This is a genomic window from Pseudoalteromonas sp. BSi20480 (assembly GCF_000241365.1).
GTDB lineage: Bacteria > Pseudomonadota > Gammaproteobacteria > Enterobacterales > Alteromonadaceae > Pseudoalteromonas > Pseudoalteromonas marina.
The window spans coordinates 1-46,363 of sequence record NZ_BADX01000057.1 but is presented as its reverse complement, the minus strand read 5'-3'; the positions used below and the strand labels follow the sequence as shown (position 1 = coordinate 46,363).

47 protein-coding genes, 2 tRNA genes, 1 rRNA gene and 1 pseudogene are annotated in these 46,363 nt (G+C 37.8%); 24 read left to right on the top strand and 27 right to left on the bottom strand.

Annotated features, from left to right (window positions below; all coding sequences use genetic code 11):
* Positions 1-31: 31 nt before the first annotated feature.
* The 8 genes from P20480_RS12305 to P20480_RS12340 form a co-directional block, all read right to left on the bottom strand.
* On the bottom strand, positions 32-3,154 hold the full coding sequence (locus P20480_RS12305) for a type III restriction-modification system endonuclease (RefSeq protein ID WP_008128355.1): 3,123 nt from the start codon (positions 3,152-3,154) through the stop codon (positions 32-34).
* Positions 3,144-3,845, bottom strand: a complete 702-nt coding sequence (locus tag P20480_RS12310) for a DUF4276 family protein (RefSeq protein WP_033025231.1) — start codon at positions 3,843-3,845, stop codon at positions 3,144-3,146. Before P20480_RS12310 ends, P20480_RS12305 begins: the two co-directional genes overlap by 11 nt.
* On the bottom strand, positions 3,838-4,944 hold the full coding sequence (locus P20480_RS12315; RefSeq protein ID WP_008128353.1) for an AAA family ATPase: 1,107 nt from the start codon (positions 4,942-4,944) through the stop codon (positions 3,838-3,840). The genes P20480_RS12310 and P20480_RS12315 overlap by 8 nt, the downstream gene beginning before the upstream one ends.
* Before the next feature lie 24 nt (positions 4,945-4,968).
* Positions 4,969-6,993 carry a site-specific DNA-methyltransferase gene (locus tag P20480_RS12320; protein ID WP_008128352.1) on the bottom strand — a complete coding sequence of 675 codons (2,025 nt, stop codon included), beginning with the start codon at positions 6,991-6,993 and terminating at the stop codon, positions 4,969-4,971.
* A gap of 38 nt (positions 6,994-7,031) precedes the next feature.
* The gene (locus P20480_RS12325; RefSeq protein ID WP_008128351.1) at positions 7,032-7,736 is read right to left on the bottom strand and encodes a DUF4391 domain-containing protein; all 705 of its coding nucleotides are present in this window, start codon (positions 7,734-7,736) and stop codon (positions 7,032-7,034) included.
* Positions 7,729-11,067 (bottom strand): helicase-related protein, encoded by a 3,339-nt coding sequence (locus tag P20480_RS12330; RefSeq protein ID WP_008128350.1) that lies wholly within the window; start codon positions 11,065-11,067, stop codon positions 7,729-7,731. The genes P20480_RS12325 and P20480_RS12330 overlap by 8 nt, the downstream gene beginning before the upstream one ends.
* Complete coding sequence (mads1, locus tag P20480_RS12335) at positions 11,051-11,245, bottom strand: methylation-associated defense system helix-turn-helix domain-containing protein MAD1 (protein ID WP_008128349.1); 195 nt, start codon at positions 11,243-11,245, stop codon at positions 11,051-11,053. Before mads1 ends, P20480_RS12330 begins: the two co-directional genes overlap by 17 nt.
* A 176-nt stretch (positions 11,246-11,421) precedes the next feature.
* A complete protein-coding gene (locus P20480_RS12340) occupies positions 11,422-11,601 on the bottom strand; it encodes an AlpA family transcriptional regulator (protein WP_008128348.1) in 180 nt (59 codons plus the stop codon).
* Positions 11,602-11,725: 124 nt separating this feature from the next.
* Here P20480_RS12340 and radC point away from each other — a divergent pair, with 124 nt between their 5' ends.
* From radC to P20480_RS12360, 4 genes are read left to right on the top strand one after another with little or no spacing between them, the layout of a single operon-like run.
* Entirely contained in the window at positions 11,726-12,199 is a 474-nt protein-coding gene (gene radC, locus P20480_RS12345; RefSeq protein WP_008128347.1) for a RadC family protein, read from the top strand.
* A 12-nt stretch (positions 12,200-12,211) separates the two neighbouring features.
* The gene (locus tag P20480_RS12350; protein WP_008128346.1) at positions 12,212-12,631 is read left to right on the top strand and encodes a DUF2787 domain-containing protein; all 420 of its coding nucleotides are present in this window, start codon (positions 12,212-12,214) and stop codon (positions 12,629-12,631) included.
* Between the two features lie 10 nt (positions 12,632-12,641).
* The gene (locus tag P20480_RS12355) at positions 12,642-13,202 is read left to right on the top strand and encodes a tyrosine-type recombinase/integrase (protein WP_008128345.1); all 561 of its coding nucleotides are present in this window, start codon (positions 12,642-12,644) and stop codon (positions 13,200-13,202) included.
* A gap of 53 nt (positions 13,203-13,255) precedes the next feature.
* A complete protein-coding gene (locus P20480_RS12360) occupies positions 13,256-13,495 on the top strand; it encodes a hypothetical protein (RefSeq protein WP_008128344.1) in 240 nt (79 codons plus the stop codon).
* A gap of 190 nt (positions 13,496-13,685) precedes the next feature.
* Here the strand turns inward: P20480_RS12360 and P20480_RS12365 are convergent, their stop codons facing one another.
* A complete protein-coding gene (locus P20480_RS12365; RefSeq protein ID WP_008128343.1) occupies positions 13,686-14,342 on the bottom strand; it encodes an inovirus Gp2 family protein in 657 nt (218 codons plus the stop codon).
* A 398-nt stretch (positions 14,343-14,740) separates the two neighbouring features.
* Between P20480_RS12365 and P20480_RS18975 the strand changes: the two genes are divergently transcribed.
* Positions 14,741-15,658: a hypothetical protein gene (locus P20480_RS18975; RefSeq protein ID WP_008128341.1), complete on the top strand. Its 918-nt coding sequence runs from the start codon at positions 14,741-14,743 to the stop codon at positions 15,656-15,658.
* Between the two features lie 6 nt (positions 15,659-15,664).
* On the opposite strand, the gene P20480_RS12370 is transcribed toward P20480_RS18975, so the two are convergent.
* Positions 15,665-16,852 carry a tyrosine-type recombinase/integrase gene (locus tag P20480_RS12370; protein WP_008128339.1) on the bottom strand — a complete coding sequence of 396 codons (1,188 nt, stop codon included), beginning with the start codon at positions 16,850-16,852 and terminating at the stop codon, positions 15,665-15,667.
* 311 nt (positions 16,853-17,163) lie between these two features.
* On the opposite strand from P20480_RS12370, the gene P20480_RS12375 reads away from it, so the two are divergent.
* Both P20480_RS12375 and P20480_RS12380 read left to right on the top strand, forming a co-directional pair.
* Positions 17,164-17,700, top strand: coding sequence for a YaeQ family protein (locus tag P20480_RS12375; protein ID WP_033025232.1), 537 nt, complete (start codon positions 17,164-17,166; stop codon positions 17,698-17,700).
* Between the two features lie 22 nt (positions 17,701-17,722).
* Positions 17,723-18,328, top strand: coding sequence for a PGAP1-like alpha/beta domain-containing protein (locus P20480_RS12380; RefSeq protein WP_008128336.1), 606 nt, complete (start codon positions 17,723-17,725; stop codon positions 18,326-18,328).
* Here P20480_RS12380 and P20480_RS12385 read toward each other — a convergent pair.
* Entirely contained in the window at positions 18,325-18,534 is a 210-nt protein-coding gene (locus P20480_RS12385; protein ID WP_008128335.1) for a hypothetical protein, read from the bottom strand. The two genes, P20480_RS12380 and P20480_RS12385, sit on opposite strands and share 4 nt — an antisense overlap.
* A 326-nt stretch (positions 18,535-18,860) precedes the next feature.
* Between P20480_RS12385 and P20480_RS12390 the strand changes: the two genes are divergently transcribed.
* A complete protein-coding gene (locus tag P20480_RS12390) occupies positions 18,861-19,334 on the top strand; it encodes a Dps family protein (RefSeq protein WP_006793845.1) in 474 nt (157 codons plus the stop codon).
* Between the two features lie 70 nt (positions 19,335-19,404).
* Here P20480_RS12390 and P20480_RS12395 read toward each other — a convergent pair whose 3' ends face one another.
* The 3 genes from P20480_RS12395 to P20480_RS12405 form a co-directional block, all read right to left on the bottom strand.
* Positions 19,405-21,480: a S9 family peptidase gene (locus P20480_RS12395; protein ID WP_008128333.1), complete on the bottom strand. Its 2,076-nt coding sequence runs from the start codon at positions 21,478-21,480 to the stop codon at positions 19,405-19,407.
* A 144-nt stretch (positions 21,481-21,624) separates the two neighbouring features.
* The gene (locus P20480_RS12400) at positions 21,625-22,188 is read right to left on the bottom strand and encodes a hypothetical protein (protein ID WP_008128331.1); all 564 of its coding nucleotides are present in this window, start codon (positions 22,186-22,188) and stop codon (positions 21,625-21,627) included.
* A gap of 193 nt (positions 22,189-22,381) precedes the next feature.
* Entirely contained in the window at positions 22,382-23,038 is a 657-nt protein-coding gene (locus P20480_RS12405) for a cytochrome b/b6 domain-containing protein (RefSeq protein ID WP_008128329.1), read from the bottom strand.
* Positions 23,039-23,136: 98 nt separating this feature from the next.
* Between P20480_RS12405 and P20480_RS12410 the strand changes: the two genes are divergently transcribed.
* The 3 genes from P20480_RS12410 (at position 23,137) to P20480_RS12420 (ending at position 24,854) form a co-directional block, all read left to right on the top strand.
* Positions 23,137-23,841: an AzlC family ABC transporter permease gene (locus P20480_RS12410; protein ID WP_008128327.1), complete on the top strand. Its 705-nt coding sequence runs from the start codon at positions 23,137-23,139 to the stop codon at positions 23,839-23,841.
* On the top strand, positions 23,838-24,137 hold the full coding sequence (locus P20480_RS12415; protein WP_006793840.1) for an AzlD domain-containing protein: 300 nt from the start codon (positions 23,838-23,840) through the stop codon (positions 24,135-24,137). Before P20480_RS12410 ends, P20480_RS12415 begins: the two co-directional genes overlap by 4 nt.
* Before the next feature lie 219 nt (positions 24,138-24,356).
* Positions 24,357-24,854 carry a glutathione peroxidase gene (locus P20480_RS12420; RefSeq protein WP_008128325.1) on the top strand — a complete coding sequence of 166 codons (498 nt, stop codon included), beginning with the start codon at positions 24,357-24,359 and terminating at the stop codon, positions 24,852-24,854.
* 115 nt (positions 24,855-24,969) lie between these two features.
* Here the strand turns inward: P20480_RS12420 and P20480_RS12425 are convergent, their stop codons facing one another.
* On the bottom strand, positions 24,970-25,155 hold the full coding sequence (locus tag P20480_RS12425) for a PA3496 family putative envelope integrity protein (protein WP_010558095.1): 186 nt from the start codon (positions 25,153-25,155) through the stop codon (positions 24,970-24,972).
* A 382-nt stretch (positions 25,156-25,537) separates the two neighbouring features.
* Between P20480_RS12425 and P20480_RS12430 the strand changes: the two genes are divergently transcribed.
* The 5 genes from P20480_RS12430 to P20480_RS12445 all read left to right on the top strand — a co-directional run bounded on the left by P20480_RS12430 (position 25,538) and on the right by P20480_RS12445 (position 28,587).
* Entirely contained in the window at positions 25,538-26,335 is a 798-nt protein-coding gene (locus P20480_RS12430; RefSeq protein ID WP_008128323.1) for a YggN family protein, read from the top strand.
* A gap of 865 nt (positions 26,336-27,200) precedes the next feature.
* Positions 27,201-27,341 carry a hypothetical protein gene (locus P20480_RS19560; RefSeq protein ID WP_008128321.1) on the top strand — a complete coding sequence of 47 codons (141 nt, stop codon included), beginning with the start codon at positions 27,201-27,203 and terminating at the stop codon, positions 27,339-27,341.
* Between the two features lie 217 nt (positions 27,342-27,558).
* Positions 27,559-27,649 (top strand) — tRNA-Ser (locus P20480_RS12435).
* 49 nt (positions 27,650-27,698) lie between these two features.
* A tRNA-Ser gene (locus tag P20480_RS12440) sits at positions 27,699-27,791 on the top strand.
* A 334-nt stretch (positions 27,792-28,125) separates the two neighbouring features.
* On the top strand, positions 28,126-28,587 hold the full coding sequence (locus P20480_RS12445; protein ID WP_008128318.1) for a hypothetical protein: 462 nt from the start codon (positions 28,126-28,128) through the stop codon (positions 28,585-28,587).
* Here the strand turns inward: P20480_RS12445 and P20480_RS12450 are convergent.
* Positions 28,571-29,695: an aminotransferase class V-fold PLP-dependent enzyme gene (locus P20480_RS12450; RefSeq protein ID WP_008128316.1), complete on the bottom strand. Its 1,125-nt coding sequence runs from the start codon at positions 29,693-29,695 to the stop codon at positions 28,571-28,573. The two genes, P20480_RS12445 and P20480_RS12450, sit on opposite strands and share 17 nt — an antisense overlap.
* A 1-nt stretch (position 29,696) precedes the next feature.
* Positions 29,697-30,866 (bottom strand): PrnB family protein, encoded by a 1,170-nt coding sequence (locus P20480_RS12455; RefSeq protein ID WP_008128314.1) that lies wholly within the window; start codon positions 30,864-30,866, stop codon positions 29,697-29,699.
* A 127-nt stretch (positions 30,867-30,993) separates the two neighbouring features.
* On the opposite strand from P20480_RS12455, the gene P20480_RS12460 reads away from it, so the two are divergent.
* The 3 genes from P20480_RS12460 (at position 30,994) to P20480_RS12470 (ending at position 35,598) form a co-directional block, all read left to right on the top strand.
* Positions 30,994-31,449 (top strand): Lrp/AsnC family transcriptional regulator, encoded by a 456-nt coding sequence (locus P20480_RS12460; RefSeq protein WP_008128312.1) that lies wholly within the window; start codon positions 30,994-30,996, stop codon positions 31,447-31,449.
* 72 nt (positions 31,450-31,521) lie between these two features.
* The gene (locus tag P20480_RS12465; RefSeq protein WP_008128311.1) at positions 31,522-34,236 is read left to right on the top strand and encodes an ATP-binding protein; all 2,715 of its coding nucleotides are present in this window, start codon (positions 31,522-31,524) and stop codon (positions 34,234-34,236) included.
* 222 nt (positions 34,237-34,458) lie between these two features.
* Positions 34,459-35,598 carry a GNAT family N-acetyltransferase gene (locus P20480_RS12470; protein WP_008128310.1) on the top strand — a complete coding sequence of 380 codons (1,140 nt, stop codon included), beginning with the start codon at positions 34,459-34,461 and terminating at the stop codon, positions 35,596-35,598.
* Here P20480_RS12470 and P20480_RS12475 read toward each other — a convergent pair.
* Positions 35,575-36,165 (bottom strand): DUF938 domain-containing protein, encoded by a 591-nt coding sequence (locus P20480_RS12475; RefSeq protein ID WP_008128308.1) that lies wholly within the window; start codon positions 36,163-36,165, stop codon positions 35,575-35,577. The two genes, P20480_RS12470 and P20480_RS12475, sit on opposite strands and share 24 nt — an antisense overlap.
* 196 nt (positions 36,166-36,361) lie before the next feature.
* Here P20480_RS12475 and P20480_RS12480 point away from each other — a divergent pair, with 196 nt between their 5' ends.
* The 5 genes from P20480_RS12480 (at position 36,362) to P20480_RS12500 (ending at position 39,427) form a co-directional block, all read left to right on the top strand.
* Positions 36,362-36,547 carry a hypothetical protein gene (locus P20480_RS12480; protein WP_006793828.1) on the top strand — a complete coding sequence of 62 codons (186 nt, stop codon included), beginning with the start codon at positions 36,362-36,364 and terminating at the stop codon, positions 36,545-36,547.
* 94 nt (positions 36,548-36,641) lie between these two features.
* On the top strand, positions 36,642-37,007 hold the full coding sequence (locus tag P20480_RS12485; protein WP_238530287.1) for a hypothetical protein: 366 nt from the start codon (positions 36,642-36,644) through the stop codon (positions 37,005-37,007).
* 11 nt (positions 37,008-37,018) lie between these two features.
* Positions 37,019-38,392 carry a class II fumarate hydratase gene (locus P20480_RS12490; protein WP_008128303.1) on the top strand — a complete coding sequence of 458 codons (1,374 nt, stop codon included), beginning with the start codon at positions 37,019-37,021 and terminating at the stop codon, positions 38,390-38,392.
* Between the two features lie 113 nt (positions 38,393-38,505).
* Complete coding sequence (locus P20480_RS12495) at positions 38,506-39,012, top strand: hypothetical protein (RefSeq protein ID WP_008128300.1); 507 nt, start codon at positions 38,506-38,508, stop codon at positions 39,010-39,012.
* A gap of 10 nt (positions 39,013-39,022) precedes the next feature.
* Positions 39,023-39,427, top strand: a complete 405-nt coding sequence (locus tag P20480_RS12500) for a hypothetical protein (RefSeq protein WP_006793824.1) — start codon at positions 39,023-39,025, stop codon at positions 39,425-39,427.
* Positions 39,428-39,456: 29 nt separating this feature from the next.
* On the opposite strand, the gene P20480_RS12505 is transcribed toward P20480_RS12500, so the two are convergent.
* The 9 genes and pseudogenes from P20480_RS12505 to rrf all read right to left on the bottom strand — a co-directional run bounded on the left by P20480_RS12505 (position 39,457) and on the right by rrf (position 46,263).
* Positions 39,457-39,645, bottom strand: a complete 189-nt coding sequence (locus P20480_RS12505) for a hypothetical protein (protein ID WP_006793823.1) — start codon at positions 39,643-39,645, stop codon at positions 39,457-39,459.
* 189 nt (positions 39,646-39,834) lie between these two features.
* The gene (locus tag P20480_RS12510) at positions 39,835-40,155 is read right to left on the bottom strand and encodes a hypothetical protein (RefSeq protein WP_006793821.1); all 321 of its coding nucleotides are present in this window, start codon (positions 40,153-40,155) and stop codon (positions 39,835-39,837) included.
* Positions 40,152-40,790 carry a DUF4178 domain-containing protein gene (locus P20480_RS12515; RefSeq protein WP_006793820.1) on the bottom strand — a complete coding sequence of 213 codons (639 nt, stop codon included), beginning with the start codon at positions 40,788-40,790 and terminating at the stop codon, positions 40,152-40,154. Before P20480_RS12515 ends, P20480_RS12510 begins: the two co-directional genes overlap by 4 nt.
* A 73-nt stretch (positions 40,791-40,863) precedes the next feature.
* Positions 40,864-41,556: pseudogene (locus P20480_RS17850) on the bottom strand (PspA/IM30 family protein).
* A 24-nt stretch (positions 41,557-41,580) separates the two neighbouring features.
* A complete protein-coding gene (locus P20480_RS12520; RefSeq protein WP_006793818.1) occupies positions 41,581-41,994 on the bottom strand; it encodes a YjfI family protein in 414 nt (137 codons plus the stop codon).
* Positions 41,995-42,074: 80 nt separating this feature from the next.
* A complete protein-coding gene (locus P20480_RS12525) occupies positions 42,075-43,796 on the bottom strand; it encodes a polyamine aminopropyltransferase (protein WP_008128291.1) in 1,722 nt (573 codons plus the stop codon).
* A gap of 3 nt (positions 43,797-43,799) precedes the next feature.
* Positions 43,800-44,699 (bottom strand): DUF350 domain-containing protein, encoded by a 900-nt coding sequence (locus tag P20480_RS12530; protein ID WP_008128289.1) that lies wholly within the window; start codon positions 44,697-44,699, stop codon positions 43,800-43,802.
* A 25-nt stretch (positions 44,700-44,724) separates the two neighbouring features.
* Positions 44,725-45,657: a CHAD domain-containing protein gene (locus P20480_RS12535; protein ID WP_006793815.1), complete on the bottom strand. Its 933-nt coding sequence runs from the start codon at positions 45,655-45,657 to the stop codon at positions 44,725-44,727.
* A 491-nt stretch (positions 45,658-46,148) separates the two neighbouring features.
* Positions 46,149-46,263 (bottom strand): 5S ribosomal RNA (rrf, locus tag P20480_RS17845).
* Between the last annotated feature and the right edge of the window lie 100 nt (positions 46,264-46,363).

Genomic DNA, 46,363 nt, shown 5'->3' with positions numbered 1-46,363 from the left:
GTGCAATAACTATTGTTAACACCACGCGACTTTAATTCTGCCCAGTTACTTTCAACAAATCATCATAACTAGCAACCATATTGAATTTAACTTTTTCAGCTTCATCGTCTGAATCTACTTCTAGCTCTAAACGCTGAAAGAACTTTTTCGCACATTCAATTTTAGCTTCTTCAATTTTTTTAAGTTGCATAGTAGACATTGAGCCTTTGGTTTCAGCAATAAACAGCACATGTTTAACAGCACCATCTTTAAACGCTATTGCCCAGTCAGGGTTGTATCCTTCTGTGCCAAGTGGCGTAGGTATAGTAAAACCTCTTGGTAGTTTGGCATAAACTTCAATTTCGTTGCTGGTGTCCATTTCTTCAATGAATTTTCGTTCAACTTTCGAATCTGTAGATGCAAAATCATAAACGTGTTTTTTAAGGTTATCGACGACTTTACTAAAATCATTTATCACCTGATTCTGGGTAAATATATCGCTGTCGTAAGTCTCATCAATTAAGTCATAAGACAAATGCTGAATGGTAGCCGTTGCTTTTTCTTCATTAATTAAACGTGTTACTTCACTAATAAATTGTTCAGGGTTAACTTTAAATAAGCCAAATTTTTCAGGTGAAATAGCCTGTAAAATTTCACAAATAGTTTTCCGAGTTAACTTAGTATCTTCAGAAATTTCACCTAATAAGTCATAAGGCACTGAAGATTGCACAGTTGTTTTGTGCAATTGTCGATCAGTCTCACGAACTTCAAAGCTGCTCCCTTGTTTTAGTTCATTTTCTGAAAGTTGTTCTTTTTGATCGCCCACCTCGATAGTGTATTGCAAAGGCGTCACGAATAAATTTTGGTTAATTGCATCTACTGAATTTTTAACTAATTCACTTGAATCAAAATTAACTTGATATACTGCTTTACGATTTATTTTACTCCAAAGTTTTTGGAACGATTTTTTATCGAAATTAGCATTTAATACATTCGATTTAGGTTTACGATCATCAGTAATTTCAGGCATCTGTGCTTGGCTAAATACACCGTTAATTAACTCGATAACCTGGTCAGTGAAAGGCGCTAATGACTCGGGGAGTTTACCAAGCTCACCGGCTTTTAATTCTTTATGGTAAAGATCAGTAATTTCATCATTATCGTCAGTGTAATCATTCTTAATTAAGTAACGTTCAATAGCTTTTGCCATTTCGTCATTAATTACTAGATCACCATCGTCAGTTTTAATAATCTTATTAACGAAATAAGATTTGTCTGCTTTCTTAGGTCGAGCTGATAGCGATTCGGCAATATCGCTTTGTAAACCTTTTACAAAGTCACCAAAACTTTCGTTGGCCACCACAGTTAAGATATTGGTTTCATGAACCGTTGCAGGGTGATCTTGTCTTTCACCATTCTGATTAACCGCAATACGTAAACCACGGCCGACTTCTTGGCGGCGGGATACCACATTGTCATAGTCTGCATGTTTAAGCATACATATCACAAAAACATTCGGATTATCCCAACCTTCACGCAATGCTGAATGAGAGAAGATAAAACGCTTAGGTTCACTAAAACTTAATAGTTGTTCTTTATTTTTCAGAATAAGATCGTAAGCGGCAGTCGCCCCTTCATCATTCGCTAAACCTCGCTCTTCACCACGAGTTTTAACTTTGGGGTCTACTTGCTTTCGGTTTTTATCAATCGCGAAGTAGCCTTCATGAGTATTGTTACTACTAATGTTAGCGAGGTATTTTTTATATGGGTCAGTTTCAGGTAACTCAGATAAAAATTCTAATTTTAGAATTTCATATTCTTCTTCAAACGCTCTAGCGTATTCACCTTTTTCATCTTCCTGGCTGTAGTCACGATATTTAACGACTGAGTCGATAAAAAATAGTGATAACACCTTAATACCTTTTGCAAATAACCGGCGCTCTTTATCTAAATGCGTTTTAATAGTGTCTCGTATTTGAATCCGGCGCATAGCCTCTTCAGTAATATCATTTGACGCGACACCAACCTGAATACTTTTACCATTTAAAAAATCAATGGTATCCGTAACCGGATTTATGTCAGAAACGACAAAACCATCATATTCGGCAAGGCCATTAGATAAATCAATAAGGCGATCACCTTTATGTACTTTGATGATATTGCGCACAATGTTGCCAGATTTTAATTTTTGCTCAATCTCTAAACGCGCTACTGGGGCTTTCTTAGATATTTCTATTTGTTCAAGGTAAAGGTAAGCATTTGTGCCAGCTAAACCATTGGTTTTAATGCCACGCACAGATATACGCTTTACCAACTTTTGATTATAGGCATCTAATGCGTCAAGGCGGTGAATCTTGTTATGAACTGTTTTATGAGTCGCTGAATAGCGAAGGATAAATAATGGATTAAAACGCGGCAAAGACTCTTGTGTGGCCTTACCTTCCATTTTTTGTGGTTCATCCAAAATTAATATCGGTCTGTTAGCGCTGATAACATCTATTGGCCTACGGCTTTGAAAATCATCTAACTCTTCATAAATACGACGGTTATCAGCGCCAGTGGCATTAAACGCTTGAATGTTAATGATCATCACGTTAATGCCAGAGTCAGACGAAAAGCTTTCTATCTTGTGTAAATCTTTAGAGTTGTAAGTGAAAAACCGAATCTTCTTATGGTAAATTTGGTTAAAGTGCTCAGCCGTTACTTCTAGTGATTTATGCGCACCTTCGCGTATTGCAATAGTAGGTACAGTGATAATAAATTTTGACCAGCCATATTGTTTATTTAGCTCAAAAATAGTTTTGATGTAACAGTAGGTTTTACCTGTTCCTGTTTCCATTTCGATATCTAAATTAATGTCTGCACCAGGTTTGTAAGCGCCTTTTAACTTTGCCCCTTTATCATCGGTAAAATATTTTAACCCATTAGACAACGGCAAGTTCTGTGCTTTTTGTACGTCATGAATATTTTCTAATAATTGGTCTTCCGACAACTGAATTGCCGCGTTTTTAAAACCCTCCTCATCAAAGTTCACACTTTGAGTGCGGCCTTTTTTAACTACACCAGGATCAATGCGATATTGAATGCCTTTAGAGTTAGGTTGACCATTGAAGCAGTCAATGACCGATTGTACTGACTTTTGCTGATATTCAAGGGGTTTGAAATTAAGCTTCATTTTCGTCTCCTGCCACAGCTTCCATCATAGCTTCTATTTTGTTCAACCATTCATTAAAAAGTGGGCAACGGGCACGCATTTTATCTATGCCTATTTGTTCGGCAATGGTGATACCTTCGGTTGTTTTTTTGAATTTACCATTAGGCTTTAAGTTATTTAAACGTTTTGATGGAGCTGTTTCTCGGCTATTATTAATTTTCTCTGGCTCACCGCATGCTTCAACAATGGCATTAACATCTTCAACATTTACCTTAAGCGCATTCGCTAAAATAGCTTCATCACTGAACAATAAGGTTTCAAACTCATGCATCGCCATATAAGGAATAAATCTTTTATCAATATCGATATTGGTATGATTTTGTTTTATCTTTTCTACTGCGCCATCATTTAACAGCGCTGCTATTTCTATATGGTTTTGATTAGTAATAGTCTCTAAATTAGGCCACTCTTTTAGGCCATAGTAATCAAAAAACTGTGTTACGTAGATATCAGCTCTTTGCTTTAAAAAGCGGCCAATGTCTCTTTCAGCACGGCTAAATTTCACATCGCCACCTTTTTGACCTGGCTTTGATATTTGCGTCGCCGTCATAAAAATGTTTTTTGCTGCTAAATAGGGTTTGAGAATACGCTCAATAAATATTTGCTCTGTTCTACCTTCAACTATTGCGACAACTTCCATGTAATCACTCATTCACAGGCCCCCCTGCAATAATATTTTTATTCCAAAGTTCACCAACAGAATAATCTTCAAGCCAGTCTTCATAATCCTTTTCATCTAATCGGGTGAATGTTGTTGCACTGTCTTTTCTGTTAGCAACAATGATATCTTCAATAGAAAAGTAATTAATTAATTCTGGTGACTGAGTTGCTATAACTACTTGAGTGCGTTCAGACGCTGCTTTAATGAGCTCAGCTAAAATAGCAATCGCCGCAGGATGTAAACCGAGCTCTGGCTCATCAATAATAATGGTCGAGGGCGGGTTCGGCTGTAGCAATGCTGTGGCTAAACAAATAAAACGAATAGAGCCATCTGATAAGTGATAGGGCTGCATTGGGTAGTCAGAGCCTTTTTGAGTCCAGCTCAAATTAACTTCTTCTTTTTCACCTCTTTTACGAGGTTCCAATTGGAAATCGTCAAAAAATGGTGTAACTAATTTGATCGCATTAACAATTTCTTGATATTCACTTTTATGATCATCCCTCAATTTCAATAAAAAAGCGCCAATATTTGAGGCATCCCAACGTAGTACTTTATTGTCTTGAACAATTTCGTAACCACGCATAGGCGCTGAAGCACTGGTGTCATGAAGGTGATATATCTTCCAAGAGGTAATCGCATCATAAACAGGTCGAGAATACTGTGCGTCAGAGGTATTATTTTTAACCTCTGCTACCATTTTAGATTCACCTACTGAACTATCTCCTAAATTCCACCAACCACTTTTGCTACCGCTGTAATAACGTGCTTCATCTTCTATAGCTACATCATTACTGGGTGTTGCAACTAAATTAAAGCGAAAACCACGCGTACCAAAACGGGTTGAAAACTCAATTTTTTTAGTCTTCTTCGGGCCACCAAATAATTGATCAACCGCACCGCCACTATCACGGATAAAACGATTTAAATTACCATCGATCAAGGCGTTTAATAATTTAAAAAAAGCGATAAAATTACTTTTGCCGGCACCGTTAGCACCAACAATAATATTCAGCGCTTTAAGCTCGAATTCTTCAAGTGACTCTATCGATTTAAAACCCTTAATGGTTACTTTGTCCAATGAGCTACTCATTTTTCTCCTCCCATAAAAGCCACCTTAAATTGATTTAACATCGGTCATTGGTGATATTTGTTTAAATATCTGCTCAACGTTAATTTTTACTGAATCATTAGCAAAACCATCATCTCTAAAGACCACGCGCAGTGGCAGCTTTTCTGCAAGAGCTTTGATAAGTTCATTTGAGATGTCCTTACCAAAACAAGCGATTAAATCAGCACCTTCGCCATCTTCATCGGCATTAACAAAAAACACATCTTTTGACGAAAGTTGCTGTTTTGAAATAGGTAGCGTTAATCCAACGCCCCAGTCTAATAACACTTGAAATAATAAGTCCTCGTCAGTGCGATCTTCTTTAATGTTTTCAACTTGAGCAAACATATCTTCTTGGTTAACTTGATCTGGTCGGTAAAAAATATCAGTCATGTTTGTACTATCGATTTTGAGTACCCTAAAACCTAAATCAGTATTGGCAGCTGTATTTAGCTTTTCTATGTTGATTCTTAGCCTCTGCTTTGATAACTCGGCTACATTCGCAGGCAGGAGATTTTTATTACAAAACGCTATAGATTCTTTATGATCTTTGTTTTTCGTATTAAAAGGTTCTGGATATTGAACAAGAATGAATTTTCTATTACTACCATCATCGATATTTGACTCCCAAACTGCATGAGCGGTGCTGCCCGAACCGGCAAAGAAATCTAAAATAATATCTTCGTTATTGGTTGCCATCTTGATTATTCTTTTCAAAAGTTTTAGAGGTTTTTTTCCATTTTTAAAAGACACGCCTCCTTCAGCATCTAATCCAGTGGTCTTAATATCATACCAAAAGTCCCCTGGATGAATTGTAAGATTGTCATCAGCAAAAAGCATTTGTAATCTAGGTTTGGAGGAGTCTTCTGAGTATGAACCTCGAACAAAATAAATTTTGCCTGTAGAAGAGGTAACAAAGAAGTTTACTTGATTAGTTCTAACTCTCTTTTCATTGGCGAGCTTTAAAACTGTAGACGAAGTGGCGCATTGACAAATTCGCCATGAGTTTTCAAAAAGCCAGCTTTCTTTTTTGTCTTTGGGTATTTCTAATTCTTTTATTTTCTCGGCGACAGACTTAAATTCTAATCGTTCGGCAATTTTATCTAATTTCGTAATATCTGCTTCAGCTTCTTTATCTGACTCATCTCTAATTTCCTGACGGTCTTCTTTCGTTAACCCTTCAAGATATATGTTGTACTCAGTATCCCATTTATCTTTTGGAATGTTTTCTAACCTAAGATCCCTAATTGGTTTTTTGGAGCAAATAACTACATACTCTTTCAGTTTAGCAATTGAGCCTGTTTTTATAACGCTGCCCATTTTAAGTCCACTGGACTCACTCATCTTAACGCAAATGATTTTTCTATTTTCCCAACCAAAGAGCTCATCTACTACTGATAGCAAATTAGAAAGTTCATTATCATCAATCGAAATGGCTAAAAGGCCATCATTTGAAAGAATATTTTTAGCCTTTATCAAGCGTGGGTAAATCATATTTAACCACTTTGTATGAAACCTTCCGTTCCCCTGAAGGTTACTTGTTAATCTATTACCTTCTTCGTCAACTTGTAAGTCATTTTTCAAAAACACATCTGTAGATATGGAGAAATCATCATTATAAAGTAAATCACCACCAGTGTTATATGGAGGATCAATGTAAATCAGCTTAACCTGACCAAGGTATGACTCTTCGATTAACTTCAGTGCAGATAGGTTATTTCCTTCGATGAAAAGGTTTTCAGTACAGTCAAAATTTACGCTCTCATTTTCAATTGGTCTTAATGTTTTATTAATTTTGGAGTTTGCTTTTAATAACGACTTGCGTTTACCAGGCCAATTAAGGTGATAACGCTCTTGTGGCCCTTCAACAATTGAATCGGACAACTCTTGTTTTAACTGGTCAAAATCTATGGCCAACTTAACATTACCGCTATCATCACTACTTTCTGTCACGCAGTTAGGAAACAGCGCCTTGATTTTGCTGATGTTGCTTTGTGATAAGTCAGGCGAATGCATTTTTAACTTGTCCATGGTGATTCCTTGTAAATTCTTTAAATCGTTAATTCTTGCTAAACAGAAAGTGTGAGTTGCTTTAACTCTTGTTTAATTTGTTTTAACTCAGCATTAATTTTTACTTTGTTTTTAAATTGCTTCTCGTTGCTGAGTTTCTTAGTTATTTGTTGCTGCTGCTTGTTAAGCAACTTAATGGCGTCTATTCGCTTTATGAGTTCTGGAAATGTTTCATGCTCTTTTAACGGATAAGGTAGCAATGACGCTAATAATTGCTCGTAAAGCGCTTTAATGTTTAGCGTTAATGGTAAATGTTGACGATCGTCTATGTTATCTGGTTCTTGGCTGTTACTAATACTTAAGCGCTTCTGCCAACGTGAACAGTAATATTCTGATAATGTAACACCACCATTAATACCAACCTCCTTGAAACAAGCGGTTGTTCTCATATTTTGGTTGTGATCTGTTACTTCAAAAATAATTGGGTGCAATATAGCTTTGTCTATTGTTTGTAATACTTCATCACTTAACTCATCACCTTTGAGCACAATACTAAATATTTGAATTTCTTTTATTTGCTCATGGGCTTCGATGTTAAGAGTTTGCACAGAGAGTTTATTTGCCCAGGTAATTTGCTCTACTTGAGTGACAAATAGTTCTCTAATGGCCGAGTTTACCTTGCCTTGCTCATAAAGCTTACTTTTAGGTAATGTGCGATTGACCTCAGTAGTTTTAGGGTACTTATAGAAAATAGCGCTAGGCATCTGTGCAGCCTTTTTTCACAGTGCTTGCTTGAGTATGGTCTTGTACAACTAAGAAGTTTATCAGCTCGAAATCATCAAGCCCTTGTATAGTGTTGATAAGCGCCGTTGTTTCGCCACCACTGAATAAACTGTCGATGTCTTGCTCTTCTTTAACTTCAATTATTGAACGTATAGTGTCAGATAACAGTTCTGAATACTTGTTCATCTCTTTACCGTCGTTAGTAAGTTCATTAAATAGGTTGCACACCCCGGCCACTGGTTCACTCACTCCCTTGCAAGATGAACGCACTAAATCTAATAATCTTTTTACTTCAGCATGATTGGCGATGACTTCGCCGGTATCACTAACATAAACTAAGTAATAAGGGTGTAAGCGATTCTTTTGATCGATATTGACACTGTCATTTACATTCCTGAGCGTGAATATGACACCTGGTTTTAAACCTAATGCTTGGTTACTGGGTATAACGGCATGCATGCCGTTAGGGATAGCATTAAGCTCACCTTGTTCTTTTACACTGAGCCCTTTGAAATAGTTAAGTAAATCCATTCTGAATTCATTTAAACCAAGATCTGTGATTGATATACCTGTTTTAACATCTTCAAGTTCAATGACTTCTTCTTGTAAGCGCTTAAGCTGATCTTTACGGTAACTTACATCGTTGGCTTTAGCGCTGAGTACGTTGTCATCACCCGTTGCGGTAACGTCAACAATGGTCATGCGGCTTTCTACTCGCTCTTTGAGGTTAATATATTCATCAAGAGAAATGTCTGGCCAGTAATTCGCTAACTGTATTGATTCATTCGGAGATCCGATACGGTCTACACGGCCAAAGCGCTGTATAATTCGCACTGGGTTCCAATGTATATCGTAATTAATAAGGTAATCACAATCTTGCAGGTTTTGACCCTCTGAAATACAGTCGGTAGCAATTAACAGGTCAATTTCTGCAGGCTCTTCAGGTAATACTAAATGTTTTTCTTTTGAACGCGGTGAAAAGAGCGTTAAGCATTCTTGAATGTCGTAGCCTTTTTTACGTGATTTTATCGTAGTTTTAGGGTTACCTTGCCCAGTTACTCTTGCTGTATGAAGCTGCTTAGCTTGAAATAATTCAACCGCTAAGTTGTTATATAAGTACTCAGCGGTGTCGGCAAAGGCTGTAAAGATAATAATCTTTTTATTATTTGGGTTTATTGGGTTTTCTATTTTATCTAACACGTGCTGTTTTAGATGCTGAAGCTTAGCGTCGTACTCTGGAGTAATAGCTTTCATTTCATTTAATAAGGCACCTATAATTTCTATATCGCCATTTAAGTCTTGTTGCCAAGATGGGAGGTCCATATCCATTAGTTTTATTTTGATCTTGTTGCCAATTTCCATTTCTTGAAATGACAACATTTCATCATCCTCAGCATCAATTGCCGCCATGGCACCTGCAAAGTCATCAATTTCAGTGACACCATCGTTATCATAAAAGGCTTGAATAGCTGCTAAGGTATTGGCGTGATTGTCATATAAACTTTGTAATGTGAGCCTAAATGCTTCAACTGAACTTTCTAAACGCTTAAGTAAATTGGTCGTCATTAATGCAACTAGGCTTTTCTCTCTATCTACTTGACGTAACTTACCTTTACCCCCATCTACTTCTGTATCGTATTGCTCTTCATACTTTTTTAGCCTACTAGGTAGGATGTAACTAACCGGTGCATAAACAGATAACTTAAGTAATTTAAGCTGAGTGAATATTTCGTTCAATGAAATGACGTCAGCTTTATGAGTCAACGGGCAATGAAACGATAATGGTTTTCTTCTGGTGGGAAACTTACCAATATCAGTAGTATCGTAAAATGTTTGTATATGCTTACGAGAGCGAGCAATGGTTACAGCATCTAATAATTCAAAAAAATCAAATTCAAGACTACTTAATATAGCAGATGGAGTTCTTTCTTCTGGCTCTAGCTTTGCCCATTCATTAAATGCTCGTTGAGCATTTTTAAAAATAGTATCAATCGATTTGGTTGTTCTTAGCTTATCTGTTAACTCTTTTTGATTACCTTCATAAGCTAGCGCTAACTGGTTTTTTAAATCCGTAAATTTATTATTAACGGGCGTAGCCGATAACATTAATACTTTAGTTTTTTTACCATCTCGCACGACTTTTCGCATCAGCTTTTGATAACGTGTTTCGCGGTCTTTTACAGGGTTATCATTTCTAAAGTTATGCGATTCATCAATGACAACTAAGTCATAGTTACCCCAATTAACTCTATTTAAAGGTGTTCCAAAAGACTCCCCGCTAGTTCTATCAATATCGGTATGGCACAAAACATCATAGTGAAATCTGTCTTTTGCAAAGATGTTAGTATTTAAATTTCGATTATAATTAAGCCAGTTATCTGCTAATTTTTTTGGGCATAATACTAAGACGTCTTTGTTCCTTAACTCGTAATATTTAATAACAGCTAAGGCTGTAAAAGTTTTACCTAAACCGACCGAGTCAGCTAAGATACAACCGTTATATTGCTCTAGTTTATTGATAAGCCCAGTTGAAGCATCTTTTTGATAGTTAAATAGTTTATTCCAAACAAGCGTATCTAAATGGCCTACACGCTCGTTAGGTAAGTTATCCTCGTTCAAGTCATCTAAAAACTCATGAAAAAGATTATATAGCATCAAGAAATAAACTCGTTCTGGGGCATTTTCTTGATAAATTGATTCGATATGCTCAGTAATTGAATCTGTTACTTCTTTTACTTTATCCGTGTCTTGCCAAATTTGCTCAAAAAGCTGAACGTATTGATTCGACATTATGTTGTCATCAATTTTATGAACAAAATTAGATACCGCATTTCCTTTTTGATAACCAAGATCAACAGCAGTAAAGCCATTTATAGGCATGTAGGCCGAGGGCTTACTTCCATCAACGACACTAAACTGCTGCATTGGTGCAGCAGTTATGTTTGATTTGAACGTGGCTTTTTTTCGTATCCAATTTGCACATTCTTTAGCTATGGCTTTTTGGTTTAATTTATTTCGCAGTTGGATTTCAAACTCTGTCCCATAGAGGCTCGACTCGGTCTGATTACTCTTATCTTGAGGAATAAAAAATTCACGACGCTCTTTTCGAACTTTATCGGTAACAGAGCTAGGAACAAAAGCTGGTGACGTGAATATAAATTCTAGTTCATCAATATTCGCTAACTCATCTTTTAAAGCTTCATAGGCATAGATAGAAAAGCAAGACGCGGCAATTCTAAGCTTGTCGCCTGATTGAATTGTTTCTTTTAGATCGTCACCAAGCAAATTATTTATATTATCTATTATCTTCATTCACTTTCCTTGTTTTTTTTTGCTCTATCCATTGCTCTATATCTTCACGTTTAAAACGCCATGAACCACCGACTTTAAAGCCTGGCAGTTTACCTTTACCCGCTAAGCGATAAGCTGTTTTTTCATTGAGCTTTAGGTATTCTGCAAGCTCTTGGATTGTTAGTATTTCGTCACTCATTGATTTTTCTCTAATTGTGAACAAAATCAGCATATGAGAAAATTGCGGAATGGTCAATTTAATGCTGAAAACGCTTTTATTATAGCTTTTGGCTACTGCGGCATAGAAGCTCGGGTATTAAACCCGAGCTTTGAGTTATTTTTTGTATAGAAGTTAAAAAGCAGTTGTGAGTTTAGTTACCCCCTTTCCCCTAATCTATCCATTATCCAATCATCAACTTCAGACTCTAACCAAGCTACCGACTTAGCACCAAGCGATACTTGCTTTGGAAATGTGCCTTCAGAAATAAACTTATAAATACTTGAATGGCCAAGTGATGTTTTTTGAATAACTTCTTTTAATTTGATTAAACGCATGGAGTTTCTCCGGTTGGTTATTAGTACATAACCTTTCCGGGGTCAGTATTTTTTTATGCTCTTCAAACAAAAACTTACACATATACATCACTAACTTGCATGAACCACTTAAGAGGAATTTACAATGCAAGGTCAACAGTCGTTATATGAATTTAAACACCCCGTAAATGATGAGCAAATACTTGAAGCAGCTGCATACATAATCGCTCAAAAGCAGTTTAGAGATGGCGTTTTAAATAGCCCTAATGATTGCGAAGAGTACTTAAAACATAAACTCGCGATACATGAACACGAAGTATTTGCCGTACTGTTTTTAGATAGTCAGAACCGTATACTGGAGTTTAAAGAGCTATTTAGAGGCACTATTAACGCTGCCAGCGTTTACCCTAGGGAAGTTGTTAAAGAGGTGCTGGAGCTTAATGCTGCATCCGTTATATTGGCGCATAACCACCCTTCGGGCGTTACTACGCCCTCTCAAGCAGACAAGCTTATTACTACCAAATTACAGCAGGCACTTAATCTAATTGATGTATCTGTGCTTGATCACATCATTATTGGCGAAAGCACGTATTCATTTGCTGAGCATGGCTTAATTTAAAAGGAGTTAGATATGGCGTTACAAATAGAGCAAGTACCAGGCTTAAAAGTGCCTGACTCTTTTATTGATGTGATTGTAAGTGCAGTTATTGAGAGAGGTGATTCTGTAGGTGGGACAAAGGCGGTTACTCTAAACTTTAGAGATCCAGATTACAGTCCTGAAGCTGGAGGCTTTCACCCTGTAGAGGTTAGGTTAGAAAAGCAGGCCACCAGCTGGCAGCTTGTTTATATTACTGACTTTTCGTATCAGGGCCGTCATACCCCTGAACTGATAAAAGAAATTGATGTGTGCTTTAGTATTAAGCAGGTTTATCACTTTTTAGCAGGTTGGTTGAATACTAGGGAAGGTGAAGAGCTGTTAGCTTTGTTTATTTCAAACTTTGTTGAATACTACGACACTGGTTGTTATCAGGTAACAATTACGACTGAGTAAGGAGTTGGTAATGGCTGAAGTACAAGCGGTTAAAGATCTTGATACAGTAAGACTTGTTAGTTATTTGCTAGAAAAGCGTTGCTCAAGGCAAATGAGCCAAATATGGAACATTGGCTTAAACCTCGCGCTTAGAATATCTGACTTACTTGCAGTGAAGTTCACTGACATAAATAACGATAGGTTAATTATTTATGAGTCAAAGACCTCGAAACTAGCTGAAATAAAGCTAAATGATAAGGCGCTTACCTTAATCAACGAAATTAAGCTTACTCATCCACAGCACATCTACTTATTTCAATCATATCGAAATCAACAAGCGATCAATTCAAAACCTAAACCGCTATCACGTAGAGCGGTTACAAAAGCATTTGCGCTCGTTGGTGAAGAACTAAATATTCATTTAGGTACTCACTCAATGCGTAAAACACGCGGTTATCACTTGTATCAGAAAACCCACGACATCGCCCGAGTAATGAAAATGCTTCGCCATAGCTCCGAAGCAACAACACTTCGTTATATAGGCATAACACAGGAGGAAATAGACAAAGACTTTGAAGAACTAGAGCTATAACTCTTAACAGCGTCATTCTGGCGCTTGTTTTACTTAACTAAAAGGAAGGCACTATGTCTTTAAATAAGGCCGTTTCGTGCGGCTTGGTTGGTAATGAGCTATCTAAACAGATAACTGGCAGTAATGACTCTAGCGTAAGCAGAACAGCTGTGGCTATAGGCTCCGGTGCAGCCGCTGGAGCGCTTACATCTGGTGCTATAGTAATTGGTGCAGGTGTCGCTTCTTCGCCTGTTACAATCCCTTTGGCGGTAGCTGGTGGAGTAATTGCTGGCATTGCTAGTTTGTTTGATTAGTTAAATACGAGTGCTCAATATGAGCACTCTTTTATAGTGCAATAACACCGTTTATTTTTTAGGTTCTCATAATGGTATTATGGGAACTTGCCACCCCTCATATACTAAGGGCTTAAGCTTATTTAAGTAGTTTAAAGTCTCAAAAACTGGTTTTAACGAGTTATGAGAAGCACAGGTCTTAATTAGAGTATCACCGCTGACTATAACCAAAGCACCGCTGCCCTGACCCATATTGTTTAGTTTTAAGCTTGGCGAAGTAACTTACTCGACAATAAAGAGCGTGGAAGTTTTGAGCGAAATTAGGGTTGTTAACGTCAAGGTAATAGTGTGCATTATCAGGCAAATGAACTAATTCCATCGTTTCATTCAACATTAAGGTCAACGCACTTGCCCAGGCCTTAGCTATTCGAGTAAACAAGTTATCACTTTCTATATTTATTTTACCCGTACAGTGGTACCGGTCCTTATTGAAAAACAGCACAAAATGATAATGCTGTTGGTGAGCTTTGTTTTTCTCTCTAGTCCAAATATATCTAATATTGCATGGATGCGGGGTTTTACCATCACGAGCTTTACGTTTTGTATCTGCTTTAATCTTCGCCTCAAGGGAGGCAATAAATCGTGTAATAACTTTATTGCTATCTAAATCAATTGTATTTGAATAATTAGGTAGCCTTAAGTCAATTCTGACTGCAAACGTTCTCTTATGCACAGAACATGCAGCATGCATTACTTTCTCAATAGCATCTAAATAGGGAATAACTAAAAGCTGGTTATCACTACCGAGTGTTTGATATTGCTTGTAGGTAGGGTTAGAGGTTACTGGGTATTGTGTTGGATTATTCATTCTCTTTATCCTGATTAATATTGGTTCATATCAGGTGTCTTAGCAGTAGTTTTTTAATTGGTATTTGTTGTGATAATAGCTTCGTTACTAGTAACTCTAATAAATATTACCAAACCGAGAATTGGCGATAATAAAACCAGCTCAGTTTGTGGAGATTAACTTCATTAACGCATTACTAAGCAACTGCTTTACAAATTTAAAGTTACTCTGAAGTTATAATTTAACCAAAACCACCTATAACCTATATAAAACAATTAATACAAGCCATTAAAACTACTTAAGCAAACTTTAAAACCACTATAAAACCACTATAAAACCACTATAAAACTACTACAAACCCACCAAATGACATACAATCAACGCTACTTTAAATACTACTTAGTAATAGTGATTTGACCATGGAAAAAATCAATGGTGTGAGCCAAGTGGAAGAAAAAGACAACCGTATAATAGAATCCTGTTTTCGGGTACTCCTATCCAAAAACGCTCAAATTAATGCAAGCTTTGAAAGTCCCGAAGAAGGTGCAAGAGTTATTAACGAATTTATTGCATCAAGAGAGATAGAACAAAAAGAAAAAGACAAAATGGCTTTATTTCTAATTGATGAAGCTAAACAGAGCTTATTGCCTTTAGATGAATTTAGTTGGATTAAAGATGATGAGCGTGCATGTTACTTTGTCTGGGCTTCTATCTATTTATGTTACTATTACTCGGCCCCAAATCATCCAACTTTCGTACCACCAGGACAACTCTACACACACGCCCTGTATTACAATCAACTAAGTTTAAAAAACAATCCGTCAGATACCATGGAAAGGTTTGATGAAGTTGTAAAATACTTCGACCGAATCTCGCAACCTAGCAAATGGAAATTAGATTTAATAGCGCACCTAAAAGGTATTTGGGGTCATATTTTTAGTAGCCGTAAACCTTTTTCTTGGTTAGAAAAAAATAACGACGAACAATGTCGTTGGGCATGGGAATATATGAGAAAAACCGATGGTTATAGTAGTTCCAAACCTATGACTTACCAGTTTACACCTACAAGTACTGCGGAAATATATTTAGCTATATATGCTGTATATGATACTTGGGGGGTAGCACCTGATGCTAAAAGGCTTTTTTCAAACGACTTTAATAAAGCATGGCAACAAAAGAAGCTCCGTGATGGACGTCAAGGTAAAAAAGCATGTAGCTTAGTACTGCACAAAGACATTAAGTTAAAATTAGACGAGTTAGCCAAAACTAGAAAAGTAACTCTCAGTCAGCTAGTTGAGCAATTAATTGAGAAAGAACATCGGCTAAAAGACAGCTAGAAAAACTTAGTTGTCTTTAGGTGCTTGCTCAATAAACTCACTCCACCACAACATTATTGGCCTGCGTTGCTCTAAATAGTCAGAACGGTTGTATGCCGCTCTTGTTTCGTTTTCATCTGCATGGGCTAAGCAGGCTTCGACTAAAAGGCTGTCATAACCTTTCTCGTGAAGCGCTGTAGATGCAACGGATCGCAAGCCATGGGCTACCAGCTTATCTTTGTAACCCAAGCTACGTTTAATGGCTGCATTCACCGTATAGGTGCTTGCATGGCTCTTTTCATTACGCTCACTCGGGAATACATATTCATGGTGGCCGCTTAATGGCTTCATTTGCTCAAGTATTGCCAAAGTATCAGGCGTTAAAGGTACTCTATGGGCTCTTCTTCGCTTCATTTCTTCAGCAGGGATAATCCAGACAGCCTCTTCAATATTTATGTCAGCCCACTTAGTGCCTGCAGCTTCCTTTGAGCGAGTCATAGTGTGCAGTTGCCATAAAATTAAAAGCTTTGTTTTGCTCTGAATGGTTTGAGAGTTATTCACAGCCGTTAAAAAATCAGGTAGCTCTTCAGGCCTAATAGTAGCCATGTGTTCTACTGTATTTTTAGTAAATACTTTTATAATTTTTGCTAGTGGATTAGCATTGATAAAACCATGATTGACCGAGTAATCCATGATCTGGTTTAAGCTTTGGCAAATACGCTTAATTGTGGAATGTTTTCCGTCAGTCTCAAGTGGCCTGAGAATTTCAATGGTATCAATCGCTGTAATGCTTTCTAAAGGCGTGTCTTTCAACTTGGGGAAAATATACATCTCAAGCGTTCGCCATTCCCTAGCTGCGTGATGAGGCGTCACAGTAGGCTGTTTGCGTTCAAACCAAAGCTCTGCAGCAGCATAAAATGTATTAGCTAGCTTTCTACTTGCTTCAAGCTTTTTCGCACTTTCGTATTCTTTAGGATCAATACCTTTAGCTAAAAGCTGCATATAGTTTACTGCCACACTTCTGGCTTCAGCAAGAGTAACAGCTGGATAAGCACCTAAAGAAATTTTGGTCACTTTTTTATTAACTGTATATTTAAACCGCCAAGATTTAGTGCCATTCGCCCTAACGCGCAATACTAAACAATTACCATCTGAGAAGCTTTGTTCTTTACCTGTAGCCACTATTGATTTTATCTTGCGATCAGTTAAACGCATATTTCGCATAACCCATATATTCAATTAATAACATGAGTATATAGCAATTTTATAACTGGGGGTACTGGCTGGGGTACTGAGCGGTTCGGATTTAGTAATCACCATGCGGAATGTGGCGGAACAAAATAACGGTAACCCACTGATTTAAATTGAGCAAAACTCTTTCTGCGTATGCTGATGGAAGTTAATGCAAGCGCCCAGGGAACCACTGGATAGCCATTTTTAACTCCTAACGTATATTTAGACGCTATTTTAACTGGCAATTCATTTAATTGCGCTATACTGGCGAAAATATTTTTAGATTAGTTGTTATGGCTCTTAAATCAACCATTATGAAGGCACAATTATCGCTTAGCGATATGGATCGCCATGTTTATCAAGATACAAGTTTAACTCTGGCTCAGCATCCATCGGAAACTGACCAGCGGTTAATGATTCGCCTGCTCGCGTTTGCACTTAACTATTGTGATGGTTTAGAGTTTACCAAAGGGCTAAGTGCTGATGACGAGCCAGAGCTGTGGCACGTAAATTACAGTGAAGAAATAGAGCTTTGGATTGAGCTAGGCTTACCTGACGAAAAGCGCCTTAAAAAAGCCTGCAATAAATCTAAAAAAGTTATCCTTTATACCTACGGTGAAAACAACCAGGCTATATGGTGGCAAAAACACCAACCAAAATTGTACGAATTTAAAAATTTAAGTATTTTTAGTTTAGACTATGCAGCAACACAGGCACTTGCAGACCTAGTTGATCGCAACATACAGCTTACAGTTACCATTCAAGATGGTGAGGTATGGGTTAACACTGATAATACAAATATTGAGATAAAACCACAGCAATTAATGTAATTGCAGTTGCTTTAGGGGTTATATGAAAGTTAAACACGTTATTGTTTTACATGGCTTGTATATGTCTGGCTTTGTTATGCGCCCCCTTTGCTCTAGGTTAGAGAGCTCAGGCGTTAACGTGTTAAACCTTACATACAATACTCTTGACCCAAATCGTGATGCTATTTTTAAACAAATAGATGAGTTTATTGGTAATGAGCCCACAGCCTTAGTATGCCACTCTATGGGTGGGTTAGTAGCTAGAGCTTACTTAGAAGCTAACTCAGACGCGAGCCAATTCGTTACAAAAGTAGTAACGCTTGGTACTCCGCATCAAGGCAGTCACATTGCACAAAAAATGAAACAAAAAGGGTTTGAAGCTTTTTTAAAAAATAGCGTTGAGTTTTTACTCACACAAAATGGTAACTGGCCATTTAAAGCAAAGCTTTATAGTATTGCTGGCGACCTACCAATCGGCTTAATGCCTCTTATTGTAAAGGGTAGCAAGTCAGACGGCACGGTTCTTCTTGATGAAACTAAACTAAAAGGTATGGCAGAACACAAAGTGTTTCACTTAAGCCATACCAGTATGATTTACTCACGTGAAGTGGTCGATTATATTTTAAAGTGTTTAGGCGAAGGCAGTTAATCTTCTGCTGCCTCAGCTATTTTATAACTTAGTATAACAATAACCCCGAGCACCAACGGAATTGGCGCAGCTATATAACCAAACACGTCTGAGTTAGCGATACTTGCACCCGCTAGATGAGCTACTAAACCAAGCACAAATGCCACCAGCGCAATACATACCACAATTAACTCTGCTTTATTTTGTTTGCCTGTTTTTGCATACATGTTCACTCTCCTAATTAATTCAACGCCATTATTATGCGCTTTCAAAAAGAGTGATTTTTGACCTAAATCAAAAAATAAATTAACAAATTTAATAACACCTTCTAAGCTTGTTTGAGATCATATTTTACGCAACAAACCACCTTAAAAAATTGAGGTGAATTTTAATAATTAGACCCCATGTCTGTATAGAGCAAACAAAACTTATGTACCAGTCATTTAATAGGTTTTAACTATTAATTCTATAGATATAAACAATTTTACTAATCTAACTAAAAAAGTAATACTTTACTCAAGTTAACAAACAAACGGTTCTTAAGGAGCAAGTTATGTCACATGTAAATGCAATTGGTTTAAACAGCGCAAAAAGCGACGACATTGTAAAATCACTTAATACTCTACTGAGCAGCTACCAAATACAATATATGAATGCTCGTGGTTTTCACTGGAACATCAAAGGCCGTAACTTTTTTGAATTACACGTTAAGTTTGAAGAAATTTATAACCTGTTACTTTTGAAAGTAGACGAGATTGCAGAGCGTATTTTAACGCTCGATGGCGCGCCGTTACATGCATTTTCAGATTACCTTGAAGTAAGTGAAATAAAAGAAGCAAAAGGCATAAGTGATGGTGTTACTGCCGTAGAAAATATATTAGCGGGCTACAGTACATTAATTAAAAAGCAACGTGAGATTTTAAACCAAGCAGGTGATGCAGGCGATGAAGGTACAGCATCATTAATGGGAGACTACATCTCTGAACAAGAAAAACTAGTTTGGATGCTAAAAGCTTACTTGGATTAAGCTAAACGTTATTCTGATTTTGAAAGCCTCAGCTACCACTGAGGCTTTTTTGTTTATTTAACAAAATGTATCATTCAACCAACGCAATAAAAAATGCCATTTCAAGTGCTTTTTCTTCCAAGCTTTTAAAGCGTCCAGATGCGCCGCCATGACCTGCGTCCATATCGGTTTTAAATACCAATATATTATTATCTGTTTTGTATTCTCGCATTTTAGCAACCCACTTCATGGGCTCCCAGTACTGCACTTGCGAGTCATGTAGGCCGGTAGTGACTAATATATTAGGGTAATTTTGTGCGCTTATATTGTCATAAGGCGAATACGATTCTATTACATTATAAAACTGTGGGTCGTTCGGGTTTCCCCATTCATCGTACTCGTTGGTGGTCAGTGGAATACTCTCGTCCAACATCGTGGTGAGTACATCTAAAAATGGCACATGACACCCTACACCACAATATAACTGTGGAGCTTGATTCAGCACGGCGCCCATAAGCAAGCCACCCGCACTACCGCCTGATGCAAATACTTTGCTGCTATCACAGTATTTTTGTTCAATCAGCGCTTTTGTTACGTCGATAAAATCACTAAAACTATTTTGTTTATGTGTTTTTTTACCTTGCTCATACCAATTGCGGCCTAGCATTTCGGAACCACGCACATGTGCAATGACATAAACAAAACCACGGTCAAGTAAGCTGAGCGACGTGCTAGAGAAGCTCGGATCAATGGTGTAACCATAAGCCCCATACCCATATTGAAACAACGGGTTGGTGCCATCTTTTTTAAAACTATCTTTTCGGTATACAACAGATGCAGGTATTTTGACGCCATCACGCGAAGTAATCATCAGCCGCTCAGACTCATAATCTGAGGCTTTAAAGTCACCTAATACCTTTTGCTGTTTAAGCAATGTTTTTTCACCCGTTATAAGGTCAACATCGTACAAAGAACCTGGAGTGGTTAAGCTTGAGTAATAAATGCGCGCCGTTTTAACATTGGGCTCTGGGTTCATTGCAACAGCAGCGTAATAGCAAGGATCGTCGAACTCAAGCGCCATACGCTTGCCTTCTTTATTTACTACAACAAAACGTGCTTGTCCTTGCTCTCGTTCGCTGAGGACTAAAAAATCATTAAAAAGCTCAACGCCTTCAAGTAATACATGTTCCCTGTGGGCTGTATGCTCTTGCCACTGAGTTTTATCAGCAATGGTCTGCTCGGTTGCAGTCATCAATCTAAAATTCTTAGCTTGCCAGTTGGTGACAATATAAAATGTGTCGCCTAACTTATCGATATCAAACTCATGACCCTCTTCTCTTTGCATAAGTGCACTAAAATTACCCTGCGGGTTATTGGCATCAAGCACCCACGTGTCGTTGGACTCAGTAGATGCCAAATCAATTATAATTAGCGCTTCATCTCGGCTTTTACCCAGTCCCATAAAAAAGCTGCTGTCTTGCTCTTCATACACCAACACATCTTGGCTTTGCGCACTTCCCAGCTCATGCCTAAATACTTGATACCCTAATAAAGTTTGCAGATCTTTTTTAACATAAAAAACGGTTTTATTGTCGTTTGCCCAAACAACTTGCCCTTCTGTATTTTCAAGCTCATCAGTGAGCATTTCGCCTGTTGATAAATTTTTAAAACGAACGTTATAAATACGGCGACCTTCAGTATCTTGTGAATATGCCATAAGCTGCTCATTAGGGCTTAATGCAACTTCCCCAAGGTCAAAAAATTCAAAATCTTGTGCAAGCTCGTTTACATCTAGCAGAAGGGCTTTATTTTCAGCTTTAATACTTGTGCTACGATAGTGACGCGCATATTCATCGTCACCGCGCACTTCAGAGTGATACCAGTATTTGCCATCTTTAACGGGCACGGAATTGTCGTCTTTTACAATACGCGCTTTTAACTCTTCGAATAAGGCATTTTGCAAGGGTTTAATACATGCTAATTGCTCATCGCAATAGTTGTTTTCTGCTTGTAAATGTGCGAGTACTTTTTCATTTTTGCGCTCATCATCACGCATCCAATAGTAATGGTCGGTTCTTTTTTTATTATGTGTGGTTAATGTATGGGGCTGCTTTTCAGCAACAGGGAAATGAGGCAGCAAGCTTAAAGAGTAGTCTGAACTAGGCACAAATAAACCAAATTAAAGAAGTAATAATGCTCGCAGTTTATCATAAAAATAAAAAAGCCCACTCAATAGTTGAGTGGGCTTAAAGGCAACCGATTTATTCCTAAACCTGTAATACCTATGGGAAGAAACATGTAATTAACTAATTTATAATTGCAGCCAAGCCATAGCCCAACTTTTACCTATCCCTGGTTCAAATATTGAATGTGTATCCTTTGCTTTTCGACAAAACTCGTTAAAAGGCCAAGGCCTACATTGATATATGCACCCATCTTTAGGTTGTAACACCTTAGTACCTGCGTTATAGCGTTCGCTATGTTCAGGGTAAACATACTCATACAAAAGTTGAGTGCTCACGTCACGATCGTCGCATTTTGCAATACAATAAAAATCAATATGCGCTTTGCATATACCGCTACTTTGCAATGCAAAGATTTTATTATTCCGATAAGCGACTACTAAACCGTGTTCAGTCATTTTTCCTGCACTAACCAAAGGAATGTGAACATTAATGTATTCTGCTATCAAACGCGGCCAAGCGTGAGGCTCCCCTTGTTCAAATGAAGTAATTTTAAAATCAAACGATAAGCTAATTAGCTCTCCTTGCATGTCATAAAAAGTTACTTTCACCACATCACCAATAAATAATTGAGTGTGATGATTTAAGCAACCAATTGTTGACCATTCCCCGCAGGCCAACGACGTATGCATAAACACGGCTACACCTTAAGAGTGACATAGTTTATTCATTATGAATAAACAAGAAGCACCAATAACAAGTAATACTGCAAACCATTCACTTGCCAAGGAAGTGCTAATTATAAGTACCCACTCCCTAACAATCAAACAAAAGAATGTAACCGAGATTTACAACCAGTAATTAAGGATTATTTTAAAGCTAAATTTATCCAAATAAGTACTGTAAAGGCTCTTGCCCCCAAGTAAACGCGAGTATAAGCAGTAAGCCTGCAAATATAGCCCATGCGAGCCAAGGCGACTTAGTTACGGAGCTTTTTACACCGTTTGATTTTGATGCTTTTTCTCCAGTAATCATTGCTTTTACTAAAGGCTTACCTTTAATCTTGTACACAACAATTGCCGCTATATGCAAGCCTATTGCATACAGCAATATGTCAAAATTGAGGTGATGCAGCCAATTAGCAAAATCGACCGTATCACTCGATACATATTCAACAAGCGGGCCGTCAGTTAAAATACCGTCGCTACTCATCAACCCGGTAATTAATTGCGTTAATATAAGCGTAAAAAAAGCAAGAACCATGTAGCTGCCAGGAGCAGAGTGTCCAATGGTGTCAATCGGGTTTTTAAGCCCCTGTAACACAGCCTTAGGTGAGTGAATCAAGCCACTTAATTTTGCTGTTCTACTACCAACAATCCCCCATACTATTCGCGTAACAATGAGCGCTAAAGTAAAGAACCCAGCAACAAAATGCAGCTCAATCATGCCTTCTTCTACACTAAAATATAAAACAGCAATACTAATGACTAACAGCCAATGAAAACACCGTATAAACCCATCCCATACTTTTATCGTCGTCATTGTGTTTACCCTCTAAAAAACAGTATTATTAAAATGCTAATCAACCTCATAATAAGGTGTCGTTATCTGCCATTCTACAAGCCAGCAAGGTAAATGCTATGCAACCAGTTAAAAAAGCGATAATAAAAGGCTTTTTAGATATGCTTCCGCTTTGCTTAGCCGTTATTCCATGGGGAATACTTTGCGGCTCTTTAGCTATTCAAAATGGATTTACAGCTCTTGAAACACAAGCCATGTCGTTACTGGTTTTTGCAGGTTCAGCTCAACTTGTCGCTATTGAACTTATGGCGGGTAACACCCCCTTACTTACCATATTATTCACTACGTTTATAATTAGCTCTCGGCATTTTTTATATGGACTTGCTGTTAGACATAAAGTCATAGATCAACCAATGCGATGGCGCCTACCTGTTAGCTTTGTATTAACCGATGAATTATTTGCGTTTTCTCATCACCGTAAAGCTTATCGCACAAAAGTGCGTTTAGTTTATGCGCTTAGTGCAGGCTTTAGTTTTTACATCGCATGGAATATATGGACATTAATAGGCATTGTTGCAGGATCTATGCTTCCTGATTTAACTAACTTAGGGCTCGACTTTGCAATTGCAGCTACTTTTATCGCCTTGGTTATTCCAGGTATTAAAAATACCGCCTCTTTAGTGACTGTTATTGTGGCAGGTATTACTGCTACGTGGTTAAAAAGCACAGGGTTTGAATTATGGCTAGTGTGCTCCGCATTATTAGCAATGAGTGCAGGTTATACAACGGCAAGGCTAACAGCGAAAAAGGACACTAAAACATGATGACCACTATTTTACTCATGGCCTGCATTACGTTTTTTACACGTTATTTATTTTTACACCGTGCATTGCCTTTTAAAGTGGGCCCTAAAATGCAGCAATTTTTAAGCTTTAGTGCACCGGCCGTGCTTACCGCTATTTGGGTTCCTATTGTATTTTTGGGTGACGAAGGCATAAACCTGCATTGGCAAAACCCTTACTTAAGTGCCGCTATTGTAGCCATTATTGTAGCTTATAAAACACACAACATTTATTACACAACACTTGCCGGTATGGGTTTGTTTCTAATTTTAAATTAGGGCTTATTACCCTCTAAAGTTAAGTTTTAGCAGCCTGAGGATTGTTTATTATTTTTCACCGACAAGGATGTGCAATTAGGTATAAGCAATACGCAAAATTTAGCTCGAACTATACCAAGGCCGTTAGGTCACATATCTCGCTCCACGAATAAACTTTATACTTTATGTAAAACCTTTACCGCGTTAAAATATGCCTAACAACAATAATAAGAAGCCACCATGCAAAAGTTTCATCAATTAAGCGCAACAAGTCTACAAGGCCAACCTATTAACTTTGATGACTTTGAGGGAAAAGTTGTACTCATTGTTAATACTGCAAGTAAATGCGGATTTACCTACCAGTACGCATCTTTACAAGCGCTTCATGAAAAGTACGCCAGTCAAGGACTTGTGATTATAGGCTTTCCGTGCAATCAATTTGGCCAACAAGAACCTGGAGATGCGTCGCAAATAGAGCAAGGGTGCTTAATAAATTATGGAGTCAGCTTTTTAATAACAGACAAAGTTGATGTGAATGGTAAAAATGCACACCCTGTATTTCGATTTTTAAAGTCAGCATTAACGGGGCTTTTAACTCGAAAAATAAAATGGAATTTCACTAAGTTTTTAATTGCAGCCGATGGCACGCCAATTAAGCGCTATGCCCCTTTTACTAAGCCAGAAAAGATAGAGCTCACTATACAAAAAGCATTAAGTAAGGCTAAAAGCACGCAGTAAAAAGTAATAAAGAGGCACATAGCCTCTTTATTACCAATGTAACAACCGCTTAAGCGCACTTTTTTGTGCACCTAGCCGCCGTTATTAATTGGTATTGTATTTATACTAGTGCAATTTAATCAATGTAATCGCTTAAGTCATCTTCGCCTAGATTTTTGCGCAAGCGTTTCTGCTCAAGATAGTCTTCCAACTTTTTCTTAACCTTTTGCTTGTTTTTATCGTGTTGATTTCGACCGACCATTTCGTATTCGTCTTCAACAAAATCATCATCTAGCGCATCGTAACTAAATGTCTTACCCACAACCCACTCCATAAAGTGTTTGAGACCAATTACGCTTTAATTAATGTAATTGGTAAATTAAAAAATTTAACACCAATATGCTGTGCAAATTAGCATCAAAGTAAAGCCACAAAGCCATAGTAAATAGCCTTCATGTCATTAATGTGAATAAATAGCGCTAAATTGCAATTGTGGAAAGTGAGAGTTTTTTTATCGTATCGATAAATTTTTTTTATAAATTTATATTCATTGGTTAATTTCACCAAAATATAGTCTAATAATAAAAACCAAACAGACCTTTAAACCTAGCATGAAATGCAAGCCATTGCTTTTGTTGATAAAAAAACAGTGGCACCAAACTTGTTATTAGTTATTTGTTATCAACAAAAAATAGAGTCATCACATGAAAAAATTACTATTAGTTAGCGCATTAATCTGTACACCTGTTGCTATGGCACACAACGATAATGATTCAACAATTTCATTTAGCAACGATCAATGCGACGTAGAGTTTAAAAATGATGTTCGCATCAAGCCAAACGAACTAGAAATTTTTACAGCAAAAAACCAAGCTATGCAATTCAACAGCAATGGCGATTTAATGGTAAACGGTGAGTTTGTAGCGCTTAATAACTCACAACGCCAAGCTCTTACTCAATACTCTGATAGCTTACGTATACAGCTACCCGAAGTCGCTAATATTGCATTAGACGGCGTAAAAATCGCCGGTGTTGCTTTAGAAGAAGTCGGTAATGCTTTTAACATTAATGGCTTAGACGATATGTCATCGTTAATGGACGATATACGCGTAGAAGTAGAAAACACGTTTTATCAAGAAGGCACCTTTGTTATGGGCCAGCAAAGTTTTAACCAATTTGGTGAAAACTTTGAGCATCAGTTTGAAAAACAAATAGAAACAGCTGTTGAATCAGCAGTCATGCAATCTATGGGTAGTATCCTGGTCGCGCTTGGATCGGAGTTATTAGGTTCTGGCGGCGATATGGATGCATTCGAAGAACGCATGGAAAATATGGGCGCACAAATTGAAGAAAAAGTAGAGTTACACGCGAACAATTTAGAGCAACGAGCTAATTCGTTATGCGGTAATTTTGCTGAAATTGCAAAACAAGAAGAGCAGCTAGTAACGTTAGTTCCTGAGCTAGATGGTTATCAATTATTTACCTTTAAACACGTTAAATAACCCGCAATTAACTCACTATATTTAACATCCCTTCAGCAGCATTTTATTTTATTGAATGCTGCTTTTTTGTATCTGTTCTGTCTCTTTTTTCTCGTTTATGTTGTTCGGCTCAGAATAAGGGCCATTGGTCTAGTTAGTACTTGCCTAAGTAAACAACTCTATGGCTTTATACAAACATAGACTGCGTTCGTTATTTATCGTTATAAACAATAAAGATAAAAGCAGCGTTTTATGGACATAAATTTAACTCATATGCCCTCCCTGTTTTTGATCACACTAGAGATTTAATTATCCAATTTTTAGTGGCTCAGCAAGACTAAAATATTCAGCAAGCAATTTGCTCCAAAATTTATGCCCTTAGCAAAAAGCTGAGAGGCTCCATCCCCAGTTAGACACGTTTAAACGTAACTAACACTAAAGCGCCTGCCTCATAGCAGGCGCTTTTTATCTATTAGAGAAACACTCTATTAAAAAACCGTATTTTTAAGTCAATTACTATTTTAAATATCAAATTAACGACGATTTTTAATGCACTAAGCATAACCACTAGCTGCTATAAAAAAACCACAAAAATAACAATTAAAAACCAAAATAAAATAATCTGAATAATTACCCATTTAAAATAATCGAATATGCATAAATAAAAAACAAAATCAGTAAAAATACAATTAAAACAATAATATAAAAAGGATCAGGGTGAAATAAAAATTAAAAAACAGAAAAAACACAATTAAACATTTTATTAACAACCACTACTTCAGATAAAAATAACTAATGCCTCATAGGTAATTTTTATCGTTTTATTTTTGTACGCTTTGCATGCAAAATGCGCATGTTTTCAACAGACTTAAACCGGAGCCAAGTGATGAACCCTATAAATACATTAAACCAAACAGCAAACACACAAATTGCAGTTAAACCAACCAACCGAAAAGCAAAAATGCTAGCTAGGCTTAATACCCTTGGTAAAAAATTAGCACTTGGCGGCGCAGCGCAATATAAATAATCACCCAACCATGGTTATTTATTCGGTGCAGCAAACACCCAACCACTAAAAAGTCTCTTTTTTAGCTCCCACAGTTTGCTGCAACCTCTTTATTTTATTAATAATTGCCTTAATTTCCCCTAATTTGTAAAAAAACACGTATTTACGTCTATTTTTTAGGCAAACAGACATTTTGCTATTTACACACCCCCATCACCTAAGTATTATTCTGCGTCACGGAGAGATGGCAGAGTGGTCGAATGCACCGGTCTTGAAAACCGGCATAGGTTTGTAGCCTATCTAGGGTTCAAATCCCTATCTCTCCACCATATTTTAGTTGGTGGTTTTTTATATCATCAATACAACCGGTTATGCGTTGGAGAGGTGTCCGAGTGGCCGAAGGAGCTCCCCTGCTAAGGGAGTATAGAGTTTGTAGCTCTATCGAGGGTTCGAATCCCTCCCTCTCCACCATATACTATATAAACCACTTAATTGTGGTTTTTTTGTGCCTAAATTTTAACACTGATACTAAATTGGGAGGGTGAGACCCTCGACAGGGTTCGACAAAATGTCTGGAACATTTTGGGCCGCTGCAAGCGTCGCGCAGCGATTGATTACATGGATGTAAGCAAGTCTATCCCTCCCTCTCCACCATATACTATATATAAACCACTTAATTGTGGTTTTTTTGTGCCTAAAATTTATAAAAATTAAACAAATTGTAACCCGCTATGACTTAGTGCATTATTACTAAAACGATAGCCACTTTAGGTTTTGCTATGAACAGGTTTATATTGTTAATTACATGCGCAGTGCTACCTTTTTTTCTTTTTCGCAAAATACAACGGTATACAAGTGTGTAATTAAAGGCGTTCCTACCTTTAGCCAAACACCTTGCTCAAAAGATGCCGAACAGATCACACTAAAAGAAATCAATATAATTGAAGCCTATAAAAGCCCCACTCAATCAAATAATGTAATAGATAGTTCTGTAGACAATTTTTTAGAAGTTCAGCAAATAGAACGTGAAATAAGCAAGCTACAATTAACACTTAAACAAACAGAAAAAACTTACCAAGAGCAAGTAAAGCAAGCCAGCTATGTTACACAAGATCAGGCTAACCGGTTAGGCGCCTCTTCTATTGCTGACGCCATTGCTAAAAAAACAGCGCCAATTACCAGCGCATATGAATCAAAGGTTACGCGTACACAACAACAAATAGATGCTTTACGTCAACGAAAGCAGTTGCTTAGTCAAATTCCTTAAGCGCTTGCTTTATGGTATTGATAAGCGCGTTTACATCTTCTTCCGTTGTGTAAATATGCGGTGAGACTCGTATTCCGTGTTTGCGCTCGTCAACACTCATGTTTGCTTTACCCAGCGCTGCTAATATTTGCTGCTGTTTATTCTTAAAAAACAAAATAACGGTACCACTACATTGATTGCTTTGTATTGGTGATACAACAAATTCACTTAAATGCTGATGAATATTCGAAATCATCGCGAGATTATGCTCTCTTACCTTTCTAACTGTCAGATCTGCAAAGTAATTTATACTATTCACAGCAATCACGTACGGGGCTATAGAAGGGGTGCCTCCCCAAAATCTCAGCGCGCTGTGATGATAACTAAAATGGTTAATATTAAACTCAAAGGGGTCTTCATGAGAAAACCACCCCACATCTTTTGGCTTGCACTGCTCCAGCTGGTTTTGATTAACCCATAAGTAGGCTGCACCTGGCCCGCCGCACAACCATTTAACACTTGAGCCAATCATGAAATCGGCATCAAGCGTTATTAAATCAATAGGCAACACTCCAGCAGATTGCGCCACATCAATTATTGAAAGGCTATTAGTCATCTTACTGCGTAGTACAATATCGCTTATCGGTGCTTGAACACCCGTATTTGAATAAACATGGCTTACAAACACCATATCTATATCTGATGTTAAATAACGCTCCCATACAGCTATATCGCTTAGATTTTCCTCTTCAGGAATAAACAGTATTTCTGCACAAGGCGGTAACGCCTTTTGCATTACAAACCCCATACTTGGAAAGTCGCTTTGTGCCATAAGCACTTTGCAGCGTGCTTGTTGTAATTGAGGGTGCGACATAACTAACTTAGTTAAACCGCTTGATAAGTTAACTTGCGGGCAAAATTGTGAACTTGGCGAATTAAATAACTTACCTAGTGCAGAAGTAAACGCATCTATTTGAGGTAACCATTGTTGCCATGGCTCTTTATTTGAATCTTGCCATGGTGATAGATAATGCTCTGTAAAGTACTGTTGAGAACTTTTTAGTGGCCTGCCGACGGAGTGGCTTAAAAAGTAGCAACCTTCAGATATACAAAAATCATTTTTAAGCATATTACTTCACCCACTCTTTTAATGAATTGAGATCGTCAAACCGCGTTTTTATATCGTCCCTTTTTGCCGCTGCGCGTCTATCCCTCAACTTTTCTAACGAATCGAGTAATACATGAAGTGGCGGTCCACTTGCCGTTACTTTACTTAAATGTTGCTCGTGCATTTGCTTTGAAGGTTGCGCAATAAATTTTTCTACTAATTGGTTATGATGTCCGATTGCTGTGTCACCATGTAACTTACATACTTGTATAAATAGCTTTCCATGTGATTTAAACCAGTTGCTATTTTTATATTGCTGCGCCTGTAAAAAATCATCCATAAAGCTTTGTATTCGCATTGACTCTCTTAATATTTGCTGATCTTCTGGCATCATATATAAAAACTTATCCACCAGCATTTGTGAGTAGCTTGGCTCATTCGCACTACAAAGACCAAGCAACATATCAATTACGTTAATTCCGGCAAAATCGCCTGCGTTTGCACCTCGATAAATCTCTTTACCAACACGGTATGGTTTGTAGTAAGGGCGAACGCAGTTAAAAAAACGATCTGTATCTAATTGTGTGTAAAGTGCATTGTTAGATTCAATTACATTAATGAGCGCGTACTTTGCAGCCTTTAGTAATTCACCACACAAAGGGTGTGAAATACCCAGTGGTACTATCTTTAATAAGGCATCACTTGCTCGCTTGTAGGCTAAAATACCTTGAGTGTTATAATCTAAAAAAAGTTTTTCATCAGGTAAATTAGTAAAGCGCTTATAGGTGCCATTAACAGCTTTATTGTGGGTGGTTAAATGCGCGGTAGCAAACCGCGGTGTTACACCAATCGACGCACCAATATGCATTGCCAATGCCGATGCCTCTACCAAAGGTGAAGTAGTTTCTCTACTGGGCTCAGTTATTTCATGGCGGCGACATGCAGCCATGAATAATCCAACATTGCCTAATAAATCAAATGCACGATCAAACCCTTGATCGGTATTTCCTTCTGCTAACAAGTGTGAAATTAATACATTGCCTTGCCTTTTTAATTGTTGCTTTAATTTCTCACCAACACCTTCAACATTTGCTTTATCGAATTGCTGCCAATAAAGCAGCTCTAATTCAGTATTTATCTCTACAAACTCAGTGCGTATCCAATCATCAAATGTGGCCGTATGTGTATTCATTATTTTGCTCTATTATTTTTATATTTAAATGCTAACAGAGTAACGTGAGCGTAAATCATCAAAAAACAAAGTGAAAGTGTCTATAATTAGTGATAATCACTAAAAATTTAAAAATAGATAACAATAAATGTTAGATAAAAAAGATCAGCAAATACTCACAGCACTACAAGAAAATGCCAGAATATCGGTTTCAGATTTAGCAAATACGATTAGCTTGTCTGATACGCCTTGCTTAAGGCGAATCAAAAAACTTGAAAAAGAGCATGTTATTACGGGCTACCACGCGTCAATTAATCCTAAAAAACTTGAACTGAACGTATTGGTATATGCTTTTATTAGGCTAAATCAAAATTCTGTTAGCGCGGCAGACTTATTTGAACAGTCGGTAGAAAAGCTACCTCATGTATTAGAGTGCAGTGTAATATCGGGTAGCTATGATTATTTACTAAAAATTATTGCTAACGATCTTGAAAGCTATGAACAATTTGTTAAACATCGGTTAGGTAGTTTGAGCTGCATAGCGAATATAGAGTCAACGGTGGTACTTAAGCAGTCGTTCACTAAAAAGCAACTTCCGCTATAAAAGTACGGCAAATACAAAGTTGTTAGCTATACTGATATTTCTTAAAAAGAAACATAGATATATGGATATTATGTGAAAATATTCGCCTCAACCTCTCAATCAATTATTTTCTACATATTATTCGCCCTCGCTTATTACTTACTGGGCGTTGGACTTACTGCGTTTGCATTTAACTCGCAAATAGTCCCTATCTGGCTACCGGCAGGTATTGCTTTAATTGGTTGTTATATATGGTGGTGGCGTTTTATACCGCCTTTATTTGCAGCAGCAATTGCATTTAACTTAAATATATTCGATAACTCAGCTCATGAAATAATGCTGGTCGGCAATACGTTTACTCAGGCCATTTACATTGCCCTTGGCGTTATTATCCAAGCTATGGTCGGTGCCGCAATATTAAGGTATTGGTTGGGAAATCCGCTGTATTTTCGTAAACGAAAATACATTGCTTATTTTATTGCTGTAGTTGCTGTTTTAGTAAGCTTACTATCATCAAATATTGGTGTATTTGCGTTAAGTAACTTTAACCCACTTTATAGTATTGAGGACCATTGGCTACATGTTATTTATTGGTGGTTAGGAGATATATTAGGGGTACTTATTGCCTCACCTTTTTTATTGTCGCTACTGCCCAAAGCACCTGGACAACGCAAAGTCTTAGCCTTTGAAACCATTGCAGTTTGCTCTATTTTATTTATATCTGTGGCGTTTACAGCACAAATTTACGAACGCGAAAACAGCAAAAATACAATTAAAATTGCAGAGCGAGAAGTTGAAGTTATTGAAAACAGTTTATACAGGTATATAAATCAAAGTATTATCGCCGTGCAAAGCTTAGCAAGCCAAGTACAATCATCACCTGAGTTTAATGAGCAAGACTTTTACGCTTCAGCAAATAAACTACTTGAAAAGCATTCATTTATTAAAGCATTGTCTTGGAATGTACAAATAACACAAGCGCAGCGCCAAACACTCAGTAATACAATGTCAACAATTTATCGGCAAAATATAAACATTGTTGGTGATCCTCTCGAAGATGATGACCCTCTAGTGGTTGTTAAGTATATAGCTCCTTTAGAAAGTAACCAAAAGGCGGTTGGCTTTAATGTATATTCAAACCCAGATCGAAAAGCATCTTTGCAAAATCCAGCTATCAAATATTTACCTATCAGCACTAAAATCATTCAATTAGTCCAAACAAAAACACCAACACCCGCCTATCTACTATTTGCGCCTGTTTATGGTCAAAATGAAAATATAAAGGGTTATGCCACCGGTGTATTTTTGGCCCATAAAATTATTGAACAAGCTATTTCACAGCAGCAATCTGAAATGTTTTCTATTGATGTGTTTGAATTTGACAACGAACCCGCCTTTTACAGTAACGACTCTCAAAACTTTGAGCAAGCAACCCAAAGCCAGTTAATGTCATTCAATATTAACTTTGGAGGGCAGCAATGGGTAATAAAATTAGCACTTAAAGAAAACTACATTTCACAACAAAACATTGAAATGTCTTTATTTTTACTTATGCTACAAACCGCTGTGTGTTTACTTATTATTGTAGTGTTAATGCTATTTAACCAGCAGCAACTAGCGCTTAGCCGCCAAGTTGCAGAACGAACAAGCTCATTGGTAAAAGCCAAAAAACAGTCTGACTTAGCCAATAGCGCTAAAAGCCAATTTTTAGCCAATATGAGTCACGAAATACGCACCCCATTAAATGCCATTATTGGCCTATCGTCACTTGCGAAAAAAGGTGATGATGCTCAAAAGCTGTTCAGCTACATTAAAAAAATTTACTCCTCTTCAAACAGTCTATTAAACCTAATTAACGACGTTCTTGATATTTCAAAAATAGAGTCACAACATTTAATACTAGAGTCCATTGCGTTTGATCCAAAAGCACTTGTAACGCGCATTGACACAATGTTTGAGCAAAGTGCGAAAAATAAAAACATTGAATGGATTCTCAAATGTAACTTACCTGTAGATACCTGGTTTTTAGGCGATGCAATGCGCATAGAACAAATACTACTTAACTTATGTAGTAATGCGATTAAATTTACTAACGAAGGAAGCGTTACGCTCGATATAGATACAGAGTTTGTGTCTGCCAATAAGGTAAAACTAAGCATTGCAGTATCAGATACTGGCATAGGCATTGAAAAAAGCCAACACAACACCTTATTTAACGCGTTTACCCAAGCTGATAGTTCAACCTCTCGAAAATTTGGTGGCACTGGCCTTGGTTTAACAATAGCTAAAGAACTATGTTTGCTAATGGGAGCAACACTTAATTTAAAAAGCGAGCTGGGTGAAGGGTCGACCTTTACGTTTGCCGTTAACTTAACAACAACAACAGAGCCAGATATAGAGCCAGAAGCCATATCAAAAGATATTGATATTACGTCTTTAAATATTTTGGTCGCAGAAGACAATCCTGTGAATCAAATGGTAATAAAAGCGATGTTGGGATCTTTAGGTATCATTCCTCACTTGGTTGAAAATGGTGAAGAAGCTGTAAATATAATCAAAGAACAACATTTTGATTTGGTATTAATGGATTGCCAAATGCCTGTTATGGATGGCTATAAAGCAACAGAATTAATTCGAGCGTTTAAATCGCAACACACATTACCCATCATTGCGCTAACAGCTGATGCCATGCCAGAGGATAAAATTAAAGCTAAAAAAGCAGGCTTTAACGAACATTTAGCAAAACCTATAGAACTTGCAAAACTGACCGAGTGCTTGAGTCAGTTTGTAAAAACAGTTACTAAATAGCACCCAAAAAATTGTTACCATCACGCTACGTGACTGAGTTATTATGGTCACTCGTGGTGTTTAATAACACAATTAGCCTAATCGAATCGTAAAAAATCACTTTAATACGTGACTACTTAAAGCTCTGAAAAAATAAATTGAAGCTTAGAAGTAAAATAAGTGCCAATAAAATTACAAATTAGAGCGCACAATTAAGCACGCAATATTTACAAGGTCGGCATCATGAAAAGCTTTTCTCATCGATGGTTTAAAAATATTAATGAAATAGACCAAGCGCAATGGCATGCTTTTTTTGGTGATGAACCTTTTACTCAACATGCCTTTTTATACGCCTTAGAGCAAAGCCAATGTGTAACACAACAAAGTGGCTGGCAGCCCTATCATTTAGCTGTATATGAAGGGAGTCACTTAATAGCGCTTGCACCTGGTTATGTAAAAAGCCATTCTTATGGTGAGTATGTATTTGACTGGGCATGGGCTGAAGCATACGAAAAAAATGGTTTGCATTACTATCCCAAATGGCTATCAGGCGTGCCATTTAGCCCAATTGAAGGTAAACGTATTGCCATTCATCACACAAACCACAACGACGTATACAACTATATTACAGAGCAGCTCTGCACACACAGCATTGAGCAAGGATGGTCTGGCTGGCATATAAACTTTTGCGACCAAACACAAGCAACGTTACTCACTAAGCAGCAAGCGATGCTCAGAGAGGGCGTTCAATTTCAATGGTTTAATAAAGGGTTTGATACTTTTGACGACTTTTTAACAACGCTAAACTCGCGTAAACGTAGATCGCTAAAAAAAGAACGCGCTAAAATAACACATCAAAATATTATTATTGAATGGCTAAAGGGTTCAGATATTACACCTGAAATAATGCAGCTGTTTTGCGAATTTTATCAGCGCACCTATTTAAAACGCTCAGGACATTTAGGCTATCTAAACAGTGAATTTTTTACCCTTTTGCATGCACTTATGGCATCGCAGCTGGTTATTATGCTTGCCAAAAAAGACGGTCAAGTCATCGCTGCAACACTCAGTTTAATTGGTGAAAACACACTTTACGGCAGGTACTGGGGGGCAAGCGAAAATATTGACACACTTCACTTTGAGCTATGTTATTACCAAGGGATAGAATTTGCTATTAAACATAAACTCGACTGCTTTCATTCAGGTGCACAAGGGGAGCATAAAATAGCCAGAGGGTTTGAACCCGTTACTACTTTTTCAGCCCACCATATTGTTAACAATGACTTTAGCAGTGCACTTGAAGATTACCTGTCTCGAGAACGCCAGCATATTGCACTTTACAAAGCACAGTGCACATCGTTATTGCCGTTTAAAAACGAGTAACTGGTTATTAGCAGGCATAGCATGATCGCTCATAAGCGAAAGCCCTGCTTGCTTGGCCAATAATAAAACAGCTTCAAAGTCTCTTATACCACTTAAAGGATCTCGCTCAGTTAAAAAGGCGCAAAACTCTTGATTACTTTGGCTAGTGTATTCACCTTTGTACTTAAAAGGACCATAAATACACACAACCCCCTCATCATTTAAGTGACGTTTAACCCCGTCAAAAAAACGTTCAACTAATAACCAACTTACAATATGAAATGTATTCGCAGTATATATAGCATCTACTTTTTCGATAGGCCATGGCTGGTTTAAATCAAGCTCAATAGGGGCATGTAAATTAGCTAAATTCACTTCACTATGCCATAGCCTAATACCTTCATGATTAATGACACGATCACTTGTATGCCATTGTAGATAAGGTAATTTTTCAGCAAAAAACACACTGTGCTGACCTGTTCCAGAACCAACTTCTAATACTGTTTTAACGTTTTTTAACGCGCTATTTAAATGCTCTAAAATTGGCCCTTTATTGTTTTCACATGCTTGTGAAAATGGCTTTGTCATTGAGTGCACCAAAATTGTGGATGTTTGCACAATAGTAAAGCAAATTTGCAATATGTTGTCGTGACTAATTATGATTTATTTATTAAGTTAAATATAATCATACAGTTAGATATAGCTGGCTTGATTGGTATGTATTATGCAGCAAAATAATTGACCCATTTAAGGGTTAATTAACTAATCACAAAAGGATAAAATTATGCATATGCCTCCCTATACCGCTGTTGATGCAGCAGTAGCTATCACCGATAAAAGTACCGATGATCACAGTGAAACCCTTGATATGAGAGCAACAGTTATTGATTTACTTTCTCATCCAAAACATAATCAAAAGGCGATCACTAAACATGAAACAGACCAGATATTTATTCTCGGCTATAATTAAAATACACGCCGTAAATAATTTTTATAATAACTATTTACACTGAAACCGATTAAATGTAATGATAACTATTATCATTAGTTGAGTCGGTTTTTTTATGTCTTCAAATCACGCCTTACATAACTATCAACATACTCTTGCATTTAATTGCAAAAGACCAGGTCTGCATGCCCCAATGCTTGTCGCTCATTATATAGACGCAGCTCTCAACGTAGCTAAAAACTTTGAACAACTTGATAATCCGCTACTTCAGGAGTATTACCTTAGACGCACACATCATGAAATTATAAATAAAATGTGCGATCCTCTTACTCATAATGCAATTCGCAAACAATGTCTACACCAGCTACACAAACCATTACTTGCATTAAAGCGTTTCTACATAAGCCACAATAGCCGTGCTAAATTTTTATTACTTGAGCGTGAAGCTCGTATTCTTAGTCACGAATTCAACCCTTTTTAAGGAGCACATTAATGAGCAACTTTAGAATAGAATCAGACAGTATGGGCGAATTAAAAGTACCTGTTAACGCTTTATATCAAGCACAAACACAGCGCGCTGTTAATAACTTTGCTATTAGCGCCCTTGCTATGCCAGCACAATTTATAAAGGCACTGGCATATATAAAACAAGCTGCAGCACAAAGTAACTGTGAGCTAGGGCTTATAAATAAAACCAAAGCAACTGCAATAGAGCATGCTTGCCAAGCGATTATTGATGGTAAGCATCATGATCAATTTCCTGTTGATGTGTTTCAAACCGGATCTGGAACTAGTTCTAATATGAACGCCAATGAAGTAATAGCAACACTTGCCAGTACTCAACTGGAGCTTGTACATCCTAATGATGATGTAAACATGGGCCAAAGCTCAAACGATGTAGTCCCTACGGCTATTGCACTAAGTAGTGCCCTAGCCGTTAAACAAGCATTACTGCCAGCTCTTGAAAACCTTTCGCAACATTTAGAAAATAAAAAGAGCGAGGTAGGCGCTATTGTTAAAACAGGTCGCACTCACTTAATGGACGCGATGCCTGTTACATTCGAGCAAACCCTTAATGCATGGCAATCGCAAGTAAACAACGCGGCTTCAGGCATTCGCCATAGCTTAGAGCCAGTGTGTGAGCTTGCTCAAGGTGGTACAGCTGTTGGTACCGGTATTAATGCCGACCCAAAGTTTGCAGACTTATTTTGCACTAACCTAACTAAAAACGTGGGGATCCAGTTTTCGCCAAGCAAAAACTTTTTTTATAATATTGGTTCACAAGATGCCATTGTTGCACTGTCTGGGCAATTAAAAGTACTCGCTGTAGCACAAATGAAAATAGCGAACGACTTACGCTGGATGAACTCAGGCCCTCTTGCAGGTTTAGGCGAAATAGAACTTGAAGCCCTACAACCTGGCTCATCTATTATGCCGGGTAAAGTAAACCCAGTCATACCAGAAGCCGCTGCGATGGTTAGCGCACAAGTGATTGGTAACGACGCTACAATTACCGTTGCTGGTCAATCTGGTAACTTTGAACTAAATGTTATGCTGCCCGTTATTGCCTATAATATTTTGCAAAGCATAGAGCTACTAACAAACAGCGCCCAAGCTTTGGCAGAAAAAGCCATAGCCACATTTATCGTAAATCAGGCTAACATTGACCGCGCTCTTGCTAAAAACCCTATTTTAGTGACTGCACTTAATCCGGTGATCGGTTACGAAAAAGCAGCCAAAATAGCCAAGCAAGCCTATAAAGAAGCCCGTCCTATTATTGATGTTGCCGAACAAGAAACTGACTTACCACGTGAAGAGCTCGAAAAACTGCTCAACCCGACTAAGCTCACACAAGGTGGCTTGTAGTTTTTAAAAAGCCTTAAATACGGCTTTAATTACTTGATTATAGAGTTTTTATTGCCGTAAAAAATGCACCGTGTATGATAGTGATGAATTATTCATCACTATCAAGGTATCTTATGCGCCCTGTATTATTAGCTCTTGTTTTACCCCTTTGTTTAAGTGCGTGTTTAGATAAAACACCAGCAGAAAAAGAATCAGTAACCACTGCTGAAGTAATAAAACCACAACAACAAACACTAAAAGAAACCACTCAAACAAAAAGTGATGTTGAGGAACTTTCAAACTCAAGTGTTAAAGCGGTATCGGTTGAAAATATTACGACAGCTAAAACCCAATTAAACACGCTTATTGCTGACACTAGCTGCGATACAAGTATGCAATGTAAAGTTATTGCAGTAGGTAGTCGCGCCTGTGGTGGCCCTAGTAGCTTTGAAGTTTATTCAACCAAAACAGCAAAAGACGAGCAAGTAAAAACACTGAGCAAAACAATCACCGAGCTTGAAAGTAATTTTAATGCGCAAAAAGGAATGATGAGTATTTGCCAGCATTTAACAACACCAAGCACTCAGTGTGTTGAAAATAAATGTGTTAAACTTGAAGGCTCAGCGGTAAGTGTATTTTAAGGATAACAATATGAGTGGTTTGACATTGACAGTTAAATTATCAATTTTTAGTGTTGCTGCTAGCATTTTTTTACTCAGCGGTTGCTCAACAACAGCATCTGTAAATAGCGATCAAGGGCAGAGCTTGTCGGCTTTAAATAGCCAACTTGCCAATATTGTTGATAACAATGGCTGTACAGCAAGCTTTCAGTGTAAGGTACTTGAAGTAGGGGCGCGAGCATGTGGCGGGCCGAGTAAATATGCTGTTTATTCAACGCTAAATACCCCTCAAGAGCAAGCAGAAAGCATTGCAAAGCAAATCACCGAACAAGAAAAAAATCAAAATGAGCAACAATCACTAACCGATTGCTTACCGGTTATTGAAGTACAATCGCTGTGTATTAACCAGCAATGCCAATCAATAGATATTAAGTAATAAATAAAGTATTAAGTACTATTTCAGCGTTATTGACTTAAGTACGGAATAAGCGCTGAAATAACCACGACTAGCAGCACACATATCCCTGCTTTTAGTATGTACTTCATTGGCATGGTTTTTAGTACCCAGTATGCATATATAAAACGCACAAAATAACTTGCTGCAGTACCAAATAAAGCAAAAATAATTAGGTAAGTAATCAGTATAATATTCAAAGCAGTACTTCTTTATAGTTGTTACCTTTAGTGTAAGGGCTTAATACAAAGAACGCAAAAGCACTGCTTTTCAATTTATTAGCTTTTGATAAATGATTTAAAAGTACATTGAAGTACCCATCCATTTAATCTTATTATTTAGCTAAAATAACTACTTAACATACTTTTATAAGCCAGGATTTAGGTCAACTACTTAGCTTTTTTAGTATGCGCAATTAAAAGCTCTGCTACTTGTTGCTTTACCGCGCGCTTATCTTCGCTTGGTACATCAAAGCGGCTCGCTAGTTGCGCTATCTCATCATCATTCAAATTGAACGATAAGCGCTGTCGAGTCTTTTTAGACTTAACATCTAAGCCAAGTATTTTGCGGATCATATCGGATGGCGTGAGCTCTTGGTCAATTGCTTGCTTTTTTATTTGCTTTTGAACATCGCTACTCAAATCAAATGCCATTTGTGTTGCACGTACAGCTTGCTCTTGGCGCAACCACTTATCTTTAGCATCACTCACTTCGCGTCTCCAGGAAATAAATCCACTATATCGGTAATTGGACGCGTAAGTGTTAATGACACTTCGGTTTCGCCGCCATCCCAAATTTCAATATTTAGACTATGCCCTTCATCAGGCGATTCTAAACATATCATTTCACATGGCTCACCACCGTCTTGCTCATAGCGAGGTAGGCTTTGACCACGAAAGTCTTTATTATGAAAATAACAAACAAACGGCGATTCAGTTTGTTGGTAACTTTTAGCCAAAAACTGCATAAAACGCTCAGGAGTATTTTTAACTGCAATATGCGTTAACGACTCTTCATCAAAAATACGAGCAAATTCATCTAATGTGAAAATATCGTCTACTTCATCTCGTTGAACTTTTATCGAAAAATTAGCCCACTGCTCGCCGTCTTCTTGTGCTATTTGTAAAAACACAACTTGACCACTGTTTGTCTCAAGCACAAACTCAGTATCACTACTGTGCTGATATTGATAAGTTTGCACATCAATAACACGCAATGTTTGTCCTTTTAACCACGACGGATAAGCAAACGAATCTATAACGGTAAACATGTCACCTTTTTTAAGCTCACTTGCATGGTTAAGCTGACGTTCTGGCTCTTTTTTAGATTTGAAAAAATTAAACATAATAAAGCATCCCTTAAGCAAAAAAGGTAACTAAGCGACGCTTAATTACCTTTTATTATAAATGTACGAACTATTAGCCGTTTTGCTTGGCTTTAATGCGCGCTAAAATATCGGCACTTTTTGGACTTGTGTCACCAATGCCTGCTTCAGCCATTTTCGCTTTTAAATCGTCGCCATTAACTTCTGACTCAAGCTCTTTTGCAGCACCTAACTGATCGCTACGGTCTTGTTGACGCTGTTTAATACGCTCTAGTGATTGTCGAGCTGAGGTCATCGAAGAGCTATTCGTATTAAGCGTACTGTTAACAGCCATTGTTGCTTGCTGTACGCTTTCTGTGGTTTTAACCATAGTAAGCTGACGTTGATTTTCTTTAATCGACTTTTCAGCGTCTTTAACTTGCTGCTTAAGCGTTACAATGTGGTTGCTAAAACCTGCTAATACTTGCTCGTTTTCAGCTTTTTCAGCTTCAAAGTCACCAATTTTTTCTGCAATTTCTAATGCTAAGGCTTCGTTACCTTTTTCAAGTGCTTGGCCTGCATACGCTTCGTGTTCAGCAATTGATGCATCTACAGCGCTAATTTTTCGCTTAGTTTGCATTTCTTTAGCCATTACTTCGGTCAGGCTTTTTTTAGCACGGTGAAGTGCATTTTGTGCATCAGCGATTTCTTGTTCAAAAATACGGATACCATTTGCATCTACAATTGCTTCGCCCGCTTCACGAGCGCCACCACGTACTGCTGTAAATTAATTTTTTAAAATACTCATAATCTTAACTCCACTAACTAGTTACTAATCGTTTAAATACAAGGTCACGGCTTCTAGTGCATCAATCGCGTTGTCAGCTAATGTCACTAGTTCGTGGGTAACATCATCTAATGATGAGTTTACCGACAGTGCACCAAAAATCGCGTATTTATTATCGATTTTAGCAAATGCACTTAGTGGAATTGGCACGTTTAAACGTAACAATGTTTCGTTTAACTCGTTGCGTAATTCACTTTTCACTTCGTCTTCGCCAAACAAGTAGCTAATACATAACAACTGCTCTTGAGTTTGCGTAACAAAAATTGGAAGTTCATCATTTCCATCAACAATGACTTGTAAAACATCTTGCTCACCTGGATTGGCAATCAAGAAAGACTCAAAGTTAGCGCCTTCAGTTTCAAAAGAGGCTAATTTTATTGAAAGTTCGTTTAATTCCATGTCTCTGCCTTTGTGTTGTTTGACATATTATGTCTGAGTTAAGATTCGCACGGTAGACATATTATGTCAACCATGTTTTGTTAGTTTTTATACAATTCACTCTCTATTTGCCATGCTGAACGGTAATAATCATAAAGCTGACCAGAACCTAACCTATTGACCTCAATATCATTTATTTGTTCAAAATACTGATTAGGGAATACAAAACTTGCTAGTAAATATTTTTTACTTATCCATCGTGACGATACCGGCATTTCGCCTATATTATTTATTCGTGCACTGGCTGGTTGACCCATTTTGGTAGCAATTGTCCACCCCCACTGACCAAACGATGGAATATTTTGTTGGTATTGCTCCACGTAATCAAACCCGGCAGCCTTAACAGTTTTAGCTATACTTAGAAACGCCTTTTTTGCATGATATGGCGACGTTGATTGCACAGCCATAGCCCCATCAGGAGCAAGTAATTGACGTACATGATTATAAAAATAATCGCTGTATAACTTATTTAGGTCAGGATGATTCGGATCAGGTAAATCAATAATAACAGTGTCAAACTGTTTTTTTTGATCGAGTAACTTCTCAACCTCTAAAAAAGCATCACCCACGATTATGTTAGCTTTGGGGTCTTTCATTGAGTCGTTATTGAGGTTTATTAATCGCTGCGTGATGGCTTTGGGCGGGGTAAACTTATCGTCTTCGTGGCCAAATAGGTTAAGTAACTGTCCATCTAAATCAATTAAAGTGACTTCGTTTACCGACCATTTTAGTACATCCCTTAATGCTAAACCGTCACCACCGCCAATAATTAGCACCTTATCATGTCGGTTAGAGGCAAGCATAGCCGGATAAACTAGCATTGAATGATATATTTGTTCATCAACACTTGAGAACTGTAGGCGGCCATTTAAGTATAGGTCGGTAATAGGTTGCGGTTGATTTTTGCTAAGTCGTTCTGTTAATACAACATGCTGATATTTAGTCGCCTGAGAATAAATAACTTTATCTTTATATAAGACGTTGCTTAGGCTATTCATCCAACTGCTGCCGAGCACTAAAATAAAGCCAAACAGCACAAGCAGTAAAATATGGCAAACCAACAAAGCTTTAGCAAAGCGAACATGGGCATGGTAGCGCCATAAAAAAGCAAGCCCTGCAATAATATTAAATAAAGCGGTCCATGCAGCAGCTTGCATGATAGGCATAGCCAACATTATGCTTACCCAAATTGCTGCGCCAATACCTGCCCCAATGTAGTCTGCACCATAAATAGTTCCTGCATTGTTTTCTAAAAACCGCCCGTACACATGTTGGCGAATACGCGCTATAAGCGGTATTTCCATACCAATAAACAGTCCTAATACTAAGCCAAATACATAAGGTAAAAAGCGTGACCATTCTTGTAACTTTTGAAATACATAGCCATTAAGTACAACGTCTGGTGGCAGGTTAAAAATGCTCGAAAACAAATGAGGAAGCGAATAACTAACTGCAATCACGCTTGCTATGGCCAAAATACAGCCCATGCCAATCAAAGCTATAATGCTTTCTAGCCAAGCAAATGCGGTGAACGCATCTTTAAACCAACGCGCTAAAAAAGCCCCTAGCCCCATAGCTACTATCATGGTGCCAATCATGGCGTAAATAGCACTTTCTACAGAGCCTAGTACTCGGCCGGCATAGTGAGAGAGTAGGTACTCATAAATAAGGCCGCACCCAGCGAGCACAGCCATAACAGTGATAAGTAATATATCGTGCCCAAGTAAGCGAGACTTACTTGGGCTTTGAGTTGTTGATGACACGAATTATGCGCCTAATAAGGTTGCCATTGTGATGCCTACGGCAAACGATACAGCGGCAGAAATAGCTGCTACACCCACATTTTTTTGACGATTAACTTCATCAGAAATATCACAACCCGATAAAATTATTTTAATGGTCACTAAGTGTAAAATAATAAACGCAACTAGGCTCACTACTGCACTAACAGCCCAATATAATAGGCTAGCATTAATATTATCTGCAGCATACGGTGCAACACCTGTTGCCGCTGTGATTGCTAATGCACTACCCACTAAATAACCAGCGTAACGAATACCAACAGCTAAGTTATCATCAATAATAGCTTGTTGAAGACAGTCACCATTTTTATTTGTGCGTTTAAATAACATAACTCGGTACTGGCTCACAAATAACAGCACGATGCTACCAATAACAAAGGCAGCAATGACAATCGGTAAACCATGCCATCCCTCTGTAGCTACCCATAACAGTGCTGAACGAATGACAATTGCCACACTCACTACATGGCCAAAATCAATGATAGAAGCAGTCACATTACCTTTAACAATTTCATCATGTAGGCTCACTTTACGCAGTGCAACTTTGTCTTGAAAAAAGTGACCAAGCTTAATTAACACAATGGCAAGCGCACCATAGCCAAGCATTTGCAGTGCTTCTTGCTGAAGAGTTGCAGCAAATGCACCACTGCTTACACCGGTTAATACGATAGCCAGCGCAACCAAACCAGCGGCAAAACTAATACCAAAGGCAAAATTATCACGCTCTGTTATTTCGTCATTGGCATGTAAATTTGAAACCCAGCCTTTTATATATTTAAGGCTAACAAATAGCAGCACAATTATTGCAAAGTCTATCGCTAAAGCTTGCAGCGACCACGTAGTTATTCCATTAAATTCATACATATTATTCTAACTCCAACTTTATTCTTTACTTACCACGGCTCACGCCACGAGAGGTTCTGCTTCCACTGTCACGAACTGAACCAGAGCTATTGCTATAGCTACTTGAACGTGAGTAACTGCTGCGACTCTTAGGCGGTGTATAGCTACTTCGACTTAACCCTGATGCACCAGTCTTTTTACTCGCATACGGGCTTGTGAACTGCTTACCTTGGCGTTGATATGTTTGACGTGTACGTGTCTCTAGCGCGCTTTGTGTTTTAATTTGTTTAGGGCTTGAGTAGCGATAACGACCATAATCGTTGTAATAGCTGTACTTACGGCGTTTACTCCAGCTTCCGTATTCAACCCTGTCAAATACATCCCCTAAAATACGGTACATGCCGTACCATTGCCAAAAGCTGATGCCACTGCTATTTGTTTGCCAGTTACCGTAGTTGGGGTTACCCACCATCTGGTTACCTACCCCTTCACCCTCGGCTTGTTGGCTAATAGCACCAACGCGAGCTAGCGATCCTTTTGACATATCAGCAAGCATATTGATTGGATCAGTTAAAGCGTCAGAGAACAGTGAAGGTTTTGCAGCTTCACGTAAAAGATCGATGCTGTGCAACGTATCTTCGTAAGGGGGGATTAAGTAAGTACTTTTAGTCTCTTTAAGTCGCTGTAATAAACCACTATAAAGTGCACCTTGGCGCGAAGCATCTAAAGTAATTACATCAACAACATTTGAAAGCTCTGGCTGTTGTTTTTTTAAAAGCGCACCATACTCTTTAAGTAACACTGCATTGCGTATACTGCCATTATCTAGCGCACTACCTAGCTGTGATAGCTCAGCATCCGCTTTTTTTATAGACTCTTGAATTGTTTGTTGTAGCTGCTCTTCTTTAGATTGACAACCCATAAGCACCGTAAACAAACAAAACAGGCTTATAAGTTTCCAAACTTTACTATTCGACATTCATGTCACCTGATTTACTAAATTAACACAGCTAGTCTTACACAGGTCACTTAGTAAGCCAAGAATGAAATTGCAACAAAATGAGAAGAGATGTAAAGAATAAAGTAGATTACAAAACTCAGTAGTCAAAGGTAAAAAGTTTATGATCTAGACACGGGATAGAATTGACTTAACCTTACGTTGGTTGGCATTTTTGATGGAGATGATATTAGTTTGGTTCTTTATTTTATCCAAGAAAGTAAAAAACCGTCACACTGCTGTAATAGGTCTCTATTATTTGAGCCTGTTAATGTCATGGTGCCCACAGCGGTAGAGAGTCACAGTGAAATGTTGCCTACCATAGGCCAGTGTATTGAATAGCCAAAACACTGTTCACAAAGAGGCGCTTCGCTTAGGAGACGTGACGCTTTAGAGAAGGGAATGCTGAAGATTACTTTTCTGCAGACGTAAAAAAGCCGCTTCATTTCTAAAGCGGCTTTCTACAATTTGAAGCCTGGTAATGTCCTACTTTCACATAACAAATGCTACACTATCATCGGCGCTGTTTCGTTTCACTACTGAGTTCGGCATGGAATCAGGTGGGTCCAAAACGCTATTGTCACCAAGCAAATTTGGGCGTTAATCCGTATCTCTACGCACTAACTGAATTTGGAAAATATCTGATAATATTTTTTAAGTCTTTCTGTCAGTAATATCTACTTTAGTT

What these genes read in the sequence shown, in the direction of transcription:
- P20480_RS12320 (WP_008128352.1), bottom strand. Translation starts at nt 6,993, where the DNA reads ATGGACAAGTTAAAAATGCATTCGCCTGACTTATCACAAAGCAACATC.
- P20480_RS12380 (WP_008128336.1), top strand. Translation starts at nt 17,723, where the DNA reads ATGAAAGTTAAACACGTTATTGTTTTACATGGCTTGTATATGTCTGGC.
- P20480_RS12305 (WP_008128355.1), bottom strand. Translation starts at nt 3,154, where the DNA reads ATGAAGCTTAATTTCAAACCCCTTGAATATCAGCAAAAGTCAGTACAA.
- mads1 (WP_008128349.1), bottom strand. Translation starts at nt 11,245, where the DNA reads ATGAGTGACGAAATACTAACAATCCAAGAGCTTGCAGAATACCTAAAG.
- P20480_RS12495 (WP_008128300.1), top strand. Translation starts at nt 38,506, where the DNA reads ATGCGCCCTGTATTATTAGCTCTTGTTTTACCCCTTTGTTTAAGTGCG.
- P20480_RS12530 (WP_008128289.1), bottom strand. Translation starts at nt 44,699, where the DNA reads ATGTATGAATTTAATGGAATAACTACGTGGTCGCTGCAAGCTTTAGCG.
- P20480_RS12460 (WP_008128312.1), top strand. Translation starts at nt 30,994, where the DNA reads ATGTTAGATAAAAAAGATCAGCAAATACTCACAGCACTACAAGAAAAT.
- P20480_RS12360 (WP_008128344.1), top strand. Translation starts at nt 13,256, where the DNA reads ATGTCTTTAAATAAGGCCGTTTCGTGCGGCTTGGTTGGTAATGAGCTA.
- P20480_RS12430 (WP_008128323.1), top strand. Translation starts at nt 25,538, where the DNA reads ATGAAAAAATTACTATTAGTTAGCGCATTAATCTGTACACCTGTTGCT.
- P20480_RS12315 (WP_008128353.1), bottom strand. Translation starts at nt 4,944, where the DNA reads ATGAGTAGCTCATTGGACAAAGTAACCATTAAGGGTTTTAAATCGATA.
- P20480_RS12480 (WP_006793828.1), top strand. Translation starts at nt 36,362, where the DNA reads ATGCATATGCCTCCCTATACCGCTGTTGATGCAGCAGTAGCTATCACC.
- P20480_RS12355 (WP_008128345.1), top strand. Translation starts at nt 12,642, where the DNA reads ATGGCTGAAGTACAAGCGGTTAAAGATCTTGATACAGTAAGACTTGTT.
- P20480_RS12325 (WP_008128351.1), bottom strand. Translation starts at nt 7,736, where the DNA reads ATGCCTAGCGCTATTTTCTATAAGTACCCTAAAACTACTGAGGTCAAT.
- P20480_RS12385 (WP_008128335.1), bottom strand. Translation starts at nt 18,534, where the DNA reads ATGTATGCAAAAACAGGCAAACAAAATAAAGCAGAGTTAATTGTGGTA.
- P20480_RS12475 (WP_008128308.1), bottom strand. Translation starts at nt 36,165, where the DNA reads ATGACAAAGCCATTTTCACAAGCATGTGAAAACAATAAAGGGCCAATT.
- P20480_RS12520 (WP_006793818.1), bottom strand. Translation starts at nt 41,994, where the DNA reads ATGGAATTAAACGAACTTTCAATAAAATTAGCCTCTTTTGAAACTGAA.
- P20480_RS19560 (WP_008128321.1), top strand. Translation starts at nt 27,201, where the DNA reads ATGAACCCTATAAATACATTAAACCAAACAGCAAACACACAAATTGCA.
- P20480_RS12415 (WP_006793840.1), top strand. Translation starts at nt 23,838, where the DNA reads ATGATGACCACTATTTTACTCATGGCCTGCATTACGTTTTTTACACGT.
- P20480_RS12390 (WP_006793845.1), top strand. Translation starts at nt 18,861, where the DNA reads ATGTCACATGTAAATGCAATTGGTTTAAACAGCGCAAAAAGCGACGAC.
- P20480_RS12535 (WP_006793815.1), bottom strand. Translation starts at nt 45,657, where the DNA reads ATGTCGAATAGTAAAGTTTGGAAACTTATAAGCCTGTTTTGTTTGTTT.
- P20480_RS12365 (WP_008128343.1), bottom strand. Translation starts at nt 14,342, where the DNA reads ATGAATAATCCAACACAATACCCAGTAACCTCTAACCCTACCTACAAG.
- P20480_RS12340 (WP_008128348.1), bottom strand. Translation starts at nt 11,601, where the DNA reads ATGCGTTTAATCAAATTAAAAGAAGTTATTCAAAAAACATCACTTGGC.
- P20480_RS12445 (WP_008128318.1), top strand. Translation starts at nt 28,126, where the DNA reads ATGCGCAGTGCTACCTTTTTTTCTTTTTCGCAAAATACAACGGTATAC.
- P20480_RS12330 (WP_008128350.1), bottom strand. Translation starts at nt 11,067, where the DNA reads ATGAAGATAATAGATAATATAAATAATTTGCTTGGTGACGATCTAAAA.
- P20480_RS12370 (WP_008128339.1), bottom strand. Translation starts at nt 16,852, where the DNA reads ATGCGTTTAACTGATCGCAAGATAAAATCAATAGTGGCTACAGGTAAA.
- P20480_RS12450 (WP_008128316.1), bottom strand. Translation starts at nt 29,695, where the DNA reads ATGCTTAAAAATGATTTTTGTATATCTGAAGGTTGCTACTTTTTAAGC.
- P20480_RS12410 (WP_008128327.1), top strand. Translation starts at nt 23,137, where the DNA reads ATGCAACCAGTTAAAAAAGCGATAATAAAAGGCTTTTTAGATATGCTT.
- P20480_RS12500 (WP_006793824.1), top strand. Translation starts at nt 39,023, where the DNA reads ATGAGTGGTTTGACATTGACAGTTAAATTATCAATTTTTAGTGTTGCT.
- P20480_RS12350 (WP_008128346.1), top strand. Translation starts at nt 12,212, where the DNA reads ATGGCGTTACAAATAGAGCAAGTACCAGGCTTAAAAGTGCCTGACTCT.
- P20480_RS12455 (WP_008128314.1), bottom strand. Translation starts at nt 30,866, where the DNA reads ATGAATACACATACGGCCACATTTGATGATTGGATACGCACTGAGTTT.
- P20480_RS12400 (WP_008128331.1), bottom strand. Translation starts at nt 22,188, where the DNA reads ATGCATACGTCGTTGGCCTGCGGGGAATGGTCAACAATTGGTTGCTTA.
- radC (WP_008128347.1), top strand. Translation starts at nt 11,726, where the DNA reads ATGCAAGGTCAACAGTCGTTATATGAATTTAAACACCCCGTAAATGAT.
- P20480_RS12470 (WP_008128310.1), top strand. Translation starts at nt 34,459, where the DNA reads ATGAAAAGCTTTTCTCATCGATGGTTTAAAAATATTAATGAAATAGAC.
- P20480_RS12515 (WP_006793820.1), bottom strand. Translation starts at nt 40,790, where the DNA reads ATGTTTAATTTTTTCAAATCTAAAAAAGAGCCAGAACGTCAGCTTAAC.
- P20480_RS12420 (WP_008128325.1), top strand. Translation starts at nt 24,357, where the DNA reads ATGCAAAAGTTTCATCAATTAAGCGCAACAAGTCTACAAGGCCAACCT.
- P20480_RS12375 (WP_033025232.1), top strand. Translation starts at nt 17,164, where the DNA reads ATGGCTCTTAAATCAACCATTATGAAGGCACAATTATCGCTTAGCGAT.
- P20480_RS12405 (WP_008128329.1), bottom strand. Translation starts at nt 23,038, where the DNA reads ATGACGACGATAAAAGTATGGGATGGGTTTATACGGTGTTTTCATTGG.
- P20480_RS18975 (WP_008128341.1), top strand. Translation starts at nt 14,741, where the DNA reads ATGGAAAAAATCAATGGTGTGAGCCAAGTGGAAGAAAAAGACAACCGT.
- P20480_RS12310 (WP_033025231.1), bottom strand. Translation starts at nt 3,845, where the DNA reads ATGAGTGATTACATGGAAGTTGTCGCAATAGTTGAAGGTAGAACAGAG.
- P20480_RS12485 (WP_238530287.1), top strand. Translation starts at nt 36,642, where the DNA reads ATGTCTTCAAATCACGCCTTACATAACTATCAACATACTCTTGCATTT.
- P20480_RS12490 (WP_008128303.1), top strand. Translation starts at nt 37,019, where the DNA reads ATGAGCAACTTTAGAATAGAATCAGACAGTATGGGCGAATTAAAAGTA.